General features: G+C 69.2%; 36 protein-coding genes and 2 pseudogenes. 17 read left to right on the plus strand and 21 right to left on the minus strand.

What is annotated here, in order from left to right; all coding sequences use genetic code 11:
- A partial coding sequence (locus AB0D57_RS36460; RefSeq protein WP_362083425.1) for a GNAT family protein occupies positions 1-316 on the plus strand: 316 nt, incomplete at its 5' end.
- A gap of 354 nt (positions 317-670) precedes the next feature.
- Here the strand turns inward: AB0D57_RS36460 and AB0D57_RS36465 are convergent.
- The 4 genes from AB0D57_RS36465 to AB0D57_RS36480 all read right to left on the minus strand — a co-directional run bounded on the left by AB0D57_RS36465 (position 671) and on the right by AB0D57_RS36480 (position 6,520).
- Positions 671-2,605 (minus strand): GAF domain-containing protein, encoded by a 1,935-nt coding sequence (locus AB0D57_RS36465; protein WP_362083428.1) that lies wholly within the window; start codon positions 2,603-2,605, stop codon positions 671-673.
- A 105-nt stretch (positions 2,606-2,710) separates the two neighbouring features.
- Complete coding sequence (locus tag AB0D57_RS36470) at positions 2,711-4,072, minus strand: MFS transporter (protein ID WP_362083431.1); 1,362 nt, start codon at positions 4,070-4,072, stop codon at positions 2,711-2,713.
- Positions 4,073-4,155: 83 nt separating this feature from the next.
- Positions 4,156-4,950, minus strand: coding sequence for a 3-hydroxybutyrate dehydrogenase (locus AB0D57_RS36475; protein WP_362083434.1), 795 nt, complete (start codon positions 4,948-4,950; stop codon positions 4,156-4,158).
- A 121-nt stretch (positions 4,951-5,071) separates the two neighbouring features.
- Positions 5,072-6,520: a tannase/feruloyl esterase family alpha/beta hydrolase gene (locus AB0D57_RS36480; RefSeq protein ID WP_362083437.1), complete on the minus strand. Its 1,449-nt coding sequence runs from the start codon at positions 6,518-6,520 to the stop codon at positions 5,072-5,074.
- A gap of 445 nt (positions 6,521-6,965) precedes the next feature.
- On the opposite strand from AB0D57_RS36480, the gene AB0D57_RS36485 reads away from it, so the two are divergent.
- From AB0D57_RS36485 to AB0D57_RS36500, 4 genes are all read left to right on the plus strand, one after another.
- The gene (locus tag AB0D57_RS36485; RefSeq protein WP_362083439.1) at positions 6,966-8,453 is read left to right on the plus strand and encodes a PHB depolymerase family esterase; all 1,488 of its coding nucleotides are present in this window, start codon (positions 6,966-6,968) and stop codon (positions 8,451-8,453) included.
- Between the two features lie 175 nt (positions 8,454-8,628).
- Positions 8,629-9,405, plus strand: a complete 777-nt coding sequence (locus tag AB0D57_RS36490) for a CoA transferase subunit A (protein ID WP_362083442.1) — start codon at positions 8,629-8,631, stop codon at positions 9,403-9,405.
- A 1-nt stretch (position 9,406) separates the two neighbouring features.
- Positions 9,407-10,066, plus strand: coding sequence for a CoA transferase subunit B (locus tag AB0D57_RS36495; RefSeq protein ID WP_362083445.1), 660 nt, complete (start codon positions 9,407-9,409; stop codon positions 10,064-10,066).
- A gap of 107 nt (positions 10,067-10,173) precedes the next feature.
- On the plus strand, positions 10,174-10,545 hold the full coding sequence (locus tag AB0D57_RS36500; protein WP_362083448.1) for a helix-turn-helix domain-containing protein: 372 nt from the start codon (positions 10,174-10,176) through the stop codon (positions 10,543-10,545).
- A gap of 120 nt (positions 10,546-10,665) precedes the next feature.
- Here AB0D57_RS36500 and AB0D57_RS36505 read toward each other — a convergent pair whose 3' ends face one another.
- The 6 genes and pseudogenes from AB0D57_RS36505 to AB0D57_RS36530 form a co-directional block, all read right to left on the minus strand.
- Positions 10,666-11,520, minus strand: a complete 855-nt coding sequence (locus AB0D57_RS36505; protein ID WP_362083451.1) for a LysR family transcriptional regulator — start codon at positions 11,518-11,520, stop codon at positions 10,666-10,668.
- A gap of 99 nt (positions 11,521-11,619) precedes the next feature.
- Positions 11,620-11,969 (minus strand): annotated as a pseudogene (locus AB0D57_RS36510) (ferritin-like domain-containing protein); the annotation flags it as partial.
- A gap of 479 nt (positions 11,970-12,448) precedes the next feature.
- A complete protein-coding gene (locus tag AB0D57_RS36515) occupies positions 12,449-13,630 on the minus strand; it encodes an MFS transporter (protein WP_362083454.1) in 1,182 nt (393 codons plus the stop codon).
- 536 nt (positions 13,631-14,166) lie between these two features.
- Positions 14,167-15,567, minus strand: a complete 1,401-nt coding sequence (locus AB0D57_RS36520; RefSeq protein WP_362083457.1) for an MFS transporter — start codon at positions 15,565-15,567, stop codon at positions 14,167-14,169.
- Positions 15,568-16,055: 488 nt separating this feature from the next.
- Positions 16,056-16,217, minus strand: coding sequence for a hypothetical protein (locus AB0D57_RS36525; RefSeq protein WP_362083460.1), 162 nt, complete (start codon positions 16,215-16,217; stop codon positions 16,056-16,058).
- Complete coding sequence (locus tag AB0D57_RS36530; protein ID WP_362083463.1) at positions 16,214-16,336, minus strand: hypothetical protein; 123 nt, start codon at positions 16,334-16,336, stop codon at positions 16,214-16,216. Before AB0D57_RS36530 ends, AB0D57_RS36525 begins: the two co-directional genes overlap by 4 nt.
- A 91-nt stretch (positions 16,337-16,427) precedes the next feature.
- Between AB0D57_RS36530 and AB0D57_RS36535 the strand changes: the two genes are divergently transcribed.
- The 3 genes from AB0D57_RS36535 (at position 16,428) to AB0D57_RS36545 (ending at position 18,470) form a co-directional block, all read left to right on the plus strand.
- Positions 16,428-17,036 (plus strand): hypothetical protein, encoded by a 609-nt coding sequence (locus AB0D57_RS36535; RefSeq protein ID WP_362083466.1) that lies wholly within the window; start codon positions 16,428-16,430, stop codon positions 17,034-17,036.
- 192 nt (positions 17,037-17,228) lie between these two features.
- The gene (locus AB0D57_RS36540; protein ID WP_362083469.1) at positions 17,229-17,774 is read left to right on the plus strand and encodes an AAA family ATPase; all 546 of its coding nucleotides are present in this window, start codon (positions 17,229-17,231) and stop codon (positions 17,772-17,774) included.
- Between the two features lie 285 nt (positions 17,775-18,059).
- On the plus strand, positions 18,060-18,470 hold the full coding sequence (locus AB0D57_RS36545; RefSeq protein ID WP_362083472.1) for a cupin domain-containing protein: 411 nt from the start codon (positions 18,060-18,062) through the stop codon (positions 18,468-18,470).
- A gap of 94 nt (positions 18,471-18,564) precedes the next feature.
- Here AB0D57_RS36545 and AB0D57_RS36550 read toward each other — a convergent pair whose 3' ends face one another.
- Positions 18,565-18,969: a hypothetical protein gene (locus AB0D57_RS36550; protein ID WP_362083475.1), complete on the minus strand. Its 405-nt coding sequence runs from the start codon at positions 18,967-18,969 to the stop codon at positions 18,565-18,567.
- A gap of 194 nt (positions 18,970-19,163) precedes the next feature.
- Here AB0D57_RS36550 and AB0D57_RS36555 point away from each other — a divergent pair, with 194 nt between their 5' ends.
- Both AB0D57_RS36555 and AB0D57_RS36560 read left to right on the plus strand, forming a co-directional pair.
- A complete protein-coding gene (locus tag AB0D57_RS36555; protein ID WP_362083478.1) occupies positions 19,164-19,364 on the plus strand; it encodes a DUF5988 family protein in 201 nt (66 codons plus the stop codon).
- A gap of 460 nt (positions 19,365-19,824) precedes the next feature.
- The gene (locus AB0D57_RS36560) at positions 19,825-20,199 is read left to right on the plus strand and encodes a hypothetical protein (protein WP_362083481.1); all 375 of its coding nucleotides are present in this window, start codon (positions 19,825-19,827) and stop codon (positions 20,197-20,199) included.
- A 176-nt stretch (positions 20,200-20,375) separates the two neighbouring features.
- Here AB0D57_RS36560 and AB0D57_RS36565 read toward each other — a convergent pair whose 3' ends face one another.
- On the minus strand, positions 20,376-20,525 hold the full coding sequence (locus AB0D57_RS36565; protein WP_362083484.1) for a hypothetical protein: 150 nt from the start codon (positions 20,523-20,525) through the stop codon (positions 20,376-20,378).
- 326 nt (positions 20,526-20,851) lie between these two features.
- On the opposite strand from AB0D57_RS36565, the gene AB0D57_RS36570 reads away from it, so the two are divergent.
- Both AB0D57_RS36570 and AB0D57_RS36575 read left to right on the plus strand, forming a co-directional pair.
- On the plus strand, positions 20,852-21,340 hold the full coding sequence (locus AB0D57_RS36570; protein ID WP_362083487.1) for a hypothetical protein: 489 nt from the start codon (positions 20,852-20,854) through the stop codon (positions 21,338-21,340).
- Between the two features lie 130 nt (positions 21,341-21,470).
- Positions 21,471-23,207, plus strand: a complete 1,737-nt coding sequence (locus AB0D57_RS36575; RefSeq protein WP_362083490.1) for a S8 family serine peptidase — start codon at positions 21,471-21,473, stop codon at positions 23,205-23,207.
- 278 nt (positions 23,208-23,485) lie between these two features.
- On the opposite strand, the pseudogene AB0D57_RS36580 reads toward AB0D57_RS36575, so the two are convergent.
- The 7 genes and pseudogenes from AB0D57_RS36580 to AB0D57_RS36610 all read right to left on the minus strand — a co-directional run.
- Positions 23,486-23,977: pseudogene (locus tag AB0D57_RS36580) on the minus strand (shikimate dehydrogenase); the annotation flags it as partial.
- Positions 23,978-24,001: 24 nt separating this feature from the next.
- Entirely contained in the window at positions 24,002-24,760 is a 759-nt protein-coding gene (locus tag AB0D57_RS36585; RefSeq protein ID WP_362083493.1) for an ABC transporter ATP-binding protein, read from the minus strand.
- Entirely contained in the window at positions 24,757-26,655 is a 1,899-nt protein-coding gene (locus AB0D57_RS36590; RefSeq protein ID WP_362083496.1) for a branched-chain amino acid ABC transporter ATP-binding protein/permease, read from the minus strand. The genes AB0D57_RS36585 and AB0D57_RS36590 overlap by 4 nt, the downstream gene beginning before the upstream one ends.
- Positions 26,652-27,521: a branched-chain amino acid ABC transporter permease gene (locus AB0D57_RS36595; protein WP_362083499.1), complete on the minus strand. Its 870-nt coding sequence runs from the start codon at positions 27,519-27,521 to the stop codon at positions 26,652-26,654. The genes AB0D57_RS36590 and AB0D57_RS36595 overlap by 4 nt, the downstream gene beginning before the upstream one ends.
- 17 nt (positions 27,522-27,538) lie before the next feature.
- On the minus strand, positions 27,539-28,705 hold the full coding sequence (locus AB0D57_RS36600) for an ABC transporter substrate-binding protein (protein WP_362083502.1): 1,167 nt from the start codon (positions 28,703-28,705) through the stop codon (positions 27,539-27,541).
- A gap of 44 nt (positions 28,706-28,749) precedes the next feature.
- Positions 28,750-30,504: a thiamine pyrophosphate-binding protein gene (locus tag AB0D57_RS36605; protein ID WP_362083505.1), complete on the minus strand. Its 1,755-nt coding sequence runs from the start codon at positions 30,502-30,504 to the stop codon at positions 28,750-28,752.
- Positions 30,501-32,051, minus strand: a complete 1,551-nt coding sequence (locus AB0D57_RS36610) for an aldehyde dehydrogenase family protein (protein ID WP_362083508.1) — start codon at positions 32,049-32,051, stop codon at positions 30,501-30,503. Before AB0D57_RS36610 ends, AB0D57_RS36605 begins: the two co-directional genes overlap by 4 nt.
- A gap of 129 nt (positions 32,052-32,180) precedes the next feature.
- On the opposite strand from AB0D57_RS36610, the gene AB0D57_RS36615 reads away from it, so the two are divergent.
- The 5 genes from AB0D57_RS36615 to AB0D57_RS36635 all read left to right on the plus strand — a co-directional run bounded on the left by AB0D57_RS36615 (position 32,181) and on the right by AB0D57_RS36635 (position 38,421).
- Complete coding sequence (locus AB0D57_RS36615) at positions 32,181-32,963, plus strand: IclR family transcriptional regulator (RefSeq protein WP_362083511.1); 783 nt, start codon at positions 32,181-32,183, stop codon at positions 32,961-32,963.
- A 108-nt stretch (positions 32,964-33,071) separates the two neighbouring features.
- Complete coding sequence (locus AB0D57_RS36620) at positions 33,072-34,274, plus strand: CoA transferase (protein ID WP_362083514.1); 1,203 nt, start codon at positions 33,072-33,074, stop codon at positions 34,272-34,274.
- A complete protein-coding gene (locus AB0D57_RS36625; protein WP_362083517.1) occupies positions 34,271-35,092 on the plus strand; it encodes a citryl-CoA lyase in 822 nt (273 codons plus the stop codon). Before AB0D57_RS36620 ends, AB0D57_RS36625 begins: the two co-directional genes overlap by 4 nt.
- A 153-nt stretch (positions 35,093-35,245) precedes the next feature.
- Positions 35,246-37,417 (plus strand): PQQ-binding-like beta-propeller repeat protein, encoded by a 2,172-nt coding sequence (locus AB0D57_RS36630; RefSeq protein ID WP_362083520.1) that lies wholly within the window; start codon positions 35,246-35,248, stop codon positions 37,415-37,417.
- A gap of 14 nt (positions 37,418-37,431) precedes the next feature.
- Positions 37,432-38,421 (plus strand): ThuA domain-containing protein, encoded by a 990-nt coding sequence (locus tag AB0D57_RS36635; RefSeq protein WP_362083523.1) that lies wholly within the window; start codon positions 37,432-37,434, stop codon positions 38,419-38,421.
- Between the two features lie 221 nt (positions 38,422-38,642).
- Here the strand turns inward: AB0D57_RS36635 and AB0D57_RS36640 are convergent, their stop codons facing one another.
- Positions 38,643-39,620 carry a serine/threonine-protein kinase gene (locus tag AB0D57_RS36640; RefSeq protein ID WP_362083526.1) on the minus strand — a complete coding sequence of 326 codons (978 nt, stop codon included), beginning with the start codon at positions 39,618-39,620 and terminating at the stop codon, positions 38,643-38,645.
- A gap of 183 nt (positions 39,621-39,803) precedes the next feature.
- Positions 39,804-40,976 carry a metallophosphoesterase family protein gene (locus tag AB0D57_RS36645; RefSeq protein ID WP_362083529.1) on the minus strand — a complete coding sequence of 391 codons (1,173 nt, stop codon included), beginning with the start codon at positions 40,974-40,976 and terminating at the stop codon, positions 39,804-39,806.
- Between the last annotated feature and the right edge of the window lie 163 nt (positions 40,977-41,139).

The raw sequence follows: 41,139 nt of genomic DNA on the forward strand, positions 1-41,139 counted from the left end.
CGCGACGCTGTGGGGCATCGACACCCACCAACGGTCCGCGCACATCGGGCTGGGGCTGCTGCCGACCTCCCGCGGCAAGGGCTACGGCACCGACGCCGTCGCGGTGCTGTGCCACTACGGTTTCGTCGTGCGCGGCCTGCAGCGGCTGCAGATCGAGACGCTGGCGGACAACGCCGCGATGCTGCGCTCCGCCGAGCACAACGGCTTCGTCCGCGAGGGCGTGCTGCGCTCCTCGGCCTGGGTGATGGGCGAGTTCCTGGACGAGGTGCTGCTCGGGCTCCTCGTCCAGGACTGGAAGCCGGACTCGAAGAGCTAGGGTGCCGCCCGACGGTCAAGGGCGGGCCGCGGAGCAGACATGGACGGCCGAGGGCCAGGACGTCGACGTTTTCCCGCGGGGCGGTGGGCCCTGTTCGTCGGCCGACAAGCGATACGTCCCGGCCGAGGCCGCCTGTCAAAACGTGGAGGTCCTTGCCGGGCCGCCACCGCTCGGCGCCCGCGCGCTTGAGCATGCCGTGGTACTCGACCAGCGACCATCCCCGTCCCGCCCATCGCTTGCTGGGCCGCGTACTCGCCGAACGTGGAGTACGCAATCAACGGCACCTCCTGATCCGACCGTAGCCGCGCCAACACGTCAACGGCGGTGATCACCGGCGAGCGAAGCCGGCCTCGCTCAGGCTTCGCCGACGCCCCGAGTGAGCTGGTGAAGGCGCAGCGCCAGGTGGGTCTCCAGGGCCCTGGCGGGGGTGTTCCAGTCGGGGCCGAGGAGTTGCGCGACGCGGTCGAGTCGCTGGACGACCGTGTTGACGTGGACGTGGAGGGCGTCCTTGGCGCGGGAGAGGCTGGCCCCGTGGTCGTAGTAGGCGCGCAGGGTGCGCAGCAGCTCGGTGCCGCGCTCGGCGTCGTAGGCGAGGACGGGGCCGAGGACGCGTTCGACGTACGAGCCGACGTCGGCCCGGTCGCCGAGCAGGACTCCGATGAAGCCCAGTTCGGCGATGTCGGCTCCCTCCCCGGTCCGGTCGAGGGCGTGCAGCGCGTTCAGGCACCGCAGAGCCTCGGTGTGGAGGCCGGCGAGGTGCTCCGGTCCGGGGCCCGGGCCGGCGGCTCCAACGGTCACGGGTGCGCCGAGGGCGCGGGTGAGGTCGCAGGCCAGGCCGCGGGCGAGGGTCCCCGGCTGGTCGGACGGAGCGAGCAGGACGACGTGGCCGTGCCGGGTTCCCGCCAGGCCGCCGAGTCCGCGGGCTCTGCGGGCGGTCTCGGCAGAGAGCCGAGGTCGCAGGGGCGGCTCGCAGTCGAGGACGGCGATGGCGTGGGGCCGGGCGAGGTCGATTCCGAGGCGCCGGGCCCGCAGGGTCAGGCTTCCGCCGTCCCAGCGTGCCGACGCGGAGGGGTCCGCGAGAAGGTCGTCGAGGAGTTCGCCGCGTACCCGGTCCTCGGTCTCGGCAACGGACCGGCGCATGAGGAGCAGCATCGCGGTGACAAGCGCCGCGCGCTCGAACAGGCGCCGGTCGGCCTCGGAGAGGTCCGTCCGTCCGGTCAGCACGATGCTGCCCAGTGACTCGGTGCCGGCGAGAACGGCGCAGGTCCAGATGTCGTCCGCGTGGACCGCGCGGCCGTCGGTGCGCGAGGCTGCGAGGCTCTCGGCAGAGGGCATGACCGGTCCGGTGCCGGCCCGGGCCAGCTCGCTGCCGTCGGTGTCGTGGACGGCCACTCCGCCCCGGAGCAGCGCCGCGATCTCGGCTGCCACGTCGTCGATGCCCGCGCCTCGCAGTACGAGTTTGGTGAGGCGGTCGTGCGCGTCGGAGGCCCGGTGCAACGCCTCGCCGTGGGCACGGGCCGTCGCGTTGGCGGCTTCGAGCCGGGTGAGGGCGCTGCGTGTCTCCTCGAGCAGTCGGGCGCTGTCGATCGCGACGGCGGCGTGGTCGGCGAGTGAGCCGAGGAGGGCGATGGCGTCGGGGGTGAACTCGCGCGGGGTGCGGTCCGCCGCGAACAACACCCCGATGACCTCCTCTCCCACCCGCAGCGGGACGCCGAGGATTCCGCGCAGTCCTTCCTCGGCCACACCGTCGTCGATGGCCCCGGTGTGCCGGTAGCGCTGGTCGGTGTGGTAGTTCGTGCTGGCGTAGGGGCGTGCGGTCTGCGCGACCAGCCCGCCCAGTCCCTCTCCCATGCCCAGTCGGAGCTGCTGGAAGGCCGCGGAGACGGATCCGTCGGTGACGCGCATGAACGTGTCGTGGGCGAGCGGGTCGTTGAGGGTCAGGTAGGCGACGTCGGCGCCCAGCAGGGTTCTCGCCCTGCGAACGATGGCGCGGAGCACGGCATCGAGGTCCCGCAGGCCCGCAAGATCGCCCGCGGTGTCGAACAGTGCCACCAGCTCCGCCTCCCGGCGGCGGTACTGGTCGAGTACGCGCCGCACGGACAGGGCGACCTCGGTGGTCTCCTCCATCCATGCGACGTCCGCCGCGGCGGCCCCACCGACGCGTGAGCGGGCCGGCTGGGCGGCGAGCTCCTCGGCGGGGGCGTCGGCGGCGAGGAGGTCCAGCAGGCGGCGGGCGGCCGCCTCGGCGGGGGCGGACGTCCGGGCGTCGGCTCGACGGCCGACGGTCATGGTGCCTCCTCGCGGGTCGTGTGTGGGGGCTGATGCGGTGCAGGGCCCAGTCTGCCGCGTTCCCCATCGTGGCGGCGGACCGGGCTCGTCACGAGTGCGGCGGCGCTACACCCGGTCACCCGCGGCAACCGCGGGAGCGTCGGCCGACTTCTCGTCCCGCAAGTCGGCAAGGTCGCGGCCCCGGGTCTCCCGGGTGACAGCCACGGTGATGGTGGTGATCACGGCGGCCGCGCAGAGGTAGATGCTGACCGGGGTGGAGGAGTCGTAGTCCTTGAGGAGTTCAACAGCAATGATCGGGGCGAGGGCTCCGGCGACGATGGAGGCGAGCTGGGAACCCATCGAGGCGCCGGAGTAGCGAACCCTGGTGTCGAACATCTCAGAGATGAACGCGGCCTGCGGCCCGTACATCGCACCGTGCAGCAGCAGTCCGACGGTGACGGCCAGGGTGATCACGGGAAACGACGTGGAGTCGACGAGGCCGAAGAAAGCGAACGCCCAGGCGGCCATGCCCACGGAGCCGATCAGGGTGACCGGCCGCCGACCGATGCGGTCGGACAGCGCGCCCCACAGGGGGATCGTGACGAAGTGGACGGCGGAGCCGATGAGGACGGCGTTCAGCGCCGTGCTCTTCGGCAGCTCCAGGTGCACGGTGACGTAGACCAGGAGGAACGAGGTCAGGATGTAGTACGAGATGTTCTCGCCGAAGCGGGTGCCGATGGCCGACAGCACCTCGCGCCAGCTGCGCCGGAACACCTCGACGACCGGGGCCTTCTCCTTCACGCCCTGCGCGGCCGCGGCCTCGGCCTTGGCCTGGGCGGCAAGGAACACCGGGGACTCGGAAACCGAGATGCGGATCCACAGGCCGATCAGGACGAGGACGCCGGACAGCAGGAAGGGGACGCGCCAGCCCCAGGACTGGAAGGCGGCCTCCGACTGGAACGCCGCCAGCAGCGCCAGCACGCCGGTGGCGAGCAGGTTGCCGCCCGGAGCGCCCGCCTGCGGCCAGGAGGCCCAGAAGCCACGGTGCTTCTCTCCGCCGTGCTCGGAGACGATCAGGACGGCCCCGCCCCACTCGCCGCCGAGCGCGAAGCCCTGAACCAGGCGCAGCACAGTCAGCAGGATCGGCGCGCCGACGCCGATGGTGTCGTAGGTGGGCAGCAGGCCCATCGCGAAGGTCGCGCCGCCCATCATCAGCAGGCTGACCACCAGCAGCTTCTTGCGTCCGATCTTGTCGCCGTAGTGACCGAAGACGATCCCGCCGAGCGGCCGGGCGGCGAACCCGATGGCGTACGTGATGAAGGCGATCAACGTGCCCATCAGCGGGTCGACGCTGGGGAAGAACAGTGTGTTGAACACGAGGGCGGCGGCCGAGCCGTAGAGGAAGAAGTCGTACCACTCGATGGTGGTGCCGATCAGGCTCGCGGCGACGATGCGGCCGATGCCGCCGCTCGGCTTGGTGTCAGACATGGGTTCACCAGGTTTCACGAACGGGACGGGACAGGACGGGGACGGGGTGGTACGAGGGTGGTGCGGGCCGGTGCGGGCTGCGTTCAGCCCGCGGTCCAGCCGCCGTCGAGCGGCAGGGAGGTACCGGTGAGGTAGCCGGAGTGGGGGCCGCACAGCCACAGGACGGCGGCGGCCACCTCCTCGGACTCCAGGAGTCGCTTGACGGGCGAGCGGGCCAGCATGACGTTGGAGAGCACGTCGCCCTCGCTGATGCCGTGGGCGGCGGCCTGGTCCCGTATCTGGCCTTCGACGAGCGGGGTGCGGACGTATCCGGGGTTGACGCAGTTGCTGGTCACACCGTGGGGGGCGCCTTCGATCGCGGCGACCTTGCTCAGCCCCTCCAGGGCGTGCTTGGCGGCGACGTAGGCGGACTTGTAGGCGCTGGCCCGCAGCCCGTGGACGCTGGAGACGTTGACGACCCGGCCCCAGCCGCTGGCGTACATGTGCGGCAGGACGCGGCGCATCAGCAGGAACGGGGCGGTGACCATCACTTTCTGGATCAGTTCGAAGCGCTCCGTCGGGAACTCCGTGAGCGGGGCCACGTGCTGCAGGCCGGCGTTGTTGACCAGAATGTCGACCTCGGCGGGGAGAAGGTCGATGGCTCCCCCGTCCGCGAGGTCGGTCACGTGTGCCTCACCGCCGGCGGTCTCCGCGACGGCTTTGGCCGCCTCGGCGTCCCGGTCGACCACGTGCACGAGGGCCCCCGCGTGCGCCAGGGCCAGCACGCAGGCCCGGCCGATGCCGCTGCCGCCGCCGGTCACCAGAGCCGTGCGTCCGCTCAGGTCGACCGGGGCGGCAGGCGGCGGCAAGGGAGCCGGGGCGGGAAATGTGTTCGTCATGGCCGGAAACAGTAGGGAGAGCCACGGGCTCCTCCCATGTATGTGACCGCTACAAACTGCTGCCCATGAGTGGTTGTTTTTGCCATAGGCCCGGCAGCCAGGCCGGGCCGCGGAAAGCAGGTCAGGAACGGGACGAGGAAGGAGCGCCGTCCCGTCCGTCCAGGGAGCAGCTGTCCAGGAGGGCCGCGGCGTCCGCCTGGGCGGGCAGGCCGATCGTTCGGGAAGCGGGCGGTCGGTGGCCTGCGGCAAGCCAGTTCTCGAGCGCGGTGAACGCCGTGCGGTGGCATGGCGTGAGGGGACGCAGCCTGTCCGGGAACAGGTCGACCAGGGCGTCGGTGTGGGTGGCGCCCTCGATGCGGTAGTAGCGGTGCAGGTGGCCGCGGCCGGCCTTGCGCACCATGCGGGCGTATACGTCGGAGTCCTGGCCGATGGGCAGCAGGACGTCCAGGGTGCCGTGCAGGGTGATCAGTGGCTTGCCTATGCGCCCGGTCAGCGCGATCCGTTCCACGGCCTGCCTGACCTCGTCGGGGCGGGCCGCGTAGTCGTAGTCGGCGTCACAGGCCGGTGTGCCCGTCGCGCAGTACGGGGTGCCCGCCTCGGCCGTCCCGTCGAAGCCGGGGTCGAGTTCCTCACGGTAGATGCGCTGGGTCAGGTCCCAGTAGACCTTGTAGTGGTACGGCCAGAGGAACTCCGATCCGGCCGGGAAGCCTGCGGCGTGCAGGGCTTCCCGCGCCTGCCCGGCGTCCTCTCCCCCGGCGGCGTACACGGGATAGTGGCTCAGCGCCTTGGGCAGGAAGTCCAGCAGGGTGGGTCCGCTGGAGCGCCAGAGAGTGCCTTCCCAGTCGACTCCCCCGTCGTAGAGCTCGGGGTGGTTCTCCAGCTGCCAGCGGACCAGGTATCCGCCGTTGGACATGCCCGTCACCAGGGTCCGCGACGGCGGGCGGTGGTAGCGCTGGGCGACCGTGGCGCGGGCGGCCCGGGTGAGCTGGGTGAGCCGGTCGTTCCACTCGGCGATGGCGTCACCCGGTGCCTTCCCGTCCTGGTGGAAGGCGAGGCCGGTGTTGCCCTTGTCGGTGGCGGCGTAGGCGTAGCCGCGGGCTAGCACCCAGTCGGCGATGGCTCGGTCGTTGGCGTACTGCTCACGGTTGCCGGGGGTGCCGGCGACCACCAGCCCGCCGTTCCACCGGTCGGGCAGGCGGATGACGAACTGGGCGTCGTGCCGCCAGCCGTGGTTGGTGTTGGTGGTGGAGGTGTCGGGGAAGTAGCCGTCTATCTGGCTGCCGGGGACTCCGCTGGGGACGGCCAGGTCCTTCGGCGTCAGCCCTGCCCAGTCGGCCGGGTCGGTGTGTCCGGAGGCGACCGTGCCCGCCGTGGTCAGTTCGTCCAGGCAGGCAGCCTGCTGGTGCTCGGCGCCTGGCACGCGCACGTGGGTCAGGTGCGCGCAGTGACCGCCCGGGTTCCCGGGTGTGGCCATGGCCGTCGCGGGGGCGATCGCGAGAGCGGCCAGAGCGAGGGCTGTCGGAACACCCCGTTGCCAGAGTCGTGGTGCGGAGCTGTAGGAGAGACGCATCGGCTTGCCTCCGAGATCGTGTGCAAGGACGCGCGGGAGGCTATGGCACCCGAATCCCCCAGACATATGGGTCTGTCAACCACCGTCCGTTCCCCCGGTGATGGTTGGAGACGCCACCTCCGCCCTGCGGATGGGGCGCTCATGCGGAGAGTGATGGATCGCGCGACGGCCATCGGTCTCACAGCCGGCACCATCCCGCCGGGGAGGCACGGTCATGGTGATCTCCGCTCATCGGCCGGCGCCGGACTTGTCATCGAGCCTCCTGGCATAGCCAGCTGGGCGCGAAGGCGGCCATGGATAGCTGTCACACAGGGTTTCCGTCAACCCTGTCTGTCCCGCACATGTCAACGTCGGCGCGGGCGCCGTGATGATTCACGCCACACCGATGCCGGCCACCCGCCCGGCATCGGTCAGGGCATGTTCACCACATCAGGAGGCAGTCGTCATGGGACAGCCGTATCCTCCGTTCCACTTCGCGAAGGGCCGCCGCCGGATCGGAGGCATCCGACGCTGGGTCGCCGCCGCCGCGGGAGCCCTGGCCCTCACCGTCGGCCTGGTCACCGTGAGCCCGCAGGCATCCGCCGCAGGCCTGACCCAGGTCACCGGCTTCGGTACCAACCCCGGCAACCTGTCCATGTACACCTACGCGCCCGACGCCCTGCCCTCCGGTGCCCCGCTCGTGGTCGCCCTGCACGGCTGCACGCAGAGCGCGAGCGACTACTACGCGCACTCCGGCTGGCCCAAGTTCGCCGACCTCTACGGCTTCGCGCTGGTCCTTCCCCAGACGAGCAGTGCGAACAATGGCAACTCCTGCTTCAACTGGTTCGAACCCGGCGACAGCGCGCGGGGCCAGGGCGAGGCCCTGTCGATCAAGCAGATGGTCGACAACGCCGTCTCGCGCCACGACAGCGACCCCCGGCGGGTCTACATCACCGGCCTGTCGGCCGGCGGCGGCATGACGGCGAACATGCTTGCCGCCTACCCTGACGTCTTCGCGGGCGGCGCCATCGATTCCGGGCTGCCCGCCTCCTGCGCGAACAGCGTGGCGGCGGCGTACACCTGCATGTACAGCCCGCCGGACAAGACCCCCGCCCAGTGGGGCTCCCTTGTCCGCTCCGCCGCTCCCGCCGGCACCACCTCGTGGCCCCGGGTGGCGATCTGGCAGGGCACCGCCGACACCACCGTCCAGCCCGCCAACGCCACCCAGCTGCGCGACCAGTGGACCGATGTGTGGGGCATCGGCCAGACGCCCTCCCGCACCCAGAGTCTCAGCGGGGGCACCACGCTGAGCGTCTACGACGACCCCGCCGGCCGACCCGCGGTCGAGGTCTACTCCATCTCCGGCATGGCGCACGGGCTCGCGGTCGACCCCGGCAGCGGTGCGGAGCAGTGCGGCAGCACCGGCACCTACTACCTCGACACCATCTGCTCCAGCTACCACACCGCCCGTTTCTGGGGTCTCGACGGCGACGACCAAGGTACCGGGGCCCTGCCCGCGCCCACTGGACTGGCGGTCACCGGGGCCACCGACACCACCGCGTCCCTGAGCTGGAGCGCGGTGGTCGGCGCGGCCTCGTACCAGGTCTACCGCGGTGGCACGAAGGTGGGCACCACCGCCTCGACCGCCTTCACCGACACCGGCCTGGCCACCGGGACGACGTACAGCTACACCGTGGCGGCCGTCGACACGGCCGGCGCGGCCGGCGCGGTCTCCTCCGCCGTGACCACGACCACCACCGGGTACACGCCCACGTGCCACACGGCGAGCAACTACGACCACACGGTCGCCGGACGCGCCTACCAGACCGGCGGCTACACCTACGCCACGGGCTCCGGCCAGCCCATGGGGCTGTGGAACACGTTCACCACGCACACCCTCAAGCAGACCGCCCCCGGCCACTACGTCGTCGCGGACTCCGGCTGCTCGGCCTGATCCCCTCCCCAAAGGCCCCGGCGCAGGTGATCACTACCACCTGCACCGGGGTCGATGTGTGGATGACAGCCATGGTCGCCCATCTGCCGCCTGCCTAGGCTCGCTGCCAGTCGGTTGTACTGGCACCGGCTCTGACCAGCACGGTCAACCCGGCTGCCCGAGGGAAAGGGACCGTATGGGTCTGGACAAGACAGTCGCGAGCGCCGCGGAGGCGGTGGCCGACATCTCCGACGGCACCTCGCTCGCGGTGGGCGGCTTCGGGCTGTGCGGCATACCGGGCACGCTGATCGACGCCCTGTGGCAGCGTGACGTGCGCGACCTCAGGATCGTCTCGAACAACTGCGGTGTCGACGGCTGGGGCCTCGGACTCCTGCTCGCCGCCGGACAGATCGCCCGCATGACGAGCTCGTACGTGGGCGAGAACAAGGAGTTCGCCCGCCAGTACCTGAGCGGTGAACTGGAGGTCGAACTCGTGCCCCAGGGGACGCTGGCGGAACGGCTGCGGGCCGGCGGCTCCGGCATCCCCGCGTTCTACACCCCCGCCGGAACCGGGACCCAGGTCGGCGAGGGCGGACTGCCCTGGCGCTACGCCGCCGACGGGTCGGTCGCCGTCGCCTCGCCCGCCAAGGAGACACGGGACTTCGGCGGACGCCCGCACCTGCTCGAACACGGCATCACCACCGACTTCGCGCTGGTCCGCGCGACCATCGGCGACCGGCACGGAAACCTCGTCTTCCGCTCGTCCGCCCGTAACTTCAACCCGCTCGCCGCCATGGCCGGGCGGATCACCATCGCCGAGGTGGACCACCTCGTCGAACCGGGCGAGCTCGACCCCGACGAGGTCCACCTGCCCGGCATCTTCGTCCAGCGCGTGGTCCGGGTCACTCCCGGTGACCCCGCAGCCGAGCGGCGCATCGAGCGCCGGACCGTTCGACAGGAAGGCGGTGCCTGACATGGCCCTCACCCGCGAGCAGATGGCAGCCCGCGCCGCCCGGGAACTGACCGACGGCAGCTACGTCAACCTCGGCATCGGCCTGCCCACCCTCATCCCCAACCACCTGCCGCCCGGCGTCGAGGTGGTCCTGCAGTCCGAGAACGGCATCCTGGGTGTCGGCCCCTACCCGACCGAGGAGGAACTCGACGCCGACCTCATCAACGCCGGCAAGGAGACCGTCACCACCCTGCCCGGCGCCTCGTTCTTCGACTCCGCCCTGTCCTTCGGCATGATCCGCGGCGGCCACATCGACGCCGCCGTACTCGGGGCCATGCAGGTCTCCTCCTCGGGCGACCTCGCCAACTGGATGATCCCCGGCAAGATGGTCAAGGGCATGGGGGGCGCCATGGACCTCGTCCACGGCGCCGGCCGGGTCATCGTCCTCATGGAACACACCGCCAAGGACGGCACCCCCAAGCTCGTGGACACCTGCAGCCTGCCGCTCACCGGCCGCGCCGTCGTCCATCGCGTCATCACCGACCTCGCCGTGGTCGACATCACCCGGGACGGCTTCGTCCTGGCCGAACTCGCCCCCGGCGTCACCGTCGAGGAAGTCCGGTCCGCCACAGCCGCGGACCTGACGGTGCCGGCCGACCTCGGTACCGTACGGGCAGCCTGAGCGGAGCCGGCCAGCCACGGCGTGAAGCAAGAGCGCCAAGTCGTTTGTCGAGCAGGCGCCAGCCGCCGACGGGGGCGGGGGACGTCACGTCCCCCGCCCCTGTCGGCTTGGGCGAACGCTCCGCGGAAGCGGCCAATCGAGTCCGCCGCGATGGCCATGACCTGGGCGCCGGGCTGCTCCTGCAACTGAACGACGCCCATCAGCTGGTCGCCTTCGCCGACCGCACTCTTGCCGCGGTCCGACAGCACGACCTCCAGCGCGGCACCCAACTGCTGGCGACGCTCCGCGCGTTCGTCGACAGCCGACTGAACAGGAACGAGACCGCTCGGAAGCTGAGCGTGCATCCCAACACAGTCAGTCAACGCCTACGCAGGATCGAATCCCTTGCCCATATCGACCTCTCGGACCCGGCCGTCGTCGTGGAGGTCAGCGCCGCGCTTCTGCTTCTTGACGTTGCCGAGGGCACCGAAATGAACTGAGTCTTTTGGGTCGGTGATCTGCCGTCGGAATTCGTTCCGCGGCCAGGAACGGGGTGAGAGGCTGGGCTTCAGCCACTGTCGCGCCGACCCAAGCCGGTTCCGGACCGTGCGGCCGCGCTGTCACGTGATGTGCCGGAGCAAGGCCGCGACCGCCGGCGGGGCGTCACCGGGTGGTCGTACCACCATGACCTTCCAGTTCGGCGCGTGGCGGTCGAATCGGTACTGGGCCAGGTCGGCGGAGCGGTCTGCGATCGACTTGGGCATGATGCAGACCCCCAGGTCGTTTCGGACCAGTTCGGCGGCGGCGACGATGTCGTTCACTTCGAAGGTCGTGACGCGCTCCACGCCCGCAGCGCGGAACGCCCGGTCGACCGCGTAGCGGATGGCCCAGCCCGGGGTGAAATCGACCAGCGGCAACTGGGCGGCTTCGGCGAGGGTGGCTTCGCCGGCCGGGGTGATGCCGGGGACTACCCGCCGAGGTGACGCCACCAGGACCATCTCCTCGCGGGACAGCAGCCGGGTCGCCAGACCCCGCTGCTGCTGCCGATCGAGGGCCACCACGGCCAGGTCCACGGTTCCGTCACGCAGGGCCTGTCGGATGTCGGCCACCGCCGCCTGCCGCAACTGGACGACCACACCGGGATGTTCCGCGCGCAGAGCAGCCAGGGCGTGGTGAAGACCGGCCCAGACACCTTGCATGGTGCCCACCGTCACCCGGCCGCGCAGCTGTCCCCGCACGGCGTCGACCGCCTCACGCGCCAGTTCAGCGGCCCGGAGGGTGGCGCGCGCGGCGGGGACGAACACCTCGCCCGCCGGCGTCAGGGTCACGCGGTGCGTGGTGCGGTCGAACAGCGGGGTGCCCAGTTCGCGTTCCAGGGACCGGACCGTTCCTGAGACGGCCGACTGAACCACGTGCAGTCGTCTGGCGGCCGCCGTGAAGCCGCCCGCGTCCGCCACCGAGACGACAACCTCCATCTGCCGCAGATCCATCATCCGCTCCCGGTCAGGCAGCGCCCCGTCTGGTGTGCACGTGACGATCTTCTCTCTTCACCGCATGGTAGAACGCGGGGCGTCTCAGGCGCGGACGAGCGGTGTGTCGACCAAATGCTCGGCCAGGAGCCATGCCTGCAGTTCGCCGGTCCTGATCACCTGGGACACCAGCAGGTCGTTGGTGCCGTCGTCGCCCAGTTCCACGGTGCGGGCCGCGGCGTCGTGGGCCTCCACGAGGATGGTCTCGTGTGCCTCAAGGAGCCTCGACAACATGGCCGGTACCTCCTCCACTCCGTCCGGGGGCCGTGGGATCGACGTGATCTCCGCGACATGACGAGGGTCGCCGACCGCGACGCCGCCCAGGGACTGGACACGTTGTTCAGGCGCTGGCAGGAGTACATCCGCGTCTCGTAGGACAGACCGATCGGTAACTGAACTGCTGCGGGCCGCCGCCGCGGAGCTGTCGGAAACCGCGCCGTCGGCGGCGGAACTGAGCCGGCAGGCACTGCACCTCACCACCGACGAAACGAAGAGCGGGGCATCGTCCACACCTGCGACGCCGGATCACACGACAAGTGATCCAGGAATTCGGGTCCGTCAAGTCTGGCTGCTGCAGGAGTTGAACCGCGCACTGACGAGAGCCCATTCCTCCTGCCGCCCCCATAGCGGTGACCGATGAGCGTCGTCGCCAGGGGAAACGGTTCACGCGTGGTCCTGAGAAGAACGAAGAAACGGAGGGCGTGTCGAACACAAAAGGAGATGGAACGCGGAGAGTCACATCACCACAGGCTCAGGATCGCACATGCTCCATCAGGGAAAACCCAAGGATTCGCCCTGTGACAACAGGGACACCGGGCGGTCGCCCGGTGTCCCTGTCCCGTGTCCCTTCCCGGCAGGCCGCCGGTGTCCTGTTTCAGGCGTTCGTTCCGCTCGGCACGGTCTGCCTCACCCGCCGGTGTTCGGAGGTCCAGTACAGGAGTGCGGCCAGGGGCAGCGCGGCTCCCAGGACCGTCAGCCCGCTCCAGCCCACGGCGTGGTAGACGACCGATCCCAGCTCGGAGCCCACCGCACCACCGACGAAGAAGATTGCGATGAACGCACTGTTCAGACGGGCCCGCGCGGCAGGATCAAGCTGGTAGATCGTGTGCTGGCCCAGGATCAGCGTCGTCTGCACCGCCATGTCGATCAGGATCGCGGCCACGGCGATCAGCACGACGCTGTGCGCACCCAGGCCCGCCAGAGCGAACGCCAGCGCCGCGACCACGAACGCCGCCCCCGTCATCGGACGCGCCAGTCCACGGTCCGCCCACCGTCCCGCAAACGGAGCCACGGCCGCGCCAGCCGCACCCACCAGCGCAAAGACGCCCACCCCCAGCTGCGAATAGTGCAGGTCCGGACCGGTCAGAACGAAGGAGACAGTCGTCCAGAAGGCACTGAACACCGCGAACATCGCCGCCTGATACAGGCCCCGGCGCACCAGTACCGGATGCGTCCGCACCAACGCCGCGGTGGAACGCAGCACATGACGGTAGGCGACGTCCGTGGTCGGCTCATGCCGCGGCAGAGCCGCACGCAGCGCCACCCCGAGCACTGCCATCAAAGCGGCCGACCCCAGGAACACCACCCGCCAGCCGGCGAGGTCGGACACCACACTGCTCAGCGTCCGCGACAGCAGAATCCCCGTGAGCAGACCACTCATCACCCGCCCCACCACACGACCACGCGCATGATCAGGAGCCAGACCCGCCGCGAACGGCACCAGAATCTGCGCCACCACCGACGTCGCACCCGCTATCAGCGAGGCGACCAGCAGCATCGGGAAACTCACCGCCAGCCCGGCCACCACCAGGGAGACGGTCGTGACGGCCAGCAGACCGGTCACCAGACTGCGCTTTTCCAGCCGGTCCCCCAGCGGAACCAGGAACAGCATGCCGATCACATAACCCACCTGCGTCAACGTGACCAGTGCCCCTGCGGACGACGTACTGACGCCGAAAGCACCGCTCAGCGTCGACAGCAACGGCTGCGCGTAGTACAGGTTCGCCACCGTCATACCCGAGGCCACCGCGAAAAGCGCCACCAGCCAACCGGGCACCCCCGACGCGACACCTCCGACAGTCCCCGAACGACGCCGCGACACCACACCAGACCCTGCAGACATGTACACCCTCCGACAACAGGAGCCGGAAAACCCGACCCACGAAAACCGATCCGAACCACTGCCGGCGGTCCCCGTGCCGCCATCACCGATCCACAACCGCCCCCGCCCCACCCTGCTTCCCCCTTCACAGCGATGACTGGAGATAACAGCCATCTCATTCAGAGATGACCCGAGCCGTCCGGCGTCACCCGCCCCGCCCATGCTCGGAAACCGCTGCGCAGTGCGCGGGCCGGGTCAGCGGCCTCGGCCGCGGCCGCGCACGGACATGGTCCACGGTGCATGGCGACGTGTCGGTGTCCATCGGCTCGGGCTGACTCATCACTAGGGGAGACCACCGCCTTCGGCGCTCGTGCTGTGGAACGAGGCAGAGACGCGCCGGGCCGGTGCTCAGTCGCTGTCGTCGACCTCAGCGGCCGTGCGCCCGCTGAGCGCACGCCTTTCGCAACAGCGGCAGGCCCACGGGGAGGAGATCACCCGGCTCCGGACGGCCCGGGAGGCGGCTCATGGCGAGAACCTGGAACTTCGACGCCGTCTGGCTCGGTACGAACCGGACTGAATGCCGGGCAGCCTCCGTCGCGACGACGAGAACCTCTGGGGGCAGGAAGCTCCCGTCCTAGACGAGCGAGCGGGGACAAAGCCATCAGCACCGGGGACAGCATCATGGCTGCGGCCGTCACCAGGAGGCTGATGCGCAACCCCCACTGCTCCGCGAGAAAACCGCCGAGCAGAGAGCCGAGCGGGGTCAGCCCCATGCCGACAAAGGTGATCGTCGCGGCCGCGCGGCCTTGCATCCCGTCCGGAGTGACGGCCTGCCGTACGGCCATGACCGTGACATTCACCAACTGGCCGCCGGCCCCGAACACGAAGCTGACCGCAAGGAGCGCGGGAACCGTCACCGCAGAGGAGCCGTGCAGCGCGGGCACACACAGGAACGCGCCGTCTCCGAGTACCGCTGCGAACACCAGCACCGAGCCATAACCGAACCGGCTCGGCAGGCGCGCGGCCAACATCGAGCCCAGTAGCGCGCCAGGCCCCGTCGCCGCGAGCGCCAGTCCGACGGCGGTGCCCGACAGGTGCAGTTCCCGCGGCAGGAACAGCAGATAGACGGTCATCATCGCCGCGAAGGAGAACTGGAAGGCGGCCGAGGCAAGGCACACAGTTCGCAGCGAAGTTTCGCCCACGACAAAGCGGAGGCCCTCATGGATGCGCCGCCATACCCGAGGGGGACGTTCCGAGTGCTCCGGGATCGATTCGATCCGACGGATCCGTCGAATCGACAGGAACGACATCGCGAAGAACAGCGCGCTGGAGACGGCAGCGATCGGCGCCGACAGCAGTGACACCAACGCGCCACCGAGGGCGGGACCGGCGATCTGCGCCGCGGACCGGCTGCCCTCGAGCGCGCTGTTGCCCCGCACCAACTGATCGCGTGTCACCAGCCGTACGACAGAGGCCTGGTAGGCCACGTCGAAGAACACGGACAGGGTCCCGACGACGCAGGCGACCACGAGCAGCGCCGGCAGGCCGAGCCAACCGAGGAGTCCGGCCACGGCGGCGGCGCCCAGGGCCACAGTCCGGCCGACGTCCGTCAGCACCATCACCGTGCGGGTCCACCACCTGTCCACCCACGCGCCGACGAAGAGCGAAAGCAACAGGATCGGCGCCTGCCCCACCGCGCGGAGGACGCCCAACTGGCCGGCACCGGCGTTGAGCGTCAGGACGGCGAAGAGCGGCAATACCACCAGACTTGCATGTTCGCCGAGTTGGGAGGCCGTCTGACCCACCCAGAGTCTGCGGAAGTCGCTGTCCCGCCAGAGGCTTGACGGAACAGGCCGACCAGAATCGGATACAGCGGAGGAAGCGGACGGCACGGGGATCCCTTGGATTGCCGACGACGAGGCCCGCCACCTGGCGCACAACAGGCGCACTTACGGTTTCAAGCGGGGGGAGGCTCGCTGTGCCGCAACATCAAGGGCAGCACGCGATGACGGGCCGATCGCGGCCTACAACGTCAACGCGCGCTCGGACGACCGGGCATCTCTTAACTCCTCGTGGGTCACTCGCTGCACCCGAACACTAGCCTTCGGCAGCCCGGTGCGAAAGGCAATTGGCCCGGGGCACATCCGACCTGACGCTGCATCTCTGCCTGGTGGGACTTTGCCTGGCCTCGGATCGTGACATCCGGGAATTGCAAGAGTCTGGCCCCTGCCTCACTCGCCTCGCACGTACAGAGCGTACGACGACGCCTACTTCGAGAGCGCCCGCCAGCTGGACGTCGACCACCTCTCATCCGTACCCGGGACAAACGAACGTAGATGAAGGTGCTGTTCAGCGCGTCAACGGCATGCCGCTGACACCTTCAGCTGCGGGTAAGACGCGGTGGAGGTCGGATTCTGAGGGTATTGCAGCCGTCGCTGAGCTTGCCAAAGTTCCAGTGCTTGAACTTGTCGCGCGTGTAGCCGGTCCGGCTCTCGTCCTGGATCGGGAGCGCCTGGAGGGCGTCGCGCACCAGGAGAGTCACGGTGTCACCCGGAGCAGTCTGGGCGGCCTGGGCGGTGGCGGGGTGAGCAGCGCGGCCAGCCACACGAAGAAAAGCTCCCACAACTTGTCGAGCACCAACTGCTGCTGCACCATCTCCATGCCATGACAACGAGGGCCCCGGCCGACCGCGGACAGGAGATGTGGTCGATGCTGGCATGGACGTTTTCCCCGCAAGCATCTTCGAGGGGCCATGACCGACTACCTGCAGGCCGTCTTCGCCATGCTCGGCCCGGGAGAGGAACGCTTCGCCGATCCCGCCGCCTGGCTCAATCTGGAGGAGGAACTCGGCAGGGAGCTTCCGACGGACTACCAGCAGATCGTCGATGCCTACGCACCCGTGCAGATCAACGGACACCTCAGCCTGTCCCATCCAGCGTCCGACTGGTGGAACCTGGGCGAGGAGATCCGCTCGGCATCACAAACCTGGTCGGCGAGTGCATGGGAGTCCTATGTCACGGGGCCTGACGACGATCCACGCGTCTTCTGCAATGTCCCACAGCTCAGCTTCGGTACCGCCGAGGGCCTCGTACGCCTCGCCGCTACCGATCAGGGAGCCGCAGTCTTCGGAGCTCCGCAAGTTCACGGGTTCTCGGACGGTGTAGTGGTACAGGGGGAAGAAGGCGATTGGGTCGGACACCCGATGACCTTCGCCGAGTGGCTGTACCGCTACCTGATCGGCGAGCAGATGGCCGGCTGGGACAGCGCGACCTTCTACCCCGGCCCCGTCCTCCTGGAGTACCTGCCTACCGCTCCGGGCCAACGCACCCGCGATGCCCACGGCCCGGAGCGCGGCATGTGAGCAGCACACCAAACGAGACGACCTCTTGATCGACCACAGCAGGGGCGCCCATACCGGCCCACGGCCGAGCATGTATCACGCCGGCAGCACACGAAGCGGGGGAAGATTATGCCAACTTCAGCAGAAGCTCAGTCCCACCAGGTTGCGGGCTCAGCGAGAGCTTCACAGACGTCCGGCGGGCTGATCATCTTCTTGAACGGCACATCGAGTTCCGGGAAGTCGAGCATCGCCAAGGAGCTCCTCCCGATCCTGAACGACACGTACTTCCACATGCCGGTGGACGCTTTCCACGCCATGCGGGCGCGGCGGGACTTCGCAACCGACGAACTGCCTTCCGTGCTCAGGCACACCTGGATGGGCTTCCACCGCGCAGTCGCCGGCATGGCTTCAGGCGGCAACAACATCGTGGTGGATCACGTCCTGAGCGAGCAGTGGCGTCTCCTCGACTGCGTCGCCCTATTCGTCCCCGAAGACGTGGTACTGGTCGGAGTGCACTGCCCCATGCCGGAACTGGAACGGCGCGAGCGAGAGCGCGGGGACCGCCCGTCGGGGCTGGCCGCACGCCAGATCGCCAAGGTCCATGCCCACGGCCTTTACGACATCGAGTGCGACACGAGCACCGCCAGTCCGGCCGACTGTGCTCAACAGATCAAGGACTTCCTACCGCATCGCCCGACCCCTACCGCATTCGAGAAACTGAAGGCGAACCCACCGGCCGATCAGCCACCGGTTGTCTGACTCCTGACCCCATCCGTGCCCGACTCAGGCTCACCCCTGCAGGACAAGCTGGTCATCAGCGGTTCCCCCGCGGATCAGGAGTTCGTCGCGTTCTCGCTGCGGGAGGCCGGGTCCAGGCCCGTATGGCGGTGAACACCTGGAACCGGATGGGCGAGTTGAGCGCCCTCATCCGCTCGGGCGACCAGGATCTCCAGCGCGGCCCTGGGCAGGTTCGCCGCGTAGGGCTGTCACAAACGGGGAGTCGGTCCTGTCCTTATTGCGGACAGTCTCTTTTTGGAGGAATACATGAGCGCTGAGCACACACACCTGCCCCCAGGCCTTGAGGTGATCACGACCCGGCCGGAGGCGGCGGCCATGATCCCGGCCGGCGCCGAGGCCAGGACCGTCCGCATCACCCTGCAGCCCGGTGACGCCGGCGCGCCGCCGCACCGGCACCCCGGGCCGATCTTCGGGTACGTGACTGAGGGCGAGGTCCTCTTCGAACTGGAAGGGCAGCCACCCCGGGTAATCAAGGCCGGTGACGCCCTGTTCGAGCCCGGGGGCGACGTCATCCACTACGTTGGCGCCAACAACCTTCCGGACGCGCAGTCGCAGATGGTGGTGACCATGTTCGCGCCGCCTGGAACCCCGCTTCTGACTGTGGTCAGCGCGGAGGAGCTGGCCGAACGACGCCACCTACGGTTTACCCAGCCATGATGACCCCCGGTATTCCGGATCTCTCTTTCCAAGCCGACCGAGCAGCAACTGACCGCCGCCGGGGAGGCCACTGAGGTTTTCGGTTCGGGCTACATCACGGCGGCGTCGTGATCAGTCCGGTCTCGGCGATGAATCCGTCGAGCAGGTCGGGCTGGCACCGCATCCGTTTGAGGCGGGTGCGAACCAGCCCGGCCAGGTCATCGATACTGCACGGGGCAAGGTTGCCCAGGCTCTTCATCAGGTGCCCCCACACGCCCTCGGCCGGGTTGAGGTCGGGGGTGTAGGTCGGGAAGCGGAAGACCGTCAGCCACGGCCGATTCCCGATCAGCTCGCGGCTGCGGTGGCCAGCACTGCCTCGTACGACGAGGTGCAGCAGTACTTCGCCGACCGTCCGGCAGCCTCTATCCCGCCGTCGAAGATCGGCGGGACTCTGACCAGCGTCCAGACGGTGCAGCGCCGCGTCGGCTCGGTCGGCTTGGCATCTCTCCCGGCCCCGCACCGAGATGGATCGGAACGCCGGTCAGCAGAGTGCCGACGTCGATCGTCTGCCCGGGGTGCAGCACGGTGAAGCTCTGCCGTGTGCGGTACGGACCGGGTCGCGCTGGGTCTCGAACCCGCCGAACTTATAGGGTCCATGAACGTCTGAGCCTCTCCAAGATGCGTCAGACACCCCGCGGTGGCAAGACTGGACATATGGCTTCCAAAGCACGGCTGGAGGGCGGCCCGGACGATCTCGTGGGTCAGATAGTGCCGATCACGCCTCCCGGACAAGAGTTGAAGATTCCGCACCTCGGCGGGTACGAGCACTACAAGGCCACGCCACGCCATGAGGACTCTCCGGAAGGACAACTGACCATATTCGAGTGGTGGGAACGGACCGAGATCGCGGAGTGATGCCACCTCCCATTTCGTCACCGCGAGGCTCCGTCTTTCGTCGGTGCCCCTTTGCGCCCGGCATCCGCGCCTCGGTGCGATTGCCCCTCTCCGTCGCGGCTGGCGCACGAGAGAAACGAGCCCAGCGGCTTGCCCAACAACGCCTAATGGGAGCTACGGAGCCGGGGAATGCTCGGTTCCGTAGCCGCCAGCAGGTGAGCACTATCGACGCCGGAAGCTGTGACTTCTGAGGTCAGACCGTGCCCCTGCTGGTGGCCGGGAGGCCAGACCGCTGATGGGGTGGCGTGCCCGCCCCGCGGGGCGTGAGCACTGGATCCCCGCCGACGCGCGCCACGTCGAGCCGACCGGGTGAAAGCCCGTGGGGTCGCCGACAAGGGACGGGAACCAGGCCTCGCGCCACGGTCGTTGAGCAGGCGACCGGCCAGTCCTGTGATGCCGCCGATGACCGGGGGAAAGGCTTATGGGCTACGTGGACGACATAGAACCGGGCCTTACGGCGCTGATGGAGAGCCGCAGGCTCTTCCTCCGCGAGAGGAAACCCGCGCGGACTGACCCACCTGACGAGGTTTTCATCCAAGTGGGCTGGGACGACGGCCTGCGCTGGGACGAGGTCCCCGTCGACGACGACAGCGGACTTCCCGTCGGCTATGTGATGCGAACCGGCTTCCGGCGCCGTGGTTTGGTGGGGCGCACGGTCGAGTTCTGGACAGCCTACGCCGTGACGGAATCCAGCCGTCCCGGGGGCGACATGTACGAAGAGATCGGCACCCTGCTTCCTGACGTCAACGAAGCCGTCCGCGCGGTCCTCCGCCGTCTCCCCTTCCGCTACTCCTGAACCGACTACTGGCGGTGCCGTTGAGCGGCGAACCAACGGACAAGGTTTTGCCGAGCACCGCGACTCCGTCTTCGACGACCTGCGCACCCGACGCCTGAACGCCGGCGTCCTGCGCCCCGACGTCACCGCCGCCGACCCGGTCCTGCTCATCACCAAGCATGGGCTGCGCGGTCGTGTCAGTCGCGAGTGGACGACGAAGTGGCCTTCTCCGGGTGCCCGGCCCGCTCTCGCCGGAGCATGGGCCGCCGGCACGCGGCCAGAAAAGCCTGGCTGACGAACGCCACCGTCTTGGCGAGGTGCCGCTGGTGTTTGCGGTCGATTGTCATGTCGGCCCTGTAACCGAGCCTCGATGCCTGAAGGCCACAGCAAGCAGCTGTCGATGACGCCACTCGATTGGCGGCAGGATTCCCGTTCGACGAGGACGGTCCCTCGGGGTGCGGTGATCACGCGGCTGGATGCCAGTCGCCCGGACTTCCGCGCTGTCAGCCGTCCATGTACCGGTCGGCGACGGTCGGGGATTCATCCTCCAGGAGCCGGTCGTCCGATTGCGGCCAAGCCAGCGCTGACCTAGCTTCAAATTCGTCACACTATGTGACAAGTCCGACACTATTCCTGTGTCGGCTTCCCCTTGGTGGCATCGAATGGAGCATTCATGTCGGTGATGACCGGTACCCAACCCCTGCAGCAGGCCGGCCCGCAGCAGATCGCCCAGCTGGTCCAGCAGACCATCCAGCAGGCGTGCCAGCAGACGGCCCAGCAGGTCTCGCAGCAAGTGCAGCAGACGTTCCAGCAGATCCAGCAGATCCAGCAGCAGCTCCAGCAGCAGCCTGGCCTGGCCCAGCAGGCGCACCCGTACCTGGCGCTCGCGCTGCACCGCGCGCTGCACTCAGGCATCCGGCACGCCGTGGAACAGTCCGTACAGCAGGCGTTGCCGACCGCGATCGTGGCGCTGCTCCAGCAGAGCCAGCAGGGTCAGCAGGGCATGCAGGGTCAGCAGGGCATGCAGGGTCAGCAGGGTATGCAGGGTCAGCAGGGTCAGCAGCAGTGGGGCGGCGGGTTCGGCCAGCAGCCGTACGGCCAGCAGTACCAGCAGCCCGGCTTCAACTTCGGCCAGATGAGTCAGCCGTTCGGTATCGGCTGACCTGAGGGCGGCGCGATGCGGTGTGCCTGGAGCGGTTTTCCAGGCACACCGCATCACCGTGGAAGCACGAGCCGCCCCATCGCCGGATCAGAAGAACACAGACGACGTAGGCGTGGTGAAGGTGGACGTGATGGTCAAGGAAAGGCCCGGAAACAGCCGCGAGAGCGGGTCCGAGGGGGAAGGCGCGAGCGCGTCCGAACCCGAGGGCAGGCAAGCGGGGCCACGTGAGAAAGGCGCGCAGTCACCGCACCTGGTGCAACCGCGCCGCGAGCGGTACATGGTGACGCCGCTGCCACAGCATCTGCTCCCACCGGGAGTGTCCGAACTCACCATGGACGCGGTGTGTGACCGGCTGGACCGGATGCCCGAGGTCAGGGTGATCCGCAGGCTCGACCCGTCGGAGAAGCTGCAATCGGGCGGGCTGCACCCCTCCTGCCCGAAGATCGCAGTTGTCGAAGCATCCGAGTCCCAGGTGCCGGCGATGCGATCGCTGCACGTACACATCGAGCCGGACCTGCCTCTGTCCGGAACCGGACCCGTCGCTACACCGACCGCGAGGATTTTTCCGCTCCTCGACCCGGGGCTTGTCACGCCGCTCGCCGAACCTACGCAGATCTCGCTGCGCGTGTGCGGCCCGGAGGGCGAACCGCTGGCCGGCGCGGGGGTGTTCCTGATCGGGGCGTCCTGGCCGTGGCCGGGCCTGACCGATGCCGACGGGACGGTGACCGTCACGCTGGCCACGGAGACCGCGGAGTCCGTGCAGTCCCTGTACATCCGGCCCGCGGGAGGCTATGCGGACCGCTGGATCAGCCGTCCCGATCTGTCGGTGACCGAGGAGAACCTGGTCACCCTCACACCGCTGGACCAGGTGTACCCGGGGCTGGACGAGAGGCAGCAGTACAGCTGGGGCCAGCGGGCCATGCGGCTGGACCGGCTGCCTCCCACGTTCCGTGCCTTCGGGGTCAGGGTCGCGGTCATCGGTTCGGGGGTCGCCTCCGACCACCCCGATCTGAAACAACGAGCGCGCTCCGGACTCGATTTCGTCCACGGTACGGAAGAGGGCTGGGCCCAGGACCAGGTGGGCAGCGGCACCCACGCGGCGGGCATCATCGCCGGGGCGGACACCGGCAAGGGCGTCATCGGCATCGCGGTCGACGCCGAGCTGGAGGTCTGTCAGGTGCAGCCGGGCGGCTGCTTCAGTGACCTGATCGCCGCGCTGGATCACTGCATCGACCACGAGGTCGACGTCGCCCACATCGGGGTGGCGACCCCGTATGCGTCGGCGCTGGTCTCCCGCAAGCTTGCCGATGCCAACGCGGCGGGTATCGCCTGCGTCGCTCCGGTGGGCGACACGGGCGGACCGGTCGCCTTCCCCGGTTCGCTGCCGACCGTGTTCGCCGTGGGCGCGCTGGGGGTCTTCGGCTCGTACCCGCCAGACACATCCCAGGCCACCCATGTGGGCCCGCAGTTGACACCGGAAGGGCTGTTCGCTGCACCGTTCAGCGGCTACGGCCCGGGGGTCGACGCGGTCGCTCCCGGCGTGGCAGTCCTGGCGTGCTCGCCGCAGGGCGGATACGCAGCCCTCGACGGCACCGGCACGGCCTCGGCCCACGTCGCCGGCCTTGCCGCCCTCGTGCTCGCCCACCACGAGGACTTCCACGGCCAGTTGCTGCCCCGTGGACCCGGCCGGGTGCAGCACCTGTTCGACATCATCTCCTCCAGCTGCCGCCAGCTGGCGGCCCCGGGCACCCCGGAAGCGGCGCGCGTCGGCCGCGGCCTGCCGGACGCCCTCGTCGCCCTCGGCCTGGCCCCTGGCGTACAACTCGCTCCGGCCTTGTCGCCCTACGTCCCGACACTGACCGGTTAGGCCCGGTCGGGTCATAGCCAGATCTGTCCGCAGATCATCGAGCGGCGCCCGCCTCTTCAAGGGCGGGCGCCGCCTGGCCGGCCGCCGGGCCCCGATCCTGCAGTAGTCGGTCGGGGCCCAGCCGATGCCGAGGCCCGCGGGTGAGGGCCCGCTGAGCCGGGCCCCCTCGATGGTCCGTCGCACTGGGTTGACGCGATGTGGGCCTGGTGATCCCTCGGACGTCAGGGAGTGGCAGTCAGACCGGAGTCGGCGGCCTGCAAGACGACCATGCGGTGGGTCAGCCGGTCGAGGACCGTGAGGTGTCCGGCGCCGCGGGCAAGCACCGCGTGGGCGACGGCCGCCCCGGCTCCTCCGGCGCCGAGCAACACCACCCGCTCCAGGTGGGCCTCGGGCAGTGAGCGGGCGAACGAGGCCCCGAACCCGGTGACATCCGTGTTGTGGCCGGTCGCCCGTCCCTCCCCGAAGACGACGGTGTTGACCGCACCGACCGCCTCGGCCTGCTCGGAGAGGGCATCGAGGTGATCGATGACAAGTTGCTTGCAGGGGTGGGTGCTGTTGCGGGCGGTGAAGCCCGTGTCCCGGGCGGCTTCCAGCAGTTCACCCACCTTCTCGGGGGCGGTACCGAAGGCGCCGAGGTCGATCAGGCGGTAGAGGTGGCGCAGGCCGTGCCGGTCCGCCTCGCGTTCGTCGAGTGCGGGGCTGAGCGACGTGCCGATGCCGGAGCCGATCAGGCCGACGAGATACGAGTCCTGGTCCGTCGCCCGGTCCATCGCCGCGCGCCCTTCCCTAACCGTTCACAGCCCGAGGTAGATCTGGCGTACCCGGGCATCCCGGCTGAGCTCCTCGGAGGTTCCGGTCATGGCGACGCTGCCGTTCTCCATGACCAGGCAGTGACTCGTCGCGCCGAAGGTGAGTTTGGCGTTCTGCTCCACGAGGAGCAGGCTCAGCCCTTCCTCACGCAGCCGTTTCAGCGCGTTCAAGATCTCGCCGACGAGCTTGGGCGAGAGCCCCATGGACGGTTCGTCGAGCAGCAGGATGCGCGGTCTGGCCATCAGGGCGCGGCCGATGGAGAGCATCTGCTGCTGACCGCCGGAGAGCGCACCGGCCAGCCGCTGGCCCATCTCGCCCAGCACCGGGAAGAGTTCGTGCACCTCGGCCAGCGTGGCCTGGGTCTCGGCGTCCCATCGGCGGGCGTATGCGCCGAGCAGCAGGTTCTTCTCCACGGTCAGGCCGGGGAACACATGCCGGCCCTCCGGTACGTAGCCGATGCCGTACCGCACCATGTCGCGGGCCCGCACGCGGGTCAGGTCGCGCTCCCCCAGCGTGATGCGTCCGCCGCCGCGCGGTACCAGGCCCATCAGCGCCTTGAGGGTGGAGGTCTTGCCCGCGCCGTTGGCGCCGATGATGCCCACCGAGGCCCCGGGCTCCACGCTGAAGCTGATCGAACTGACCGCGCGGACCCCGCCGTAGTGCACGGACAGGTCGGCGACGGTGAGTGTGGCCGGCGTGCTGGCACCGGGGGCGGCCGTCCGCCGGAAGGGGATCGTCCTCACCGGGATGCCTCCTTCGAAGCGGGTTCCTGGGTCGAGGCAGAGGCCTGGGACGGAGCCGCGGGGGCCTCGGGCGGTGCTGCGGGGGCCTCGGGCGGTGCCGGCTGCGGTGGCGGAGCGTCCGCCATCGCGGAATCCCCGAGATACGCCTCGATCACCTCGGGAGCGGCGACCACCTCGGCGGGCGTGCCCTCCGCGATGACCCCACCGCTGGAGAGCACCGTGACGCGCTCGCACAGCGACATGACCAGGCCCATGTTGTGCTCGATGAGGACGACCGTGGTGCCGCTGTCGCGGATGGAGCGCACGATGCGGGCGAGTTGCTGCACCTCTTCGCCGTTCAGCCCGGCGGCCGGTTCGTCGAGCAGCAGCAGCCGGGGCCGGGCGGCCATCGCACGGGCGATCTCGATGCGCCGCTGGATGCCGTAGGGGAGGGAACCGGGCGCGGCCTCCGCGAAGTCGGCGAGCCCGAAACGCTCCAGGAGTTCCTGGGCCTGGCGGCGCAGCCACCGCTCGCGGTGTACGACACCGGGCTGCCACACCGCGTACTGCCAGATGATGTGTGTCCGGGTGCGGTCGAGCGCGACAAGGATGTTCTCCCGGACGGTCAACTGGCCGAACAGACGCAGGTTCTGGAAGGTGCGGGCCACGCCGAGGAGGGAGAGCGTGTACGGACGGGCGGTGGTGGTGGCGCGGCCTGCGAACCGCACCTGTCCCGAAGTGGCTCGGTAGAAGCCGCTGATCACATTGAACAGGGTGGTCTTGCCGGAGCCGTTGGGTCCTACGATGCCGCGGATCTCGCCGGGACGGACCGTGAGAGAGACGTCGTCCAAGGCGCGCAGTCCGCGGAAGTCCTTGGTGACGGACCGGATTTCGAGGAGAGGCTCGTCCGCGGCATCGGCCGTCTCGACCACCTCGTACGGCTGGAAGGGGCGCAGCCGGGCACGGTCCTCGGTGCGACTCCGTCGCCGCCGGTTCACGAACTCCCTCACGCGGGAGGGGATTCCGGCGAGTCCGGTCGGCGCGAAGACGACCATGAGGACGACCACGACGCCGTATCCGAGCTGTGCGTACGTCGAGAAGTCGGAGAGCCACTCGCGGATCAGGGTCAGCCCGACCGCACCGACCACACAGCCCACGAGGGAACGCCGGCCGCCGATGATGACCATGGCGAGCAGGATGAACACGTTGCCGATGGAGAAGGTCTCCGGAGCGACATAGCGGATGAGGCCCGCGTACAACACTCCGGCCATGCCCCCGTACAGGCTGGCGAGCAAGAACGCGGTCATCCGCAACAGCGGGATCTCGGCCCCCATCGCGCCCGCGGCCAGGGAGTCGTCGCGCATCGCGCGCAGCCGTCGCCCCAGAGACGTACGAACGACGAAGAGCCCGAAACCGAGGCCGAACGCGCAGACGACCAACTCCAGGTAGTAGTAGAGGTATTCGCTGGACAGGTCGATGCCGGGCAGGGTGGGCAGCGGGATTCCGGAGATGCCGTCGGCGCCTCCGGTGACCGAGGCGTTGGTGATCCAGTTGATGAAGCCGAGCGCCAGGCCGAGCGTGACGATCCCCAGGTAGTGGGACTGCATGCGCAGGGCCGGTATGCCGACGAACAGGCCCGTCGCCACGGTCGCGAGCACGGCGATGACCGCCGCCGCCCAGAACCCGTACCCGGAGTCGGTGGTCAGGATGGCGAGGGTGTACGCGCCGACGCCGAAGAACGCGACCTGGGCGAGGTTGATCTGCCCGGAGATGCCCATGGCCAGGCCCATACCGATGGCCAACAGGGCATAAATGAGCGCGATGTTGACGACATGGATGGAGTAGCTGCCCAGGCCGTACGGCAGCAGCCAGGCGGCCACTGCCAAGGCCCCGAGCCCTCCGATACGGAACTTCACGCGCGGCTCACCGTCCTCTCCCCGAAAACGCCCATCGGGCGGATCATGATGGCGACGGTGAAGACCAGGAAGGTCACGAGCACCGAGTAGCCCTGGAAGTGGCCGGCCGCGTAGGAGTCGAGGACGCCGATCGCCAGTCCGCCGACGACCGCTCCGGGGATGGAGCCGAAGCCGCCGAGCATCGCGGCGGCGAAGCCCTTGATGCCGAGCGCGCCGCCGAGCGAGGCGTCGACGTACAGCATCGGTCCGACGAGACCGCCGGCCAGGGCGGCGAGGCCCGCCCCGATGGAGAAGGCGAGGGCGTTGCTGCGGCCGACGTTGATGCCGACGGCGGTGGCCGCCTCGTGGTCCATGGCGACGGCCTGCATGGCCGCGCCGCGCTTCGTGCGCGCGAGGAACCAGGCGAGGCCGAGCACGGCGAGGGCCGCGACGGCCATCACCAGCAGGTCGTACGTGCGTACGCGCACACCGAACAGGTCGAGCGGGGCGGACCGGACGGGCGAGCGGACCGCCCGTCCGGTGGTGCCCCAGATCAGGATGGCGACGGCCTGGAGGACGATGCCGAAGCCGATCGTGCCGATCAGCATCAGGTCGAAGTCCTTGTTCTCCAGGGGTCGCAGCACCCGCTCGATGACCAGGCCGATCGCGGCGGTGACCGCGATGGCCACCACCATGGCGACGGCGAAGGGCAGCTTGGAGGTCAGGTAGAAGGTGGAGGCCGCGTAGGCGCCGATCATGGCGATGTCGGCGTGAGCGAAGTTGACCAGGCCCATGGTGCGGTAGACCAGGGAGAACCCCATGGCGACCAGGGCGTAGACCGCCCCGAGACTCAGGCCTCCGACGAGTGTCTGCAGTGTCTCTTGCACGTCAGTGCTCCCGGTGCCTACTGCTGCGGGACGAGTTTGCCGTCGCGGATGACGCCGATGGTGGTCTGGGTGATGCCGACTCCCGTCTCGTCGTACTGGAAGTCGCCGAGCAGGCCCTTGTACCGGGTGCCGCGGATCGCGTCCGCGAGTTCCTCGCCGGTCGCGCCGTTGCTGGTCTTCAGGGCGGTCAGCAGGATGTTCGCCCCGTCGTAGGCCTTGGCCCCGTGCAGTTCCGCCTCCTTGCCGTAGGCGGCCTCGTACGCGGCGGCGAACTTCTTCGAGGCGTCACTGACGTCGTTGCTGAGATAGGGCGAGCTGACGATGGTGCCCTCGGCGGCGGCCTTGCCCGCGGTGTCGATGAAGACGGGGGTGCCCTGCGGCGCGGCGCCCGCGAAGGGTGCGGTGATGCCCAGGTCGCGGGCCTGCTTGACGATCAGTCCGGCTTCGACCTCCTCCGAGCCGATGAAGATGACCTCGGGTTTCGTGGACCGGATCTTCGTCAGCGCCGCGCTGAACTCCTTCTGGTCGGTGGTGACCACCTGGTCGGTGGACGGAGTCACACCGAGCCCCTTCACGGCCTTGCTGAAAGCGTCGTGCTCCCCCTTCCCGAAGGAGCCGTTGTTGGTGATCATGGCGATCTTCTTGTAGCCCTTGTCCTTCACCAGGTGTTGGGCGAGCGTCGAGTCGTAGGTGGTGCTGGTCGGTCCGTTGAGAAAGAGGTACGGGCTCTTCAGCGCGACCAGGCCGTCGGACTGGCCGGAGGTGATGTTCGGTATCTTCGCCTGTTGGAGCACCGGCCCCATGGCGATGGTCACCGCGCTCTCCGCCGTGCCGATCATGGCGACGTACTTCTCGCTGACCAGCCTGCGGGCGAGGTTGGTGCCGGTGGTCGGGTCGCCTTGGTCGTCGAAGAGCTTCAGCTGGATCTTGCGGCCGTCGATGCCGCCCTTCTTGTTCCACTCGTCGACGGCGAGCTTGGCGCCCTTGTACTCCCAGTCGCCCAGTGAACTGAGTTGCCCGCTCTGTGCGTTGACGACGGCTACCTTGATGGGTCCGGACGACGCCTTGGTGTCGTCGGCCGACTCGCCGGGTGCGCTGCACGCGGTGAGGGCGGCGGCCAGCGCGGCGGCCGTGCAGACGGCGGCGCGGGCGGTGGTGCGTGGTCGTGCGGTGCTGCGGGTCATGAGGTCACCTCGTTGTGAGCGGAAGACAGGGAGTCGTAGGGCGGTCAGTCGGCGAAGGACCCGCGATAGATGTCCTTGATGTTCCAGTGGCCCGGCGTCGGCACGGGTTCGTTGACCATCGGTACGTCGATGACGGCGGGCCTGCGCCGCGCGATCGCGTCGGCGAGGGCCTTGGAGAGGTCGGAGGGGGCGGCGACGGTGTAGCCGTCGGCGCCGCAGGACTGCCCGAGGGCCGCGAAGTCCGGGCTGTACGGGCGTCCTTCGGCGTCCGTGAACTCGCAACCGTAGGACCGGCCGAACGACGAGGCCTGGAGGTCGGCGATGGTGCCGTGGGCCCGGTTGTTCATCACCACGAAGATGACGGGGCGGCCCTGCTCGACGGCCATCGGTACGGCGGGCAGCTGCGCGCTCATCCCTCCGTCGCCGATCAGTGCGACCACCACGCGGTCCGGCTGGGCCGTCTGCACACCGACCGCGGCGGCAGGGCCGAAGCCCATGGTCGAGGCTCCGCCGGGGGTGATGAACCGCCCGCCTTCGGGGAGTTCGTAGCACTGGGCGACGCCGTTCTTGTTCCAGCCGACATCGGTGACGAGGACCGCGTCGTCGGGCAGCGCCTCGCGAAGGTCGGCGAGGATGCGCTGGGGCCGCAGTGGGAAGTTGTCGCTGCGACCGTCCTCGCGGGCGGTGTCGAAGACGGAACGGCGGGCGGTGGCGATGGTTTCGCGCAGCCCGTCACGGGTCAGCGGCTTTGGCCTGGCGGTCCGTACGGCCTCGCCGATGGCCCGTACCGCATCGCCGACATCCGCGACGGCACCGATCTCGACGGGATAGTTGCGGCCGATCTCGGCGGGGTCGATGTCGATCTGGATGAGCTTGCTGGGCGGGCTGTTCTTGTCACCGAAGGTCCAGGTGTACGCAGGGTCCCACGAGCTGGCGTCGGTCTCCGCGAACCGGGTCGCCAGCGCGAGGACCACGTCGGCGCCCTTGGTGTACTCATGGGTCGTCTCCAGGCCCCAGAAGCCGGGCATGCCGAGCAGCAGTGGGTGGCTGTCGGGCAGGACGCCCTTGCCCATCAGGGAGTGCGCGAGCGGGATGTCGAGGTGCTCGGCGAGCGCCAACAGGGCCTGGCGGGCGGCTGGTTCACGCAGTCCGCCGCCGAAGTAGATCAGCGGGCGTTCGGCGCTCAGCAGCGTCTCGGCGATGCGCTCGGCGGTGACCCGGTCGAGACCGGGCAGCGTGGAGCCTCCGGGCAGCGGGTACTCACCGGCGTACTCCTCGACCTGCCGGTTGAACAGGTCCATGGGTACGTTGACGAGCACGGCCCCCGGACGCCCGGAGGTCGCGGTCCAGAACGCCCGTTCCGTCGTACGGGCCAGATCCTGGACTCGGTGCACGTGCCAGGCGCGCTTGGTGAAGGGCCGGTATATGGCGGTCTGGTCGGCGTCCGCGTGGAGGTTGACCTCCTGGTGCGGGTGGCGGCCTGCGTAGTAGGAGGGGATGTCGCCGGAGATGACGATCAGCGGAATCGAGTCGAGGGCGGCGGTGGCCACTCCGGTGACCGCGTTCATCATGCCGGGGCCGACGTGGGTGAGCAGGACACCGGGCTTTCCAGAGGCGCGGGCGTAGCCGTCGGCGGCGTGCGCGGCGGCCTGCTCGTGGCGGGCGATCACGAACTCGATCGAGCTGGGGCCGAGCGCGTCCAGCAGGGCGATGTTGGTGTGGCCGCAGGTGCCGAAGATGTACTCGACTCCGTACGACTCCAGCTGGCCGACCAGGGCTTCGGCGGCGGTCACGGTCATGCGTCGGTCTCCGCGTCGAGGGAGGGTGTATCGGTGGAGGTCGTATCGAGGGCGGTCGTGTCGATGGCGGTCGTGTCGCCCCACACGGACAGGCCGCGGAGCAGGAGAGTCTTGACGACCGTGTAGTCGTCGATCATCGAGCGGGGTGTCTCGCGTCCGAAGCCGGAGTCCTTGACCCCACCGAAGGGGACATGGTCGAGGCGGTAGTTGGAGCTGCCGCCGGCGATCAGCGCGCCGGTCTCCAGCTCGCGCCAGGCGGTGATGATGCGGCCCATGTCGCGGGTGAACAGCCCCGCCTGCAAGCCGTAGCGGCTGGTGTTGCAGGCGTCGATGACCGCGCCGAAGTCGTCGTACGGGAGCACCGCGACCAGCGCCCCGAAGACCTCGTGCACCACGACCGAGGAGTCCGGCGCCGGGTCCGCCACGACGGTGGGCGCGGCGGTGGCGCCGTCCCGGGTGCCGCCGCGCAGTACACGGGCGCCGGAGCCGGCGGCCTCGGCCGACCAGCGCACCACGCGTTCGGCGGCCTCCTCGTCGACCATCGCGCCCACGTCGGTGGCCGGGTCGAGCGGGTCGCCGACCTTCAGGGTGTCGACGGCGGCGGTGAAGGCGTCGAGGAAGGCGTCGTAGCGCGAGCGGTGGACGTAGACCCGCTGGACGGAGATGCAGCTCTGGCCGGAGTTGCTGTATCCGGTGCGGGCGCACTCCTTCGCGGCCTGCCCGATGTCGGCGTCCTCGCAGACGATCGTGGCGGCGTTTCCGCCCAGTTCGAGGACCAGGCGCTTGGCCCCGGCCGCACGGGCGACGGCATGGCCGGTCGCCGCACTGCCGGTGAAGCTGATGACGGCCACCTCGTCGGCCGCGCACAGCAGCGTGCCGACCTCGCCGCCACCGTGCAGCAACTGCACCGCCTGCGGGGGCATTCCGGATTCCAGGAGCAGTGCCACGATCGCGGCGGTGGCGGCCGGAGCCTGCGGTGGGGCCTTGACGAGTGTGGTGTTGCCGGCGGCGAAGGAAGCACCGAGTTTGTGCGCGAGGAGATTCGCGGGAGCGTTGAAGGGGGTGATGGCGAGGGCCACCCCGGCCGGTGCGCGATAGGTGAAGGCGGTGTTGCCGACGCCGCGTTGCCAGCCTGCGACGGGCAGGGTCTCGCCGCCGATGTGACGCGCCTCCGACGCGCATACCGCGAAGGTGTCCGCGACCCGGTCGATCTCGCCGAGTCCGTCCTTGAGCGGTTTGCCCAGTTCCAGGGCGAGGACGCGGGCCAACCCCTCGCGGTCGGCCGAGGCGGCGCGGGATGCTCGGTCCAGGATGTCCGCGCGCAGAGCGGGGGCGAGCCTGGCCACCGTACGGCCCGAGGAGTGGGCGTAGGCGAGGGCGCGGGAGATCTCCTCCCCGGTCGCCGTGGTCGTTCGACTGACAACTCGGCGCAGGTACGGGCCTGTTCGATCCATCGAGGGACCGTCGCCACCCCACTGGCCGGCGACATAGGGAGGCGCTTCGGCTACCGCCGCGTCCACGCCGGCCTTGAGAAGGGAATCGAGCATGAGATCTCCCAGGAAACCGCTAAGTGGTACTGGTGGACTGCTCTGTGGGTCGGCGTGTAACGTACGGGCGCCAACTCGCGGTGGCAAGAGGGCCGTTCGAGGAAGTTTCCAAGCGGAGGGAGAAGGCGCGTGAGCGAGACCGACCATGAGCGGGCGGCCGAGGCGACCGGGGTGCGCAGTGTGCGCAGGGCTCTGGACATCCTGGGACTGCTGACCGAGGATCAGCCGACGGTCACACTGAGAGAGATCGTCGACGCCACCGGCCTGGCCAAGACCACGGTGGTCCGCCTGGTGCAGACCCTCGAGCAGTGCGGTCTGCTCTGGGACACCCCGGCCGGTTACACCGCGGGTCCCGGTCTGTGGCGCTGGGCGCATCTCGCGCAGACCAGCTGGGAACTGCCCCGTGAAACCCGCAAGTTGATGCGTGAGCTGGCCGAGGAACAGCAGGAGACGGTCAACCTCTTCATGCTGCGCGGTCTGTCCCGCGTCTGTGTGGCCCAGCAGGAGAGCCCGCAGCCGCTGCGCCATGTCGTACGGGTCGGCGACGAACTCCCGCTGTGGGCGGGCGCCTCGTCCAAGATCCTGCTGCGTACGGCTCCCGACAGCCTGCTGCGCCGGATCGCCGTGGGCTCCCCGCACGGCGAGGGGCATGCCAGGCAGTTGCGGGTGTGGGCGGACCTGGCGGCGGAGCGCGGCTTCGCGGTCAGCCGGGGCGAGCGCGACGAAGGGCTGACGGCCGTTGCCGTACCCGTCGTCGGACGCAGTGGGGCCGTCGTCGCCTCGCTCTCGCTCAGCGGACCCAGCCACCGCTTCCCCGAGTCCGTCGTCGAACGGTTCGCCGCCGCGCTCGCCGAAGTCGCCCGGCAGATGTCGGAGCAGGGCTTCGACCACCCGCTCAGCCCGACGAAGTGATCACAGCGCAGAAGTCGGCGTAACCGCCGCCGGAACCGCAGGAACTCCAGGAAGCACAGAAGCCGCAGCAACCGCAGGAACCGCAGGAACCGCAGAAGGAGCCGGTGCATGCCCGAACGACCGCTCTCAGGAATCCGCGTACTCGATCTCACCAATGTGCTCGCAGGACCGTACTGCAGTTACCACCTCATGCTCCTCGGCGCCGAGGTCGTCAAGGTCGAACAGCCGGGCAGGGGCGACCTCGCGCGGAGTCTCGGCCCTGATCCGGAGCTGAACCGGGCCGGTATCGGCGCGTCGTTCCTGGCCCAGAACGCCGGCAAGAAGTCACTCGTACTCGATCTCAAGGCCCCCGCCGACCGGGCCGACTTCGAGGAACTGGTACGCGGTGCGGACGTCCTGCTGGAGAACTTCCGAGCCGGGGTACTGGCCCGGATGGGATACGGTGCCGACCGGCTGCGTGAGCTCAATCCGCGCCTGGTCAGCTGTGCGATCACCGGCTTCGGGCAGTCGGGGCCGATGAGCGCCGCTCCCGCCTATGACCAGATCATCCAGGGCCTGTCGGGGATGATGAGCATCACCGGCACCACCGACACCGCACCGCTCAGGGTGGGCTTCCCTGTGTGCGACTCGCTCGGCGGGCTCGGCGCGGCACTCGCGATCAGCGCGGCGCTGCTCGGACGGGAGAAGACCGGACAAGGAGCCCGGCTGGACCTCTCCATGCTGGAGGTCTCCCTCTCCGCGATGGGCTGGGCCGTCTCCAACTACCTGGTCAGCGGGGTGGATCCGGAACCGATGGGCGACCAGAACGCCACCGCGGCCCCGTCCGGGACCTTCGAGACCGCCGACGGGGGACTGAACATCGCGGCCAACCGGCAGGAGCAGTTCGTCACGCTCTGCCGTCTCGCCGGGCTGCCCCATTTGATCGACGACCCGCGGTTCGCCGAGCGCGAGGCACGCAAACTGCACCGCGCGGAACTCAACACCGAACTGAACGCGGCGCTGCGCCAGAAGACCGCTCTGGAGTGGGAGACGACGCTGTCCGCGGCCGGGGTGCCGGCCGCCCGCGTCCTGACGGTCCCCGAGTCTGTGGAGCTGGAACAACTGGCGCACCGCGGCTTCTTCACCGACCTGCCCTATCCGGACGACTCCGGCCGCACCCTGCGGGTCAGCGGCAACGGCGTACTGGTGGACGGCGAACCCCTCTCGCCGGACGCCCCGCCTCCGCTGCTCGACCAGCACGGCGAGGAACGGGAGCGGCTGATCGCCCGCTGGCGGGCGCACCGTCAGGCCGCCGAGGCGCGGGCCTCATGACGGCCGGGCCGCAGGACGGCCTGGTCGCACAGTGGTGGGCCACCGCCGTCAGCCGGGTCGAACCCGGCATCATCGAACTCCGCGAGCACCCCGTACAGGACCTGATCGGCCACGCGACCTTCGTCGAGACGATCTGGCTGATGCTTCGGGGCGAACTTCCCCGCGCCGAGCAGGCCAGACTTCTGGAAGCAGCCCTGGTGGCAGGCGTCGACCACGGACCGCAGGCGCCCTCGATCGCCGCCGCCCGAATGGCCGCCACCTGCGGGGTAGGGCTCAACAGCGCCATGGCCACCGGGGTGAACATGCTCGGCGATGTGCATGGCGGGGCAGGTCAGCAGTGCGTGCAGCTGCTGAGCGAGATCGCCGAACGGCACGACCGGGGCCGCGAGTTCGACCTCGCCGTGGCGGAGGTCGTCGGCGAGTGGCGCGTCCGCTCGCGCTATCTGCCCGGGTTCGGCCACCGCTTCCACCCCCGCGACCCGCGCCGCGACCCGCTGCTCGCCCTGGTGGACCGGGCCGTGGCGGACGGCCTGGTGGAGGGCGCTCACCTGCGGGCGGCCCGCGCCGTGGAGGCGCATCTCAACCGGGGGCGCGAGGGAAGGAAGCCCGTCCCCATGAACATCGACGGCGCCACCGCCGTCATCTACGCCGAACTGGGCTTCGCCGCGCCACTCGCCCGCGGCCTCTTCGTGCTCAGCCGCAGTGTCGGCATCCTGGCGCACGCCTGGGAGGAGACCGGACAGGGGCGCCGCAACAAGAGCCCCATGCCGCCTTCCATGGTGCCGGTCCATCTGGTGGCACCAACAGCACGCCCGTAGCACGTGGTTGACCCTCATCGCTCGAAAATCCCCCGTCGCGTGTCTTGTCACGGACGCACAGCCGTCCCTAACGTGACCTCCCATCACGCGAACCCATTCTGTGGATTGCGCAAACCATCTAGCGGACCTTGATCGAATCGAGGGAACTGAACGATGGAAAGACGCACCTTCCTCCTGACAGCCGCGGCAGGCAGCGCGGCCACCGTCTCCTCCCTGGCGCCCCCCGCCGAAGCGGCCCCGAACGGCGCCCCGAACGCGTCCTCGGGCCTCGCGCTCCCGGTGCCCCGGCAGTCCCCCGCACTCGGCACCACCGGCGCCAACTGGCCCAAGGTGGGCGGCAATTACGCCAACCAGAACCACTCCACACTCCGGGACATCACCCCGCAGAACATCAAGCGGCTGGGCGGGGCCTGGCACATCAACCTGGAGGGCGGCTCCACCAGCGCGTACCAGCAGTGCACGATCGTCGTGCAGGACGGCGTGCTGTATGTCGAGACCACCCAGCAGAACGTCTTCGCCGTCAACGGCAGGACCGGCAAGGTGATCTGGAAGACCAGCCTCGGCACCGAGACCACCAACATGCGCGGCGTCGCGGTCGCGGAAGGCAAGGTCTTCACCATCTCCGGCGCCAACATCGTCTATGCCCTCGACCGGAAGACCGGAGCGATCGTCTGGCAGAAACCGCTGATCGTCGACGACAACGGCGGCGACGACGGCTGCGACAACGACAGCGGCCAGTGCGGCGGCAACAGCGGTGGACTGGCGGGCGCGGTCGTGCACTGGGACGGCCTGATCTACATCGGCACCGAGGGATCCACCGCCGGGGCCCGCGGCCGCGGATACGCGCTCGACGCCAGGACCGGCGACGTCGTGTGGACCTTCTGGGGCCCGCCCGGCCCCGGGGAGTACGGACACGACACCTGGGAGGGCGACTCCTGGAAGACCGGCGGCGCGGTCCCCTGGATCCATCCCGCCGTCGACCCCGAACTCGGCCTGGTCTACTGGACGTTCGGCAACCCATATCCCCGTACGGACGGATCCTCGCGCGGCGGGGACAACCTCTTCGCCAACTCGATCGTCGCCATCGACGCCAAGACCGGTGAGCGGCGCTGGCACTTCCAGTCGGTCCACCACGACATCTGGGACGCCGACAACGTCATGGCACCGGTGCTCGCCGACCTCCTCATCGACGGCAACAAGCGCAAGGTCGTCATCTACGGCTCGAAGACCTGCTGGTACTACATCCTCGACCGCCGCACCGGCGAGGCCGTCCACGGCATGGAGGAGAGGCCGGTCCCGCAGCACGCCCTGCAGAAGACCTCGCCCACCCAGCCCTTCCCCGGCGGCGAGCCGTTCGTGTCCCCGTATCCGGAGTTCGACAAGACGACCCGGCCCGTGCCCTTCTACCCGGCCGGCGGCCTGTACTCCGTCTTCTGGGACCGGGCCACCATCATCTTCCCGGGCGCGGGCGGCGGAGCCGACTGGGGTTTCCCCTCCTTCAGTCCCAGGACCGGATACGTCTATGTCGGCTACGGCCTCGTCAACTCCTCCTACTCCAACACCCGCGGCGGCCGCGTCAACACGGCTCGGCCCCTCGGTGAGCTGTTCGGCGGCGGTCTGGTCGCGGTGGACCCCCGCACCAACACGGTCGCCTGGCGCAAGGAGGGCCCCTGGTCGCTGGCCCACGGCAACGGCATCCTCAGCACCGCGGGCCGAGTCCTCTTCCAGGGCCGCCCGGACGGCGTCCTCGAAGCGATGGACGACACCGACGGCAAGACCCTGTGGACCTGGCAGTGCGGTGCCGGGGCCAACACCGTCCCTGTCTCGTACGAGATCGACGGCGAGCAGTACATCGCCGTGCTCGCCGGCGGAAACGGTCTCCCCTTCCCCGACATCCCGCGGGGCGATCACCTCTGGGCGTTCAAGCTCGACGGCAAGGTCGACCAGGCCCCGGCACCCACCCCGCCGTCCCGCCGCAACCAGATCCGCACCGCCGCCGTGACCGGAGCGACGGCACACAACACCGTCACCCTCGGCCGCGTCTGGAACACCGTCACGGGCACACCCGGCGCCACCGAGAACACGGTCGCCCAGAACGCCATGGCGCCCCAGCACCTGACGGTCCCGGCCGGCACCACCGTCACCTTCACCAACCCCGCCGGCAACGCTCAGGCCCACGGCGCGGTGGCCTTCTTCGACGCGGACTTCGACACCGGGCTGCTGATGCCGGGCCAGTCGTACACGCACACCTTCGACAGGGCCGGCGAGTACTTCTACAACGACCCTGCCTTCCCCCAGTCCACCGGCAAGATCGTCGTCCAGTGAGAGGACCGACCGCCATGACGTCGACAGCGCGTACGACGGTGTCCGTACTGGCCGCGGTCAGCGCAACGCTCCTCATCGCCCTGATCGCCTTCTTCGGCCTCCAGCACCAGGCATCCGCACGAGGCGAAGGCAGACTCACCGGAGCCCAGGAGCTGGGCGACCCCGACTATGGGGTCTGCCGCGGCACAAGCGCCAAGTGCTACCACGACTGGGGCAACTTCTCCCCGGCCGCCGACGGCTACAGAGTGCTCCTCTACACGCGGACCGCGGGCCCCCGCCACGCGAACCTCGGTCCCGCACTCGGCGCCGGACTCAACCCCGCACTCGCCGACGCCAACGTCGTACAGAACGCCCTGGTCAGGATGGGCTCGAAAAACGGTTTCACCGTCGACTGGACCGAGGACGTCACCCAGCTCTCCTCGCCCTCGCGGCTCTTCCGGTACAACGCGGTCGTCTTCTACTCCACCAGCCGCGACACTCTCGACGATGCCGCGCAGACCTCCCTGCGCCAGTACATCCGCGGCGGCGGAGGCTTCGTCGGGATCCACAACGCCTTCGGCACGGAGTACAACTGGCCTTGGTACGAGGGCCTGTTGGGCGGCACCAACTTCTACGACCACGGGCCCGACCAGCGCGGCACGGTCGTCGTGCAAAACCGCCATGACTCCTCCGCCTCAGATCTTCCGGCGCGCTGGGACTTCACCGACGAGTGGTACAACCTCGTCCCGGCCCCTTCGAAGGTCCGCGTCCTGGCCACCGTCGACGAGTCCACGCTTGCCGAGGGTGTCACGGGCAACCAGGGCCACCCCGGACACGGCAGGCACCACCCGGTCGCCTGGTGTCAGTACTACGACGGCGGACGTGCCTGGCTCACCACCCTCGGCCATGACGCCAAGGCCTTCTCGACCGATGGCTCGTTCCCCGGTGCTGAACAGTTCCAGAGCCTGATCCTCGGCGGCATCGAATCCGCCATGGGCAGGGCCCCGTTCTGCCGGGCAAGCTGAACCTTCACCGTGTCGGCAGTCGTCGGTAAGTAACACGCGGGTGCGTTGCGGGTCCCCGCAGGGAGCATTTGGCTGCCGGACGCACAGGAGATCCTCGATCGCGACGCACCCGCGACTACGGCAGCAGATAGGAGCGTGAGGTGTCTCGGTCAGAGCACCAGGGCCTGTCGTCTGGATCACGCCATCGCCGATTCCCCGCGACCTGATCCAAACGACAGACCCTAGCCAGACCAACCACTGAACACCGGCCACGCCCACGCCGGCGGATCAACTACCAGCCCCGAACCCTCCCCACCTGCATCCGCACCCGCACCCGCACCCGCAGCAACACGCAAAGCCCCTACAAACTCCAAACACGAGCTGTAACGGTCCTCGGGGACCTTCGCCAGGGCCCTTGCCAGCACGTCGTCGATCGCCGCCGCGATCCCCGGCCGTCTCTCACTCAGGGCAGGCGGCTGATCGTACTGATGCGCCCACAGCAGCGCGATGTCCTCATCCCGCTGGAACGGCGGCCCGCCCGCGAGGGTTTCGTACACCACACAGGCAAGGCTGTACAGATCACATCTGCCGTCCACCGGACGACCCGAAATCTGCTCCGGCGCCACATAATCGAGCGTGCCGACGAACTCCCCCACCGTCGTGAACCCCGTCAACGACAGCGACTTCTTCGTCAATCCGAAATCCGTGAGATACACATGCTCGGGATGATCACTGTCGGTGCCCCGTGCCACCAGAATATTCCCCGGCTTCACATCCCGATGCACCAAATCATGTTCATGAGCCGCATCGAGGGCCGACGCCACCTGCCCGGCAATACGCAGTGCCGTCTCCACCGGCAACGGCCCGTCCCGGTCTAGCAGAGCCCGCAAATCAAGCCCCGAGACATAACGCATGGCGATATACAAAACACCATCCGTCTCGCCGGCCTCGAAAATCGGCACAATATGAGGATGGTCGATCGCCGCAGCCACCCGCGACTCATGCGTGAAACGACGACGGAAAGTATCATTTCGCGCCATCTCCGGAGCCAGCAGCTTCAGCGCGACCATACGCTCCAGGCGCAAATCCCTCGCGCAGTACACCACGGCCATCCCCCCACGGCCGATCTCACGCTCCACCCGGTAACCCGCGATCTGCGCCCCGATCAAACCCGACGCGCGACCCGCATACACACCTGCCCCGTCCGACCCCGCACCCATCACACATCACCCCAGCGTGCACCGGGGCCGGCCTCGAAGACACGCCCCGGCGCAGCCGAACCCAGAGGCCAACCGCCCATACCCGCATTCTATCCAGCGGCCCCCACCCGCCGCCCGCCCTGGCGCAGCCCGAACCCGTGGTCCAGCCCACCGCATCCCAGTGACGGGATATTCAACGTGCGGTCATCGAGCCCGCTTCTCCGAAATGCGACCGAAAGCAGGCACCGACCTCCACGGAGTAACACCGGAAAAATCGCGCACCACCACACTGTTACGGTCACGAACGGAGGGACCGAAGGCGTACTGCGGCCACAAACCCGCCACCACACGCCGACTGCGCTCACCCCACTCCCGGGCCGGCAGACTGCTGCTCTTGTAATAGTTGAGGGCAAATCCGCCCGTGTGAATCCGCAGCAGGCTGAAACCGCCGGGGTACTCCTTCACCGCGCCGACCTCCTGCAGTGTGACGTGGGGGGCCTGCGCGAGAACGGTGCGCTTGTTTCGGTGAGTGTGACCGGCGTGGTGGAGGAACACGCCGGGCGTGGAGGCGTAGGCGTCGAGAATGGCTCGGGCCTGGCGGCGGTCGAGACGCTGCCCGCCCGTCACCGGGAACGGCGAGTGGCGCACGGTGAGCGGATGATGCCCGAAAACCAGCGTGGGCTGGTCCCTGTCCTGCCTCAACCGGGCGCACAGCCAGGCAAGTTGGTCGGGCGAGAGTCCCCCGGGGCCGGCGCCGTTGCCCCGCTTCTCGTACGTGTCCAGTCCCACGATCCGCAGTCCGCCGAGTTCACGGGCGAAGTAGGCGGGTGAACCGACGGCGAAGAAGCCGTCCTGGAACCTGTCGCCCCACTCCCTGCGGGTGCGGGCAGTGGGCCGGTCATGATTTCCGCGGACAACGAAGTAGTCCTGCCCGTGCGTGCCGAACCCGTCCAGGAGCCGCTTGGCCTCCCTCAGGTCCCGCGGCGCACCGCCGGCCGAGAGGTCACCGGCGGCCAGCAGGTGATGCGCTCCGCGCCGACGTGCCTCCTCGACCAGCGCCCTGCCCATGATCTGCGGATACGGGGCGAGGCCGGGTGGCTGCGAGATGCCGCGCGGCAGCGGGAGACCGGTCACCAGACCGGCGGTGGTCTCGCCCAGATGCAGGTCGTTGCAGAGCGCAATCGACAGCAGATGGCGGCCTGGCGGAGGCTGCGGCGTGGTGAAGGAGTACGGGCCGGAACGCGAGCCGAATCCGTGCAGGGAGGTGCCCACAGCGTTGCCCTTCACCAGGTGCAGGGGTGTGGGGGTGGCCGCCGAACCCCGGGAGCGGGCCTGGTAGTAGTACGTCTGCCCCGGCTCCAGACCGGTCAGCTCCACATAGTGGTGGGCGGTGTGAGCTTCTTCGGCGGCGGTGCGGTTCAGACGGGCGGGATGGGTTCCCTAGAGCCTGTCCGGCGGATCATGCCGGAGACGCGGGGTCTGGCACGCCGATCTGCGGCGTTGTCGTCGGTTGCCGACTCCCCCACTCTCGGCTTCGCTC

Source organism: Streptomyces sp. NPDC048275 (assembly GCF_040652275.1).
Lineage (GTDB): Bacteria > Actinomycetota > Actinomycetes > Streptomycetales > Streptomycetaceae > Streptomyces.

What these genes read in the sequence shown, in the direction of transcription:
- AB0D57_RS36495 (WP_362083445.1), top strand. Translation starts at nt 9,407, where the DNA reads ATGGCCCTCACCCGCGAGCAGATGGCAGCCCGCGCCGCCCGGGAACTG.
- AB0D57_RS36610 (WP_362083508.1), bottom strand. Translation starts at nt 32,051, where the DNA reads ATGCTCGATTCCCTTCTCAAGGCCGGCGTGGACGCGGCGGTAGCCGAA.
- AB0D57_RS36565 (WP_362083484.1), bottom strand. Translation starts at nt 20,525, where the DNA reads ATGACAATCGACCGCAAACACCAGCGGCACCTCGCCAAGACGGTGGCG.
- AB0D57_RS36480 (WP_362083437.1), bottom strand. Translation starts at nt 6,520, where the DNA reads ATGCGTCTCTCCTACAGCTCCGCACCACGACTCTGGCAACGGGGTGTT.
- AB0D57_RS36545 (WP_362083472.1), top strand. Translation starts at nt 18,060, where the DNA reads ATGAGCGCTGAGCACACACACCTGCCCCCAGGCCTTGAGGTGATCACG.
- AB0D57_RS36470 (WP_362083431.1), bottom strand. Translation starts at nt 4,072, where the DNA reads ATGTCTGACACCAAGCCGAGCGGCGGCATCGGCCGCATCGTCGCCGCG.
- AB0D57_RS36575 (WP_362083490.1), top strand. Translation starts at nt 21,471, where the DNA reads ATGGTCAAGGAAAGGCCCGGAAACAGCCGCGAGAGCGGGTCCGAGGGG.
- AB0D57_RS36625 (WP_362083517.1), top strand. Translation starts at nt 34,271, where the DNA reads ATGACGGCCGGGCCGCAGGACGGCCTGGTCGCACAGTGGTGGGCCACC.
- AB0D57_RS36535 (WP_362083466.1), top strand. Translation starts at nt 16,428, where the DNA reads ATGACCGACTACCTGCAGGCCGTCTTCGCCATGCTCGGCCCGGGAGAG.
- AB0D57_RS36635 (WP_362083523.1), top strand. Translation starts at nt 37,432, where the DNA reads ATGACGTCGACAGCGCGTACGACGGTGTCCGTACTGGCCGCGGTCAGC.
- AB0D57_RS36530 (WP_362083463.1), bottom strand. Translation starts at nt 16,336, where the DNA reads ATGGAGATGGTGCAGCAGCAGTTGGTGCTCGACAAGTTGTGGGAGCTT.
- AB0D57_RS36605 (WP_362083505.1), bottom strand. Translation starts at nt 30,504, where the DNA reads ATGACCGTGACCGCCGCCGAAGCCCTGGTCGGCCAGCTGGAGTCGTAC.
- AB0D57_RS36485 (WP_362083439.1), top strand. Translation starts at nt 6,966, where the DNA reads ATGGGACAGCCGTATCCTCCGTTCCACTTCGCGAAGGGCCGCCGCCGG.
- AB0D57_RS36640 (WP_362083526.1), bottom strand. Translation starts at nt 39,620, where the DNA reads ATGGGTGCGGGGTCGGACGGGGCAGGTGTGTATGCGGGTCGCGCGTCG.
- AB0D57_RS36560 (WP_362083481.1), top strand. Translation starts at nt 19,825, where the DNA reads ATGGGCTACGTGGACGACATAGAACCGGGCCTTACGGCGCTGATGGAG.
- AB0D57_RS36490 (WP_362083442.1), top strand. Translation starts at nt 8,629, where the DNA reads ATGGGTCTGGACAAGACAGTCGCGAGCGCCGCGGAGGCGGTGGCCGAC.
- AB0D57_RS36505 (WP_362083451.1), bottom strand. Translation starts at nt 11,520, where the DNA reads ATGGAGGTTGTCGTCTCGGTGGCGGACGCGGGCGGCTTCACGGCGGCC.
- AB0D57_RS36465 (WP_362083428.1), bottom strand. Translation starts at nt 2,605, where the DNA reads ATGACCGTCGGCCGTCGAGCCGACGCCCGGACGTCCGCCCCCGCCGAG.
- AB0D57_RS36600 (WP_362083502.1), bottom strand. Translation starts at nt 28,705, where the DNA reads ATGACCCGCAGCACCGCACGACCACGCACCACCGCCCGCGCCGCCGTC.
- AB0D57_RS36620 (WP_362083514.1), top strand. Translation starts at nt 33,072, where the DNA reads ATGCCCGAACGACCGCTCTCAGGAATCCGCGTACTCGATCTCACCAAT.
- AB0D57_RS36630 (WP_362083520.1), top strand. Translation starts at nt 35,246, where the DNA reads ATGGAAAGACGCACCTTCCTCCTGACAGCCGCGGCAGGCAGCGCGGCC.
- AB0D57_RS36475 (WP_362083434.1), bottom strand. Translation starts at nt 4,950, where the DNA reads ATGACGAACACATTTCCCGCCCCGGCTCCCTTGCCGCCGCCTGCCGCC.
- AB0D57_RS36555 (WP_362083478.1), top strand. Translation starts at nt 19,164, where the DNA reads ATGGCTTCCAAAGCACGGCTGGAGGGCGGCCCGGACGATCTCGTGGGT.
- AB0D57_RS36570 (WP_362083487.1), top strand. Translation starts at nt 20,852, where the DNA reads ATGTCGGTGATGACCGGTACCCAACCCCTGCAGCAGGCCGGCCCGCAG.